This is a genomic window from Agrobacterium sp. NPDC089420, assembly GCF_044900305.1.
GTDB lineage: Bacteria > Pseudomonadota > Alphaproteobacteria > Rhizobiales > Rhizobiaceae > Agrobacterium.
On record NZ_JBJDMY010000020.1, the window covers coordinates 1 to 56,931 of the forward strand.

Here is a 56,931-nt window from a genome sequence, read left to right on the forward strand (position 1 = left end):
GCAGCCTTTTTCCGAAAGATAACCGGAAATCGCGGCGACGATGCCGCGGGTCGATTTGCAGGCTACTGTCAGAACATAGGATGTCATCGCGTTTTTCCGTGTTTGTGGCTGGCGCGTTAAAATGGGGTGCAGAAGGATAAGGCTGCGTGGATCACCGCACGGCACGCGCTTCGTCTTTCAACCGTTCATTCATCCAATCGGCACCGGCGCGGATGCCGCCGAGCGGGAAGACATGGACCTGCGCAATGCGGCTTTGCGGGTTTGCCGCCCGGTAATCAGCCATCTCCGCCAGAACCTCGGTTGGTTCGTAAGGCGTCAGAAGCTGGCCCAAGTCGAGCGCACGCCTTTGCAGCACGGCAAGCGACGGGCCGACGCCACAGGCGATCGCAAATCTTATCAACGTCTGCAATTTGGTGGGGCCGGCAATGCCGACATGGATCGGCAGGGTGATACCGGCCGCTGCGATCCGCTCCGCCCAGGCGATCACCGGCTGCGCGGCGAAGGCAAATTGCGTCACGATGGCCATGTCCGCATCGGTACGCTCGCAATAATCCTGCTTGAGGGCCAGCGCTTTGTCGACGATGCGGCTGGAGCCGTCCCTGTCTATGGCCCTGTTGCCCTCCGGATGCCCGGCGACATGCAGCCTCCTGAAACCATGACGATCGAACAGCCCGGTTTCGATGAGCTCGATGGAGCTGTCGAAATCCCCCGCCGGCGTCGCAACGCCGCCGCCCAGCAGCAGGGCCTCTTCCACGCCGGCCTCGTTTTTATAGCGCGTGATCCACTCTTCCAGCGTCGCCGCATCCGGGATGAGACGGGACGGAAAATGCGGCATGACCGGAAAGCCATGCTGGCGAAAACGCCTTGCCGTCGCCACCATGTCATCGATCGGCGTTCCTTCTATATGGGCGATGTAAACCCGCGTGCCGGCCGGCAGCAAAGCCCTGAAATCGTCGATCTTTGCCGCCGTTCTCGGCATCACTTCAATGGAATAGCCGGAAACGAGAGCCTTGAGACCAGCAGTATCAAGGGATTTCCCCTCGCGTCTGCCTTTCAACAGGTCGAATAATGCCACCATGCGTCCTCCCGGAGGGACATTGAGGGGATGCGCCAGCCCATGCCGAACCGCATCGATCGTCGAAAGATTTCGATAGTCCGGCGGCCTCTTTCATCCGGCACATCGCAGTGAAAGAGGCCGTGACTTCGAGCTCCACGGAAGCGTGGGTGAACCGCGCGGGCTTAGATCACCGCCCGCAGCTTTTCCTGCGCCGCCTTGGAATAGGGGATGGAAGACACCCTCGCCCTGATCGTCGTTTGTGTGTGGCGCTCCACATGCGGCTTGCGCGAGCCGCCATTCACCTCGCCCCAGGTCAGCACGACCTCGGTGCCGACGGCCGCATGGGCCTCGTCTATGCCGCAGAGCGAGATCATGTCGCGCTCATTGATGTTGTAACCGCAATATTGCGACATGCCGATCAACCGGCCGTCCTTTGAGCGCACCTCGTCGGCCTGCGGCCAGCCGAAATAGGCGGTCGGCATATCGATGGCCTTGTAGATGGGGCCATCACCCAGTTGCGACGCAAATATCTTGAGCACATCCTCCCGGTTCCACTGCAAGGCACGTTTCACACGGCGGGGCTCCTTAAGCTGCGCCTCCAGCGCCTGGCGGCCGATAAAGTCATGGTCGAACTTGACCAGGCGCTCATAACCGAGCGCCCAGGGCGTCCAGTAATAATCCTCGATATTGCCGGTATAGAGGCTGCCGCCGAGCTGCATGTTGGCTTCCCAGCTATCGGCCGGAAGCCATTCGCGGTAGGCCCGCAGCTCCTCACCGGAATAGATGCCGGGCAGCGGATAGGGTATCCAGCCGTCTTCGAGCGGTGTGCTGTAATAGGTGCGGGTGCCGGCCTGCAGCAGGCCGTGCTTTTCGCCAGCCTTGAGGATAGCGTCGCGGACGATATCCATCTCCGAAAATGCGCCCGATATTTCCGCGCCGGCATGGCCGGCCATGCCGTGGCGCAGCACATGCACCCGGCAGCCGGCGATGGTGACGTAGGCCGTGTGGAAGAACTTGATTTCCGGCCAGCCGCCTTCGCAGATGTCCTCCAGAATGTCGCGGGCATTCGGCCCTTCGATCTGGAAACGATATTTCGTGCGTTTGCCATCCGGGCTGTAGGGGGTGGTGGGGTCGAAGCGGAAATCGACATTGTAGCCGCCGGTTTCGCCATTATACCGGACCCAGTTCAGAACCGGCATGCCGCTGATCAGTTCGAACCCTTCATCCTCGCCGTAATAGTTGAGGATGCAATCGCCGATATGGTGGCCGCGCGGGGTGCAGGCGATATATTGCTTGGCGCGGCCGGTGGAAAGATTGGCGAAGGAGCAGGGTGAAAGCTCGCTCAGAAGCCTTTGCGCATCCGGTCCTTTTACATAAAGCACCGGCATGTGATGCGATTGATTGAAAAGAACGGCGCTTTCACGCCAGGCCCGCTGCTCCTCACGCCAGTTGCTGTATTCCGGGGCTATCAGCGTCGCAAACAGGCTGGTACGCGACTTGTGATATTGGGAGATCGTGTCGTTATAAAAATAGTCGACCAGATTTTCTTTCGAGTCGATCAGCTCTTGCAGGTTTTTCATGGTATCGGCCTTCCTGTTCGGGATGCTTGAAGATGATGCCGCCACGCAAGGGTGGGCGGTCGCGGCGTCGGCGTGAAAAATTCCGCAGGCTCCGCCGTCCGGTCCCGGCCAATGCCGGGACGGTTTCGGTCGCAGATGAAAAGCGGCGATTACTTCGCGGCGGGCATGTCGCAGGCCGAGACGTAAGGATCCTCACCCCGCTCCATGGCGATCCGCGGCGAACCCATGCGCCATTTGCCGTCCGGCCCCGCCTCCACTTCGAGGGCGTAATAATTATCAAGCGGCATATGGTTCTTGCCGAAAGTCAGCTTGCCGCGAACGGATTTGAAATCCGCGGCTTCAAGCGCGGTACGAAGGGCGGCTCTGTTTTCGAGGTCACCCTTGGCGGTTTCCACGGCGGATTTGATCAGCTGGATGGCATCGTAGGCCGCCGCCGCATAATTCGAGGGATCCCGCCCATACTTCTGCCGGAAATCCGCAACGAAGCGCCGGTTTTCCGGTGTGTCGAGATCGGGATACCAATAATCCGTCAGCACCGAGCCGAGCGCACCCGTCGCATTGCCTTTCTGAAGCGCCGGCAGGGCGATCTGGTCGAGCGTATAGACGGTATAGAGCTTGACCTTGTCCTTGAGGCCGGACTGTTCGAACTGCGTCATGAAGGCGGCGGAACGGCCGGGATAGAAAGCAAACAGCGCTTCCGCCCCGCTCGCAGCGACCTTGCTGAACTCGGCGGAAAAATCGAGCTGCGGGTCGTCGCCCCATTTGGTGAAATCCTGGCCGACAACCTTGCCCTTGAACGTATTGACCAAACCTTTGACCACGTCCTGCCCGGCGGCATAATTCGGCGCCATGGTATAGATCGCCTTGACACCACGCTTGTTCAGTTCCTCGCCAAGCGCCATGGACATCACATCGCCCTGCCCGCGCATGCTGTAAAAATTCGGATTGCATAGCTTTCCGGCCATGTCGGACGGTGCTGCATTGGTGCTGACGACGATCGTGCCGGAATCGAGCGCGCTCTTGCGTGAGGCGAGCAGAACATTCGACCAGATATAGCCGGTGATGAAATCCACCTTGTCCTGGCGGACGAGCTTCTCTGTCTTCTGCCGGCCGACATCCGGTTTCAGGGCGTCGTCCTCGACCACGAGTGCGATGGGCCTGCCGGCGATCCTGCCGCCCGCGTGATCGACCGACAGCCGGATCGCATCTTCCACATCCCGTCCGATAATGGCGGCGGGTGTCGTGAGCGTGGTGACGAGGCCGATCTTTATCGGTTCCTCCGCGGATAACGGCTCCGTAAGGCTGAACAAGGCGGCGACGGCCGCAAGATATTTGAGTGTCATTTTCCCCTCCGTGCCGGCTCCTCTCCGGCTTCATTTACATACCGCTTAATCGGTATGTTTTCAACAAAAAGATTCTCTGCTATGGAAAGTTTCGTCTATTGAATAGGGGAATAGCTCCAGTATGTGCGGCAGGGCACAGTGACAGGATGACGAAGGCGGCGGCCCATGGGGCACAAACAGGATAGTGGCATCAGGCAATGCAGAAAAAGCGACGCACTCAGGCTGAAAGAAGCGCCGAAACAAAGGAGAAAATCCTGCAGGCGACAATCGACCTGCTTTTCGAACAGGGCAATGCGCGGCTGACGACGGCGCTTGTCGACGAGCGGGCGGGCGTCTCGAGCGGTGCGCGCGTGCATCATTATCCCGCCAAGATCGATCTGGTCGTGGCCGCGACCGGCCATACTTACGAACTTGCCGCGCAGCTTGGCCGTCAACGCGCGCTCTCCGCGCGCCATTCGCCGGAACCTCTGCGGGAATATGTAAAAGACTGCCTGTCGATCTATTTCGACTGGCCGTTCATCGCCGCGCTCGAGGTTGTCATCACCGCGCGCACGGACGAGGTGTTGATGGAACGCCTGCGCCCGGTTCTCGAAAATTTTCACGGCGCCATGAAAGCGACCTGGATCGAGACATTCGTCGCCACCGGTTACGCGCCGGCAGAGGCGGAAGAGGAACTTGCCCTGACGCTCAATCTTATCCGGGGCATGGCCGTCAACAAGATCTGGAAAAGCGGCGATGCCGCCTATGCGCCCTTGCTCGATGCCTGGTGCGCGGACCGGGCGGCGCGGCGAAAAACGCAGCCGGCGCCGCACAAGGGATAAGGACCATGCATCCCATTCGGGAAGGGCTCAGACGCTCAGAAATTGCTTGACCGTCTCTTCCTCGGCCCGCAGTTTCTCAGGCGCTCCCGTCCAGACCACACGTCCCTTCTCCACCACATAGAACCTGTCGGCGACGCCGAGCAGCCGCTTGATATGCTTGTCGATGACGACGATGGATTGCCCCAGCGCGCGCAGGCGGGCGATGCAGTGCCATATCTGGTCGCGTACCACGGGCGCCAGCCCTTCGGTTGCCTCGTCGAGGATCAACAGGCGGGGATTGGTCATCAGCGCCCGGCCGATCGCCAGCATCTGCTGCTCGCCGCCGGAGAGCAGATTGGCATAGGAGCCGTTTCTTTCGGAAAGTCCCGGAAAAAGCTCGTAGATGCGCTCGACGGTCCAGCCATTCGGCTCGCCCCGGCGATTGGCGGCGGCCACCTTCAGGTTCTCATGGACGGTGAGGTTCGGAAAAACCTGCCGTCCCTCCGGCACCAGACCCAGCCCCTTGCGGGCCACACGCGCCGCCGAAAGACCGTCGAGCCTCTTGCCGTCGAACTCGACCGAGCCGTTCCAGGCGGGCAACAGGCCCATCAGCGCCCGCACCGTGGTCGTTTTGCCCATGCCATTGCGGCCCATCAGGCAGACCACCTCGCCGGCCTCGACCTCGAAGGACATGTCGAACAGGATCTGGCTGCGGTCGTAGCCGCTCGTCAAATTGCGGACTTTCAGCATCAGGCATCCTCCCCAAGATAGGCTTCCCGGACCCGGGCATCACCGCGGATTTCGGCCGGCGTTCCGACGGCGACGATCTCGCCGCGCACGAGAACCGTCACCCGGTCGGCCAGTTCGAATACCGCCTCCATGTCGTGCTCCACCAGAAGTATGGTGATCAGCCCCTTGAGGCCGGCCAGAAATCGCGTCATCGCCCGGCTTTCCTCAGAACCCAGCCCAGCCATCGGTTCGTCGAGCAGAACCAGCGCCGGATTGCCGGCCAAAGCGATGGCGAGTTCCAGCATGCGCTGCTCGCCATGGCTGAGATCCGCCACTTTTCGCGACATATCCATGCCGTTGAGGCCGATAAGGGCGAGCATCTGCGCAGCACGCGCCTGTAGATCCTGATTGCGGTCAATCCGCCGCCAGAAGCGGAAGGCGTGGCCGTCGCTGGCCAGAAGCGCCAGGATCACATTTTCTCCGACGCTCAAATCGCGCACCAGCGTGGTGATCTGGAACGACCGCGCCATGCCGAACCGCGCCCGCTCATGGGAGGGACGGCTGGTCACATCCACACCATTGATGAAGATCGCACCGGATGTCGGCAGGATTTCGCCGAAAAGCTGGCTGATCAGCGTCGTCTTGCCCGCACCGTTCGGGCCGATCACCGCATGCAGCTCGCCTTTCACAAGCGACATGGAGAGATTGCGGGTGGCATGCAGGCCGCCGAAGAATTTTTGCAGATTGCGAACCTCGAGCACCGTACTCATGCGCGCCTCCCAAAACAGATGAGGCCGACAAGACCGCCCTTGGCGAAAAGCACGACGGCAATCAGGAACAGACCGAACCAGAAGTGCCAGTAGACCGTCAGCCCGCCAAGAAATTCCTCGATCAGCAGAAAGACCAGCGCACCGACGACGGGACCGGCGACCGTGGAAACGCCACCGACGATGACCATGAAGATCAGTTCGGCCGAACTCGTCCAGCTCATCGCCTCCGGCGTCACGAAACTGGTGAAATTCGCGTCGAGAAAACCGGCGATACCGCAGACCACGCCGGCGGCAATATAGGCGGCCAGACGGTAGCGATAAGGGTCGAAGCCCACCGCCCTCACCCGCCGCTCGTTGCCCTTCGCCGCCTTCAAGAGCAGGCCGAAATCGGATTGGCGGATACGGGCAAAACCGAGCATGACGAGCGCCAGTACCGCAAGCACCACATAATAGAGGACAGACCTGTCGCCGAGGTCGACCCACGCACCGAAGCTGCTGGGATAATTGATCGTCAGCCCGTCATCGCCGCCGAATTGCCTGAGCCCGATCATGGTGAAATAGACCATCTGCGCGAAAGCGAGCGTGATCATGATGAAATGCACGCCGCGCGTTCTGAGCGCGACAAGGCCCGTCAGACAGGCGAAGACACCGCTGACGCCCACCGTGACCAGCAGCTGGATGAAGCCGTTGTCAATGTCGAGATCGGCGAGGATACCCACGGAATAAGCGCCGATGCCCAGAAACGCCGCATGACCGAGACTGACCAGCCCGCCAAGGCCGATGATGAAGTTGAGGCTGACGGCGGCAATGCCGAGGATCATCGCCCGCAGCAGGACTTCCACCCAGAAGTCGTGACCGAGCGCCGCCAGCACGAAGGGCGCGGCTGCCAAAAGCAGGAGGACAGCAATCGCCGTCAGCAGATCGCGGTCCACCGTTCTGCCCGACGTTGCACCCTGCCTCAAGGTCGGCTCGGCCGAGGAGGCGATTACCGAAACGCTTTCTGTCATCACATCACCTGCTTGCCGGAGGAAAAAGACCCTCGGGCCGGAAGATCAGCACCAGGGTCATGGTGAGATAGATCAGGATCGAGGCGAGCGACGGCCCGGCCGAAGAGGCGATTTCAGGCGGAAACACCGCGTTCAGCAGCGACGGCAGATAGGCCCGGCCCAGCGTATCGATCAGTCCGACGCCGAGGGAAGCGATAAAGGCGCCGATGATCGAGCCGATACCGCCGATGATGATCACCACCAGCGCCAATATGACGATCTGGTTGCCCATGCCGATCGATGCGCCGGTGATGGGCGCGACCATGATGCCGCCGATGCCGGCCAGCACCGCGCCGATGGCGAAGACCAGCGCGAAGACCATACGCGTCTCTATGCCGAGCGCACGCGCCATTTCCTCATTCGAGGCGGATGCACGCACCATCATTCCGACCCGCGTGCGGGCGATCACCTGCCAGAGCGCGACGGCCACCAGAGCGGCGACCGCGACGATGAACAGGCGGTAGGACGGCAAGGTCACGCCGCCAAGCGCGACCTGGCCGCCGAGCCAGGCCGGCAGGGGAACGGACAGGCCTTCCGGCCCCCACAGATATTTCACCGCCGTATCCGCGCAGAGAACCAGGCCGAAGGTGGCAAGCACCTGATCGAGATGATCGCGCCTGTAGAAGTGCCGCGCGATCAGCCATTCAGCCGCGAAACCGGCCACGAGCGTCACGGGCAGGGCGACGAGCATGCCCAGCACGAAGGAATCGAGCGCGATGGCGACGGTGGCGCAGATATAGGCGCCGATCATGTAGAAAACGCCATGCGCCAGATTGATGAAATCCATGATGCCGAAGACCAGCGACAGGCCGGCGGCCAGCAGAAACAGGATCAGCCCGAGCTGAACCCCGTTCAGAAGTTGATTGGCAAACAGGATGATGTCCATTCTCTCTTCCCCCGAAAGTTCAGCCCGGACGATATGCCGTCATTCGCCGTTACGGCAGGCTTCCACATAAGGATCGGTGAGATCCGTCATTTCCAGGCCGTCTGACCGCAGACTCCAGACACCGTTGGCATCGGGCGCGACTTCCAGGCTGAGATAGCGGTCGATGGGGAAATGATTGCGGGCGAGCTTGTAGCGGCCGCGCACGGAGTCGTAATCGGCCTTGACGAGGGCGGCGCGAACCGCATCCGTGGCGGAAATGTCGCCGCCGGCCTGTTCCACCGCCGCCTTGACATAGGGGATGAGGTCGTAGGCCGCGGCCGCGTAGTTCGAGGGCACGCGGTTATATTTCGCCTTGAAATCGGCGACGAAACGCTGGTTGGCGGGCGTCGCGAGATCGGGCGACCAGTAATCCGCCGAACTTGTGCCCAAAACCGCATCGATCTTCGCTTCCTGAAGTTTCGGTAGCGCGATCTGGTCCATGGTGTAGACGCTGTAAAGCTTGACCTTCTTGCTGAGGCCCGATTGTTCGAACTGGCGGGCGAAGATCGCCGCGCGGCCGGGATAGAAGGCAAAGAGCGCATCCGCGCCCGACGCCGCCACCTTGGCGAATTCCGCCGAAAAATCGAGCTGCGGATCGTCGCCCCATTTGGTGAAATCGCGGCCGGCGACCTCACCCTTGAAGCTGCTTTCAACGCCGGCGGCCATGTCCTTGCCGGCGGTATAATTCGGGGCCATCACATAGAGCTTCTTCACGCCGCGCTCATTCATGACCTTGCCGAGCGCGATCGGCACCATGTCGTTCTGGCCGCGCAGCGAGAAGAAATTCGGGCTGCAAAGCTTGCCGGCAAGGTCTGAAGGGCCGGCATTGGTGCTGATCAGGAACTTGCCGGAATCGAGCACCGATTTGCGCGCCGCCATCAGCACGTTGGACCAGATGAAACCGGCGACGATATCGACATTGTCCTGCCGCACCAGCTTTTCGGCCTTCTGGCGGCCGAGTTCAGGCTTCAGCCCGTCATCTTCGAAAACCACCTCGATCGGCCGGCCGGCGATCGCGCCACCGGAATGCTCGACTGCGAGCTTCACCGCATCGACCATATCGTTGCCGATGGATGCGGCCGGGGTGGTGAGGGTGGTGATGAAACCGATCTTGATCGGCGCCTGTTTGGCCGGTTCCTGCGCACCCGCCGTTCCATGCACAAGCAAGGCGGCCAGGGCCGCTGCTGCGAAATATTTCATGTCGTTCTCCCTCCCTGAAAACTTTTGTTGTCCTATTCGTTGTCCGGCTGGTTGCCGGGGGCCGCCTTGCGGAACGCCTCCAGTTCCGAAAGCGCCTGGCCGATCCTGCCAATATGCGGATAGGCCGCCATATCCACGTCGAAACGCTTATTGTTGACGAGCTGCGCCGCAAGGCAGATATCTGCCAGCGTCACGCTGTCACCGTGGCAGAAGCGGCCGGTTTCCGGCTCCGTCGCAAGCCGCCGCTCCAATGGCGCGAAGGTCTCGGCCACCCAGTGCCGGAACCAGGCCGCCTGCGCTTTCTCGTCGGCGCCGAAATGCTCCTTGAGATAGGCCAGCACCCTCAGATTATTGATTGGATGGATATCGAGCGCGATCATCTGCGCAAGGCTGCGCACACGCTGCCGCCCTTCGGCATCCTTTGGCAACAGAGCCGGTTCCGGGATTTTTTCATCCAGAAACTCGATGATCGCCAGCGACTGCGTATAGGTCTCGCCGTCGGCCCATGTCAGCGCCGGTACGAGGCCCTGCGGGTTGAGCCTCAGGAAACGGTCGGACAGCTGTTCGCCCTTGCGCAGGTGAAAGGCTTCATAGTCATAATCGACACCCTTGAGCGCCAGGGCGATCCGGACGCGATAGGACGTCGAACTTCTGAAATAATTATGCAGGATCGGGCGATTCATGCCGCCTTTCCCCCATGCCGTGCGGTGGATGCGGGTTCCGCGATCTCGATTTCTATCTCACCCAGCCCGTCGATACCGCCGGTCACCCTGTCACCGGGCACGATCGCACCCACACCCGCCGGAGTTCCCGTCATGATGATATCGCCGCGCTTCAGAGCCATGGACCGCGACAGGATGGAAATGATTTCCGGCACGTCCCAGATCAGCTCGGCAATATCGGCTTCCTGCCGGCTGACGCCGTTGACAGCAAGCCAGATGCGCCCCTGCGAGGGATGCCCCACCTGCGCGGCGCGGTGAAGCGGAGCGATCGGGGCGGAAAGGTCGAAGGCCTTGCCCCAGTCCCAGGGCCGCCCCTTGTCGCGCGCCGCCAGTTGCAGATCGCGGCGGGTGAGATCGATGCCCACGCCATAACCCCAGACCATGTCGAGGGCCGCTTCCTGCGGCACATCCACGCAATCCTGGCCGATCGCGACGATGAGTTCGATCTCGTAATGAAAATCCGCAGTTTCCGGCGGATAGGGAATTCTGCTGCCGTTGTCCACCACGGCATCCGCCGGTTTGGTGAAGAAGAACGGCGGTTCCCGGTCCGGGTCCTTGCCCATCTCGCGGGCATGGGCGGCATAGTTACGCCCGACGCAGAAGATGCGCCGCACCGGAAAACGGCTCCGGCTGTCATGGATGGCAATGGACGCCGGTGCCGGGGGATCGAATTCGAAATCGCTCATTGGTTTTCCAATCTGTCATTTATCCGGGTCTGAGAGCCTCGAAACGGCGCCAGACCATGTCTGTGATCCTGTCGGGCAGTCCGTCTTCAATGGACCATTCGTTCGCTCAGATCGATTTTCCGCAGGGTCTGACGGTCGATCTTGCCGGTCCCCGTCTTGGGCAACTCCTCAAAGAAAATGACGCTGCGCGGATATTTGTACGGCAGCAGCGTCTTCTTCACGTGTTGCTTGAGCGTCTCGGCGGCGGCGGCGGCATCCGCATCCGGCGCATCGAGAACCACGAAAGCCTGAAGCGTCATGCGCCGGTCGGCCATTTCCACCGCCAGCACCGCGCATTCGCGCACCAGCGGATGGTCGGCAAGGCAGAGTTCCACTTCCAGCGGATAGACCCATTGGCCGGAAACCTTGACGAATTCATCGGCACGGCCGAGAAAATAATAAAAACCGTCGGAATCACGCTTCATGCGGTCGGAGGTGTAGATCCAGCCGTCGCCACGCATGGTGTCGGCCGTCTTGTCGGGGCGGTTCCAGTAAAACGGCGCGTTGGAATCGCCGCGCACCCATAAGACGCCGCTCTCGCCATCCGCCACCCCGTTACCGTCGGGATCGCGCAGCGCAATCTCGTAACCCGGCACCCGCAGCCCGGCCGCCCCCGGCCGCCGCGCCTCTTTCGTATTCGAAAGATAGATATGCAGCACCTCGGTGGACCCCAGACCTTCAATAATGTCGTGACCGGACAGCGCCCGCCAGGCGTCCGCCACTTCGTTTGCCAGCACTTCCGCAGCCGAAAGGCAGAGTTTCAGGCTGCCAAGATCGGCTTTCGCCGCCTCCGGCGCGTTGATCAGCGCGGTATAAAGTGTCGGCAGCCCGAAGAAATGTGTCGGCCGGTAACGCCGGATTGCCTCGAAGACCACCTCAGCCTTTGGCTGCCCCGGAACGAGAACGCTGGTCGCCCCGACTGAAAACGGAAAGGTGAGCGAATTGCCGAGGCCATAGGCGAAGAAAATCTTCGGCACCGAAAAGCAGATGTCATCGGGCGCGATATCAAGCACATGGCGTCCGAAGGACTGCGCCGTGAAAGCCATGTCATGCTGCAGGTGAACAATGCCCTTGGGGCGACCGGTGGAGCCGGACGAATATTGCCAGAACGCCATGTCGTTTCGACGTGTCGGCGCGGCTGCGAGCGTCGTGCCGGCATGGGCGACAAATATTTCCGCTTCCACCGTGGGCACCGGACAATCCGCCGGAGCGGCACCGTTGACGACGACGAGCTTTTCCAGAAGCGTATCGGCGCAGGCGACCCCGTCGAAACGGGATGCGAAACCGGCATCAACGATGGCGATCCGCGCGGAAGAATCCTGGAGATAGAAGTTCAGAAGATCCGGCGGCGTCAGCGTATTGATGAGCAACGGCACGAAACCGGCCCGGAGCGCACCAAACAACGCCGCCGGACAGGCGGGCGTATCGTCGAGAAACAGCAGCACCCTTTCGCCAAGCTCAAGACCGGAGCCTATAAGGGCATTGCCGAAACGGCAGGCGTCGGCGCAGAGCTCGGCATAGCTGCGTGAACCGGCCGGACCGATTACGGCCGGGTGGTCGCCCCGTCCCCGCTCCAGATTGTCGAAAAGAATGGCGCTGGCATTATAAATTTCCGGCACGGAAAAGCCGATTTCGAGACTTCCGGCGGCATCGTGCGGCACGGCATCGTCGGGCAGTTGCGGCAGGGTTTCGTGAAGCTTGGCCTGAACGGTCATCATATCCTCCTTCAGGCGGCAGGGCGCGGACGCGAGGCGTCGTAACGCTGCATGAAATGCGGGGACATCGACCGTAGCCGCTCATCGTCGATGCGGCCGGAACGGGTGATGTAGCTATGGGCGAAATCGAGCGGCGAAAGGCGCATGTGTTTTGGAACATCCGCATACCAGCCAGCGCTCTCGCGTGCCGCCCGCACCAGTTTTTCCACCACCGGCTGCCGCTCCGCCTGATAATGTTCAAGACCATCACGCAAATCGCCCGGATGCGCCTCGAGCGCCTTTACGAGCGCCAGAACGTCCTCGAGCGCCAGCCGGGTGCCGGATCCGATGGAATAATGGGCGGTATGCAGCGCGTCGCCGATCAGCACCATGTTGCGATGCGACCAGCGCCCATTCCATATCCAGGGGAAATTGCGCCAGTGGGATTTGTTGGCGACAAGCCCGTGTCCGTCCAGCGCTTCGGCAAAGATCGCCTCGCAGCGCGCCCTGCTGTCTTCCGGCCCGAGACGGTCGAAACCGGCATTCAGCCAGCTTGCCCGATCGCACTCGACGATGAATGTGCTCATGGTCGGCGAATAACGATAATGGTGGGCGTTGAAAGCGCCGAATTCCGTTTCGACGAAAGTTTGCGTCAACGTCTCGAAACGTTTGGTGGTGCCGAACCAGACGAATTTTTCGTCGAGATAGGAAAGCGACGTCTGAAAGTCGCCTTCAAACGCCCGGCGCACCAGCGAATTGACGCCATCGGCGGCAACAACCAGGTCGTAACCGTCAAGTTCCGCGACCGACTGTACCGTGGTCGCGAATGAAAGTTCGACACCTGCCGCGCGTGCCCTCTCCGTCAGGAGAAGGATAAGGTCGAGGCGACCGATGGCCGAGAACCCGATGCCATCCAGCGCCACCCTCTCGCCCCGGTGGACGAGGGTGATATCCGACCAGGTTTCCATGCGGGCGGTAACGAGATCCGCCATGTCCGGATCGTCGGCTCGCAGAAAATCCATGGCCCTTGCCGAGAACACAACGCCGAAACCGAAAGTCGCGCCCTTGGGATTGTGCTCGAATACCTTCACGTGATCGGCCGGATGTCGCCTCTTCCAAAGACAGGCGAAATAAAGCCCTCCCGGCCCGCCGCCAACGATAGCCACCCGCTTCATGCGCATCCTCCCTCACGCAATTGCTTTTCATCAATCTAGCGGATATTACGTATAGTGCAATAGATTTTATGGAGTGCAACGAATGAAAAGTTTCGAAACGGAAATCACGGTGGAGTGGGGCGATTGCGACGAGGCGGGCATCGTCTTTTATCCGAACTATTTCTATTGGCTGGACTGCACCTTCCAGAAGCTGTTGCGCTCGCGGCATCTGGGGCAGCGACAAAACCGGGCGGAATTCGGCGCGGTGACGCCGCTGGTGGATGTGGGCTTGCAGTTCAAGGCTCCGGCCCGCTATGACGACAGGATCCGCATCGAAGCCGCCATCGTGGAATGGCAGGAGCGCAGGTTTCGCATCGCCTATCGCATTTTTTCCGGTGAAAAGATCATCGCGGAGGGTTATGAGGTTCGGGCATGGGCAGCCATGACGGAGAGTGGCCTCAAGGGCGCACCCATATCCGAGGAATTCAGGAGACGCATGTCATGAGCGGCGAGGACGATGTCGACAACGAGACTTCGGCAAACGGCAATGCCCGCGGCGGCATTCAGGCGCTGGATGCGGCGCTGACCGTGCTGCACGCCTTGGCAGATTTCGAAGGACCGGCCGCATTGATCGATATCGCGCGGGCGGTCAACATGCCGTCCAGCAAGGTGCATCGTTATCTTGCAAGCTTCATCCATGCCGGATTTGTCCGGCAGACCCAGCGGTCCGGCCGCTATGAACTGGGGCCGTTTGCCGCGTCCCTCGGCATTGCCGCGCTCGGCCGCAGCGATTTCGTCAATCAGGCCGCCGATGCGCTGCCGGACCTCGTGGAACAGACCGGCCTGACGGTGCTTTTGACCGTCTGGGGCAGCCAGGGCGCGACCGTGATCCGCTGGTGCCGGGCGCCCAGCCCGATGGTGACGTCCTTCGGCCTCGGCAGCAGCCTGCCGCTTCTCACCTCGTCCAGCGGCCGGGTCTTTCTCGCCTTTCTGCCGCGCCATGTCACCGCCGCCCGGCTTTATCTCGAGGTCGAACGCGCCATGGATGCCGGCCTCTCCTGGCCCGACCTCGACCTCAGCGGCGCAAGCATCGACCGGCTGGCCGAGACCATTCGCGCCGATGGCTTTGCTGCCGTCGATGGCCGTTACGTCCCGGGTCTTCGGGCAGTGGCGGCACCGGTCATCAACTGGCAGGGCGAGGCCGAAGCCGCCGTTACCCTGATCAGCACCTCCGATCAGATTCTCTCGGCGGACAATCCCGCCGTGGGCCAGCTGCTCGATTTTACGAAAGCCATTTCCAGCCGGCGGCAATGGCCCGCCTCAAAGCCATAGCCATCTGTCCGGCAACGCTGCGCCGGCCTCAGGCCAAAACCCCGGAGGCGGGTTGCGGCCAGAAAGGCGGATCTTCAATCCTGCCGCCAACGACAAGGCCATGGCGCACGCCGCGGCCCGTCAACCACCGAAGCAAGTCGGCGGCCGGGGCGCTGACCATGTTTTCGCCGGCACCAATGACGATGGACCCCGGCCGGTCCGTCGGCTTCAGCGCCAATGAAAACGGCAGGCCACGCAGTGCGAAGGCTTCTGCAGCCTCTTCCAGAAGACGATCCACCACGTCGGACGGGAAATCCAGCAACGAGGCACCATTGTCGAGATCGACGGCCCGCAGCCATATTTCCGAGGCGCGCAGCCAGGGGGTCTGACCGATACCCACAAGACCGCCAGCCAGCGGCTCCACTTCCGCCCGCCACCCGGTCGCGTTGAGATCGCGCCACTCGACATCCAGATGTACCTGCGAATGTTTGAAAAGATACCGCAGCGCATGGGCCGGCAAACTCGCGCCGACGTCGATATCCTCATTCTGCGCATCCGGCTCTTCCAGCACTTCCTGCGCTCGCCCCAGCCGCGCGGCCTCCACCAGCCGGGCAAGAGCCCGCGCCTGAAAGCCGATATGGGCGATGACGTGCCGTCTGCTCCAGCCGGGAACGAGCGACGGGCAAGCGAGTTCGTCATCGGAGAGCTCGTTCAGTTTTCTCGCGAAATAGGCGGTTCCCAGCCGGGCATATCGCAATTCGGCTACCGGCGCCGCCGGCGAATCGTAACGGGCGCCGGCCCCAAGACGTTCGCGCAGTTTCAAACGGGCGTCGCTCAGATCAGAAGACATCGTCCATCCCCTCCGATCGCCTCAACGGTCACGCTCTTCCACATGGGTGCGGGCGAAATGCAGCCGCTCCATGATCGGCGCATCCGAAAAGCGGAAGAGATCGAACTGGCTTTCCGCCTGCAGGGACCATTGCACCCAGGATGGCACGACGAACATATCGCCCTTGTCCAGCCTCTGTTCCTTGCCGTTGAGCACAACGGAACCCACGCCGTCGAACACCTGAAAAACCGAAGAGCCCACCTCGCGCCGGCGGGGTGAGACCGAGCCCTCCCGCAGGCGATGGAATTCCGCCCTTATCGTCGGCATGACATCGCCGCCGGTGGTCGGGTTGATGTAGCGTATCGCCGCGTGCCCCGGCCCGATGGTCGCCGGCTGCCCTTCCTCTTCCAGCAGCAGCTGCTCGGTCAGGGCGCGGTCGGTATGTTCCCAGCGATAGGCACCGATCGGCGACGACACGGTTGCCGCAAGGCCGGAGAGCGGCCGCAGCCCCGGGTGACACCAGAGCCTTTCGCCCCGCGAAAATTTCGGCGTCGCATAATCGGTGACGCGGTCCGACCCGAACTCAAAGAAGCCCACATCGTTCTGATAGGAAAAGGGGATGTCGAGCCCGTCGATCCAGGCCATCGGACTGTCGGTATCATTGTGGTGGCCATGAAAATGCCAGCCCGGCGTGAGCAGGAAATCACCCCGGCTCATGCGCACCGGGTCACCGTTCACCACGGTCCATACCCCCTCGCCTTCAACGACGAAACGGAAGGCGTTCTGTGCATGGCGATGTTCGGGCGCTGTCTCGCGCGGGCCGAGATACTGGATCGCGGCCCAGAGCGTCGGGCTGACATAGGCCCTTCCGCCCAGCCCCGGATTGGCAAGCCCGATCGCCCGCCGCTCCCCGCCGCGCCCGACCGGAACGAGATCGCCCGAACGTTGCGCAAGCGGATAAAGCCGCGACCACTTCCACACATGCGCCACCGCCTTGGGATTAGGCACCACCGGCATCAGATCATCGATCTGGGTCCAAAGGGGCTTGAGGTGCTCGGCCTCGAAATCCGAATAGAGTTGCCGCAATTCTTCCGTGTCTTCGGGCGCCATCACATTGCGCTTTGCCTCTGTTTGCATCCTCTATCTTCCTCCCTGTTCGGCGCATCAGGCTGGCAAGATGCCGCGCGCTTATTGCATATAGTAAAATTGATTTCTTCAAATGCAATAAAGATTTTTCGGGACTTTTTTGAAAATCCGGCGCATCCGGACCGCCGGGGTGGAAACCGAACCATGGCGGCAGCATGAGCCGGCGCGCGGAAAGCATCTCACGGAACTTGGCCGACGGAGCATCTGGCCGCCTCAAACGCGGCATACCCAGTTCTCGGTACGTCTCGATAAATTCGCCGGCGCTGACCCTTGAGGCCAAAGCCGCCATTGTTATCCTGCCCGGACTATGGCGGCCCCACGTGTAATGAGGAGCACGCGGCCGCTTCCGGGGAGGATATCATGAAATTTCTATTGGCCGTTTCGCGCGCCATTGATGCCGCCAATTCAGCCATTGGCAAAGCCATTTCCTGGCTGCTGCTCGCGGCCATCTTCATCAGCGCCATCAATGCCGTCATGCGCAAGGCGTTTTCAATCAGTTCCAATGCCTGGCTTGAATCGCAGTGGTATTTGTTTTCCGCGGTCTTTCTGATCGCCGCGGCCTATACGCTTCTCAACAACGAGCATGTGAAGGTCGATCTCATCTACGGGAATCTTCCGCGCAAGGGACAGCTGTGGGTCGATATTCTCGGGACCATCTTCTTTCTCATGCCTTTCTGCCTCATCACGGTCTATCTCTCATGGCCCGTCTTTCTGCAGAAACTTGCCTCCGGCGAAGTTTCGAACAACACGGGCGGCCTCATTCAATGGCCGGTCTGGGCGCTGATACCGATCGGCTTCAGCCTTCTCGCCCTCCAGGGCATCTCGGAACTCATCAAGCGCGTCGCAATCCTGCGCGGCGATATCCCCGATCCGGTTGCAGCGGCTGACGCCGCAGCGGCGATGCTCTGATCGAAGGAAAACAACAATGGCATTCCTTGCGGAAAATCTTGCGCCCATCATGTTTGCGGCGCTCATCATCGTGCTGCTGCTCGGCTATCCGGTAGCCTTTGCTCTGGCCTTTGTCGGCTTCTTTTTCGGTTTCATCGGGATCGAACTCGGCCTGCTGCCAGCCACACTCTTCCAGGCCATTCCCGATCGCATCTTCGGACAGATGTCGAACGAAACGCTCCTGGCCATACCATTCTTTACCTTCATGGGCCTGATCCTTGAAAAGAGCGGCATGGCGGAGGATCTGCTGGACACGATCGGCCAGCTGTTCGGACCCGTCCGCGGCGGCATCGCCTTCGCCGTCATTTTCGTCGGCGCCATTCTGGCCGCCACCACCGGCGTCGTCGCCGCCTCCGTGATCTCGATGGGCCTAATCTCGCTGCCGATCATGCTGCGTTATGGTTACGACCGCAAAGTCGCCGCCGGCACGATCGCAGCCTCCGGCACGCTGGCGCAGATCATCCCGCCAAGCCTCGTGTTGATCGTGCTCGCCGACCAGCTCGGCCGTTCGGTGGGTGACATGTACAAGGGCGCGCTTATTCCGGGTCTCATGCTCGTGGCGGCCTATACGCTCTATATCATCGTAACGTCGATCATCAGCCCGGCAAAGGTGCCCGCATTGCCGTTGGAGGCCCGCACCCTGCGCGGTACCAAGCTGCTGTTCAAGGTCGTCACCTCGCTTGTGCCCCCGCTCGTGTTGATATTCCTCGTGCTCGGTACAATCTTCCTCGGGATCGCCACGCCCACGGAAGGCGGGGCCATGGGTGCCGTCGGCGCGCTTGCCCTTGCGCTTGCCAACCGCAAGCTCAATTTCGGTCTCATCCAGCAGTCGCTTTACGCCACCGCAAAGCTGTCGTCCTTCGTTCTTCTCATCCTGCTCGGCGCCCGCGTCTTTTCCTTGACCTTTTATGGCGTGAACGGCCACGTCTGGGTCGAGCACCTGATGACCTCTATTCCGGGCGGCGAGATCGGCTTCCTGATTGTCGCCAACTTGCTGGTGTTTTTCCTGGCCTTCTTCCTCGACTATTTCGAACTGGCCTTCATTATCATCCCGTTGCTGGCACCGGTCGCCAATGCCCTTGGCATCGATCTCATCTGGTTCGGCGTCATGCTGGCGGTCAATATGCAGACGTCGTTCATGCATCCGCCTTTCGGTTTTTCGCTGTTCTTCCTGCGATCCGTTGCACCCACGCGTGCCTATAGGGATAGGATCACGGGGCAGACGATCCAGCCGGTCACCTCCACCCAGATCTATCTGGGCGCCATTCCCTATCTTTTCATCCAGCTCGCCATGGTCGTCGTCATCATCGCCTTCCCCGGCATCGTGATGCACTACAAATCAGGTGCCAAACAGGTCGATCCTTCCGCCATCCATATCAATGTGCCGATGCCCGGTGCAGGTACGGACGCCGATCCGTTCGCCAATCCTTTCCTGGCGCCAGGCAACAACGCACCGAGTTTCGGCAAACCAGGAACTCCCTGACGATCGGACCGGGCGCCAGGCGCCCGGCCGCAACAAGCGTCAGACATCGCTCGCATTCAACAGGAGGAGGTAATCTATGAAGGACAATCCAGGTCGCAGACATTTCTTGTCGGGCGGCGTGATCGCCGGAGCGGCCGCGGCCGTTTCAACACTTGCGACACCCGCCATAGCCCAGTCATCGCCAAGCGTTCGCTGGCGTCTTACATCGGGTTTTCCGAACAATCTGGACACGATCTACGGCGGCGCCGTCGTCATGGCCAATGCATTGAGGGCGATTACGGGCGGCAAGTTCGATATCCAGGTCTTCCAGGCCGGTGAAATCGTTCCCGGCGCTCAGGCCATCGATGCCGTGAAAGCCAATACAGTCGAGATTTCGCATACTTGCGGCTACTATTTCACGGGAAAAGATCCGACATTCGCCATCGGCTCCACCATTCCGTTCGGCCTGAACGGCCGCCAACAGAATGCATGGCTTTACCATGGCGGCGGCAACGAAGCCTACAATGAATTCCTGTCCGACTACGGCATCATCGGTATTCCCGGTGGGGCCACAGGCGCCCAGATGGGCGGATGGTATCGCAAGGAAATCAAGAGCATCGAGGATATCAAGGGCCTCAAGATGCGGATTGCCGGCGTTGCGGGCCAAGTGCTTGCCAGGCTTGGCGCCGTGCCGCAGCAGCTTCCCGGCGGCGACATTTATCCGGCGCTGGAACGCGGCACTATAGATGCCGCGGAGTGGGTCGGTCCCTATGACGACGAAAAGCTCGGTTTCTACCAGATCGCGCCATATTATTATTATCCTGCCTTCTGGGAAGGCGGACTGACGATCCATTTCTACGTCAACAAGGACCAATATGCGGCGCTGCCCGATGAATACAAGGCAGCACTCGACACGGCCTGCAAGGCAGCCAACATCAACATGCAGGCGCTTTACGACGTAAAGAACAAGGATGCGATCCGCTCTCTGGTTTCCAAGGGCACGCAGCTTCGCCCGCTGCCCCGCGACGTGCTCGACGCCGCCTACAAAACGACCTTCGAGCTGTATGACGAGTACACCCAGAAATACCCGGCATGGGCCAAGATCTATCCTGGCTGGAAGAAGTTCCGCGACGAGAGCTTTGAATGGTTCCGCGTCGCCGAATATACCTATGACAGCTACGGCTATGCGATGCAGACGGCCGGCAAATAGGCCGGCGCAATATCCTGTCGAGGTCCCCCGGACGGCGACGTCCCGGGGGCCTCGAGCCCGTCTCGACTATTTCTTGATAAGCCCGTTCTCTATCGCATAGCGGATGAGCCCGGCGGTCGTCGCTATATCCAGTTTCCTCTTGATGTTCTTGCGATGGGTTTCCATCGTGCGCTCGGCAATGTCGAGCGCCAGAGCGGCGTCGCGATTGCTCTTTCCCCGTGCGATCAGCAGCAAAACGTCCTGCTCGCGTGTCGTCAGCGCCTTCAGCCTGCCGGACGAGCCCTCCATCAGCACATCACGGACGCCGGAAGAAAAATAAGTGCCGCCGGCAGCGACGGCGTCGATCGCGGCCACTATTTCCTCAGTCGCCACGTCTTTCAGAATGTAACCGGCGGCGCCATACATGACCGACGTCGAGATATATTCGCGGCTGTCATGCATCGACAGCATCAGCACCCGGGTGGAAAGCTGCTTTTCCTTGAACAGTTCCAAAGCATCGATGCCATTGATCTGGGGCATGTTGATATCCATCAGCACCACATGGGGCCGTGTGGCGACGGCGGCGTCGATACCGGCCATAGCGGACACCGCGGTCCCGACAACAGCGAGATGATCGTAAGTCTCGAGCACGGCCTTCAATCCGTCCAGAACCAGAGGATGGTTGTCGATCAGCAGCACACGGATCGGATGAACCGTCATTCGGCAGCCTCCTGTAACCGGCTATCGCGATCCTTCATGGCGGTAATCGGCAGCACCGCCCGCAGGACAGTTCCCCTGGCGGAGCTTTCGACATCCAGCCTGCCCCCGAAATGCGTCATGCGTTCCTGCATGTTTCTCAAGCCAAGCCCCTTGTTGGCCGGCCTGCCGTCCTCCGTTCGGGCAGCCGGGAAACCACGGCCATTGTCACTGACATCCATCTGTATACGCTCATCGCGACTGGAGAAACGGATGGCGACCCGGGTTGCACCGGCATGACGCTCGATATTGGTCAGCGCTTCCTGTGCGACCCGGTAAAGGGCAACGCGCGCCTCGGGAACAAGCATATTCTTGAAAGCCACGGATTCGAGCGTCGCCGCAATCCCCGTGCGCTCCGAAAAACTTGAAATCAGGGATTCGAGAGCTGCGGTCAGTCCCAAATCGTCGAGGACGCGGGGGCGCAGATCATGAGAAATACGGCGTACCTCCTTGATCGCCTCGTTTAATGCGACGGCGCCCTTGCCGATCGCCTCGACGGCCCCGACATTGTCCGGCGCCACCTTGCGCCTTGCGAGATCAATCGCAAAGCGAACCCCGACGAGATTTTGAGAAATGCCGTCATGCAATTCCCTGGCGATGCGCAGGCGCTCCTCCTCCTGGGTATCGATAACCCGCTGCATCAGTTCCTTGAGCCGTCCGTCAGCCAGCCTCTGCTGACGCAGATTGAGCAGCATGCAGGTGGCGAACACCAGCAATACGGCAGGCACCGCAAACAGTGCGACAATCAGGAAATTCCATGTGATGGAGCGGCGCATTTCCTCCTTCGCCGCCGCTGTCGCGGCAAAAACATCATCCAGATAAACCCCCGTGCCGATCATCCACCGCCATTTGTTGAGACCGGCTGCAAAAGAAAGCTTGTCGGCCATCGTCCCGGTCGAGGGTTTTTCCCATTTGTACTGGACGAGACCGCCTCCTTCTTTCGCCTTGACGATCAGGTCATAGATGACCCGGTTGCCGTCGGGATCGTAAAGATCCAGCCAATTGCTCCCTGGACGAAAGTTCTGTCGCGGATGCACCACGTTCATTCCGTCATAATCATAAACGAAGAAATAGCCATCCGTACCATAATCGAGATCCGTCAGAATGCGCTTGACCTCCTCCTTCGCAGCCTCGTCATCAGGCCCCGCTTTGTCATAGACCGAGCGGATCGCCGAAAGGGCGAGATTGGTGAGGTTGAGGAGCTCAGCTTCCTTTGCGGCAAGCATGTTCCGTTCAAAGGCATCGATGCTCGTTCGCGCCAGCGTCATCGACTGCCAGGTAATCAGTGCGGTGATAATGATGATGGCAAGGACAAGGGGGCCGATGGCCAATGCGAGAATCTGGTTTCTGAGTCTCATGCGGCTCCTCCGACACACTCAACCTGCATTCTTCACGTCATAACACTTCATGCCGCAGATCGGAGACGCAGGAAAGCGGGTACACCCAGACGCCCCCATTCGGGCCAGCTATATCTCTTCCCTTACAGCGGCGACCCGTCTGCCACCAATCTCAGCCATATACTACGCCGCCCTTGTGCGGGCAGGCGAGATGAATTCCCCTGCCAGCTTCGGCCGGTGATTCTCATGCGCGCATGCGGGCTTTTCCTCCATGACGGAGTTCGCTTGACCTTGATGTCCGGATATGCGCAGCGAAGCGCCTTGATTGTGATTGTCCCGCAGGGTTTGATGATCCTCAGGAGCACCATGTAAAAAGGCCCTGCGATTTTTCGCAAGGCCTTGATACTCAAGAATTCGGATGGTGGGCGTGACAGGGATTGAACCTGTGACCCCTACGATGTCAACGTAGTGCTCTCCCGCTGAGCTACACGCCCTCCGTGGCGGCGGATAGACCACAAAACCGGTTCATGCGTCAACTGCTTTTTTTCGGTTTTGTGAAGGTTTTTTGAGAGGCCTTACGCCACAAGGAGTTTGTTGACCTCATCCACCAGATCGCGCAGATGGAACGGCTTGGAAAGCACCTTGGCGTCCTTTGGAGCCTTCGAATCGGCGTTCAGCGCAACCGCAGCGAAACCGGTGATAAACATCACTTTCAGGTCGGGATCGAGTTCGGTGGCGCGCCGAGCAAGCTCGATGCCATCCATTTCAGGCATGACGATATCGGTCAGCAGCAGGGAAAACGGCTCCTCGCGCAGCCGGTCATAGGCGCTTGCGCCATTGTCGAAGGAAGAAACCTTGTAACCGGCTTTTTCCAGCGCCTTGACGAGAAAGCGGCGCATATCATTGTCGTCTTCAGCGAGAAGAATTTTCTGATTCATGGTTAAGTGACCGTAACTGCTCAATGTTTGGAATACCCTAGCCCGATTGTAGGATTTTCACGGTAAATATCCTGTGAACACGTGAATCGGTATAGCGCTGCTTGGGCGATAGTATGGACTTGCCGCACCGTAACTGGCAACATGAACATCCCGATTGTTTTCGACATGGTAAATGGCACTGAATGGACTGGGTAACGGGTGAATATGAGCTGTTCGAAGTAACGGAGCCTGCCGTTCAAACCCTGCCATTCGTCTATAATTCACCCCACAGCGGCCGCTGCTACCCCATTTCCTTCCTGGAATCGGCGCGGCTGGATTCGCACGAGATCCGGCGTTCGGAAGACCATTTCGTCGACGAACTCTTCGCCGCCGCACCCGAGATCGGCGCGCCGCTGCTGAAAGCGAATTTCCCTCGCGCCTATCTGGACGTCAATCGCGAGCCCTACGAACTCGATCCGCGCATGTTCGACGGCTCATTGCCGCCTTATGCGAATATCGGCTCCATGCGCGTCGCCGGCGGCCTTGGAACCGTACCGCGAATCGTTGCCGAGAATATGGATATCTATGCCCACCGCCTGCCGGTGGATGAGGCGCTTTCGCGAATCGAGACGATCTACAAGCCCTACCACGCCTGCCTGCGCCGGCTTCTGTCACGCACCCACGCCCATTTCGGCATGGCGGTGCTGATCGATTGCCATTCGATGCCGGGCAATATCCGCGTCGCCGGCTCGAATCTCAAGCCGGATGTGATCATCGGCGATCGCTACGGCACCAGCGCTTCCCAGGAAGTCTCCCGCGCCGCCCTGCATTTTCTCGAGGAACTCGGTTTCATCGCGGTCTGCAACAAGCCCTATGCCGGCGGCTTCATCACCGAACATTACGGGCGGCCCATCCGCTCGCTGCATGCGCTGCAGATCGAGGTGAACCGGTCGCTCTATGTTGATGAAAAGACGCTTTTGAAAAAGGACGAGTTCCCGGCCATTCAGGCATCGCTCGAAATCTTCATGCGCCAGCTTGGCGCTTTCGTTTCGGAATATGCGATCGAGACGTCGCTCGCCGCCGAATAAAATAAGATTGCCTTATATCCTCAGCCTTCAGACCCTGGCCGCCTGCCGGGCAAAAAAAACCGCGCCTTGGCGCGGTCAAGTCTAGGGAGGAAACACCCAAGGAGGGTATTTACAGTCAAAGACTGCAGGGTCACGCTACGCAGTAAGTGCACAATTGTCAATCATTTTATTTTGTGCATATTTTTTAGGCTTATGCTGAAAATATGGAAACCGCACATGCTTCAGCCATACGAGTGGACGGCGGCCGTGATTCCGGTCTATGCATTCGCCATACAATTCACGCCATACAATTCAGGCAATGAGGTTTCGCATGCTTCCGGACCGGGATTTCTTCTTCAAACTTGCCGATGCCGCCAGCGCCGAAACGCTCCCCCGCTTTCGAACGGGCATTGCCGTCGCCAACAAGCAGGATGGCGGTTACGATCCGGTGACGGAGGGAGACCAGGCGGCCGAAACCGCCATTCGTGCGCTCATAGAGGCGCGTTTTCCGCAGCACGGCATTCTGGGTGAAGAACATGGCAATGTCGGCCTCGATCGCGACCACATCTGGGTGATCGACCCGATCGACGGCACCCGCGCCTTCATTTCCGGCGTGCCGGTCTGGGGTACGCTGATCGGCTTCCAGTCAGCCGGCCGCGCCACCATGGGCATCATGGACCAACCCTTCACGAAAGAGCGTTATTTCGCCGATGGTGAAGCCGCCTGGTATTTCGGACCCGACGGTGAGCGGAAGATCCACACGCGCGATTGCGCTTCGCTGTCGGATGCGGTGCTGTTCACCACGAGCCCCCATATTTTCACCACGGCAGAAAAGCCCCTTTACGACACGGTGCAGGATAAGGTCCGCCTTTTCCGTTATGGTGTGGATTGTTACGCCTATTGCCTGCTTGCGGCCGGTCACGTCGATCTGGTGATCGAATCCGGCCTGAAGCCTTATGATGTCGGCGCGCTTATTCCAGTGATCGAGCAGGCTGGCGGCGTCATCACCACCTGGGACGGCGGTCGTCCGGAAAATGGCGGCCGCATTCTGGCCGCCGGCTCCAAAGCCGTGCACGAGCAGGCGCTAGCGATTTTGTCGAAACTATAGGCCGCACCGTTTCGGCGGCCTTATTCCGGCGCAAAAAAGGCGTCGACGGCCGCCAGAGCCTGCTTGCGGAAAACATCGCGTTCATGCAGCAATTCGTGGCGCGCGCCGGTGATGGGAAGAAGCTGGGCGGCCCGAAAATTGCGCGACAGTTCTTCCTGTGCCTTGTAGGGCGTGATCGTATCCAGCATTGGCGCCAGAATGAGGGTCGGAATGGTGATGGTCGTCAGATGATCCTGACGGGTGACCCGCGCCATGGTCTTTAAAGCCTCATAGACCCAGCGCGCCGTCGGCGCACCGATGAAAAGCTCCGGAAACTGCCGGTGCAGCGAGAGATTTCTTGCAAAACGCCGGGCGTCCGAGGTCAACGGATTGCCGTCGAAATCCCGCTCACGCTGGTCCCTGCCGAGTTGAATCCTTCCAAGGCCGACAAGGCTTAAGGCCGTCGCGACCAGCCGGATGACGGGTGAGGGAACCGACTGCTGGCTGTCCAGTTCAATGAAGGGCGAGCACAGGGCCAGACGGTCGATCCGGTTCGACAGACCGGGAGCCGCCGCAAGTGCTGCAAGCGCGCCGGTGGAATGGGCGATCATGAAGAAGGGCAGCCGCGTATCCGGCAGCACCACCTGCTCGAGAAACAGGCTGATGTCGCGCTGATAGTCTGAAAACCGCCGCACATGCCCGGCCCCCGGCTTGTTCAGCAGCCGCTCGGATCCGCCCTGGCCGCGAGTATCGAAGGTCGCGACCCAGAAGCCCATGGCCGTCAGATCCGCGACGGTCTCGAAATATTTCTCGATACATTCGTTCCTGCCGTGCAGCAGAACCACCGTTCCGCGGGCAATGTGGCGGCCGGCGCGGAAGATCGCATATCGGAGCTGTTTGCCGCCATGGCCGGTAAAATATCCGACGCTGTGGTTTCCGGGAACCGGATTGTCTTCGCTGGCGCGCAATGTGGCTTCGATCATCGGTCTTTTCCGGCTTTTCTGCCCTTTCGGGATAGGTCGGTGGCGCGGGAAGGTCAAAGAAAAAATTGCCGGAACCGTCGGTTAAAGCAGTCGCGGTTCCGGCCAGTAAGACAGAAGAAGAAGGGACGTTATTGCTTCTGTCCACGGAGCATGTCTCCGATGAGCGCAGTTTTATGGTCCGCAAACTGAACGATGCCGGAACCGGATGTTCAGCCATGGTTCATGTTGCGGCCACCCCTTGACGCCGCGCATGACCATTCCCATCTCCTTCGTGCGGTCGCCAGAACGGGACCGCGCCAAATGTCCGGCCGTCGCCAGAACGGGATGCCGGGCTTAACCGCAAACAGTCGCTTCTTAAGGAGGACACCATGCGTCACGTTGATTTTTCCCCCCTCTACCGCTCCACCGTCGGCTTCGACCGTCTTTTTTCGATGCTTGACGGCCTCGGCCAACCCGAGCAGGCCCAATCCTATCCGCCCTACAATATCGAGCGGACCGGTGAGAACACCTATCGCATCACCATGGCCGTTGCCGGTTTCGATGAAACCGAACTCAGTATCGAATCCCGCGCCAATGCGCTGACGGTGAAGGCCGAGAAGGCTGCGGACGAGAAGGCCACGGAAGGCGAATTCCTGTATCGCGGCATCGCCACGCGTGCCTTCGAACGCCGTTTCCAGCTTGCCGACCACGTTGAGGTCCAGACCGCTTCCCTGAAGAATGGCCTGCTCCATATCGACCTCGTCCGCAATATTCCGGAAGCCATGAAGCCGCGCCGCATCGCGATCTCGTCCGACAGCGCCGATGCGCCGAAGACGATCGAAGCCCAGATTTCGCCGGCACAGGTCAACTAAGCTTTGCTGACATACAAAACGAACGGCCCCTTGACGGGGCCGTTTTTGTTTGCGGAAATTCTCGTGTCAGCGGATTGAAACCGCCGCACCTTCCGGTTCCGTCATCGCCGCCTTTTCGTGGGCCTTGCGGGCATAACGCTGGGCCAGCACGGCACAGACCATCAGCTGGATCTGATGGAACAGCATGATCGGCAGAACGATGGCGCCGATGCTCTGGCCGGCGAATATCGCACCCGCCATGGGTACGCCGCTGGCAAGGCTCTTCTTGGAACCGCAGAAGGTGATGGTGATTTCATCGGCCTTGTCGAAACCGAGCACACGACTGCCGAACATGGTCACACACAGAACAAGCGCCAGAAGCACGATGTTGATGGCGATGACCACGCCAATATCTCTCAACGAGAACGTATGCCAGATACCCTCGATGACGGCGTCTGAGAAAGCGAGATAGACCACCATCAGGATCGAACCGCGATCGACGGGAGACAGCAGTTTCTTGCGTGCCCGGATCCAGTCACCGATCCACGGCTGCAGCACCTGGCCGACAATGAAGGGCAACAGCAGTTGCAGGAAAATCTGCAGGAACGCATCCAGCGAAAACCCGCCGCCATGGCCGCCAACCGTAAACAGCAGTCCGACAAGCAATGGCGTCAGGAACATGCCGAAAATATTGGACGCCGAGGCCGAGCAGATCGCCGCCGGCACATTTCCGCCCGCCATGGAAGTGAAGGCGATGGAGGACTGCACGGTGGATGGCAGCACGCAGAGAAACAGCACGCCCATATAAAGCGGGGCCGGCAGAATGCTTTCAGGGATGAAGCCGATCGCCACACCGAGAAGCGGAAAGAGGCCGAAGGTAACAAGCAGGATCGCCAGATGCAGGCGCCAGTGCAGCATGCCTGCAATCACCACATCCCTCGACAACCGCGCACCATGCAGGAAGAAGAGAAGCGCGATTGCGAGTTTCGTCGCAAGACCGAAATACTCCGCCGGCTCGCCGCTGATCGGCAGGATGGACGCCAAAATCACGGTGGCCACCAGCATCATGGTGAAACGGTCGGGCAAAAAGCGGGTCATGGGAGGTCTTTCCGGCATCGGTTTTGCTTGAAACGCGCGTTACTATCGCTCATCATGATTTCGGATGCAAAGATTAACAGTTATCATGATTTGAGATAATGCTGAACCTTCAACATCTTGCCAGCTTTGTCATGCTTCAGCAAACCGGCAGCTTCACGCTGGCTGCCGAGAGACTTGGAATTGGCCAATCCACGGTCAGCCAGCATATTCAAAGGCTTGAGGCAGCACTTGGTCGCCGGCTGATTGCACGCAGCACCCATCAGGTAAAACTGACGGGCGAAGGCGAGGCGCTGCTCGGTTATGCCCGCAACATGCTGGAGATCGACAGCAAGGTCTCCTCGCTCTTCAGCGAAAACCGCCTGCGCGGACGGCTGCGGCTTGGCGTTTCGGAAGATTTCGTCGCCAGCCGGCTGACCGCCATCCTGGAGGAATTCATCCGGCTTTATCCATTGGTGGATCTGGAGCTGACGGTGTCGCTGAGCGGCGTGCTTTACCAGATGCAGGATAATGGCGAACTGGACGTGGTGCTGGCCAAACGCCGGCTCGGCGACAAGCTCGGGCATTTCCTCTACCGCGAGCCTCTGGTTTGGCTGGCGCGGGACCCGGAGCGCATGCTGAACCAGCCGGACGCCTTGCCGCTGATCGCCTTTCCACCGCCGAGCATTACCAGAAAGGCAGCGCAGGAAGCATTGGACCGGGCCGGACTTCCATGGAGGATCGTCTGCACCTGCGGCAGCCTGAGCGGACTTACCGCAGCGGCAAGGGCGGGCATGGGCGTTCTGGTACAGCCCCGCAGCATGGCGCCCGCCGGCCTCAAGGAAATTGCGGCGGATGTGCTGCCAACACTGGAGGATGTGGAATTCGTGCTTCAGCCGAGCAAGGGTACGGATACGAAGCTGGTGCGTGCGCTCTCCGATCTCGTGTCCAGCAAGAGCATCGCACCCGGCAGCTTCGTATAGATTTCCCTGCGCATTGTCCGGACGTAAAACCGCTACGCACTTTTACTGGAAATGCTCCAGTTTTCCCGTTTCGAGAGGCAGCGGCCGACACTGTCGCGCCAACCGGCAATGGCGTTCTTGCGCTCCCCCTCCTCCATATCCGGGCTGAAGCGGCGGTCGCGCCGCCAATGGTCGGCAAAGGCCTTGCGGTCCGGCCAGATGCCGGCGCGGGAGGCCGCAAGCCAGGCCGCGCCGAGAATGGTCGTTTCCAGAAAGACCGGCCGGTCGACCGGTGCCGCAAGAATATCCGCCAGCCGCTGCATGGTCCAATCGGAAGCGACCATGCCGCCGTCGACCCTCAGCACCGTCTTGCCATTGTCACCCGCCCAGTCCTTGCGCATGGCATCCAGGAGATCGAACGTCTGGTAAGCAACACTCTCCAGCGCTGCACGCGCGAATTCCGCAGGGCCGGTGCCGCGCGTCAGGCCGAAAATCGCACCGCGCGCCTCGGCATCCCAATAGGGTGCGCCAAGACCGGTGAAGGCCGGCACCAGATAGACACGCTGGTTGGGATCGGCCTTTTCGGCAAGCGCGCTGACTTCGGACGCAACCGAGATGAAACCAAGCTCGTCACGCAGCCATTGCACGGCCGCCCCGGCAATGAAGATCGAACCTTCGAGCGCATAGGTCGTCACGCCATCGAGACGGTAAGCAATTGTCGTCAGCAGCCGGTTGGTGGAGGCCACGCGGTCCGTGCCGATATTGAGAAGCGCGAAGCAGCCGGTGCCATAGGTGGATTTCATCATGCCCGGCTCAAAGCAGGCATTGCCGATCACCGCCGCCTGCTGGTCGCCGGCAACGCCAAGGATCGGGATTTCCGCGCCCAGCAGCGATTTGTCCGTCACGCCGAAATCGGCGGCGCAATCCAGCACTTCCGGCAGCATGGCGCGGGGAATGTCGAGGATGGACAGCAGTTCGTCATCCCAGGCATTGTCTTCGATATTGTAGATCAACGTACGCGAGGCGTTGGTGGCATCGGTCACATGGCGCCGGCCGCCGGTGAGGCGGTAGATCAGGAAACTATCGACCGTGCCGAAGCAGATGTCTCCCTTCACCGCCTTTTCGCGAAGGCCGCTGACGCTATCCAGAAGCCATTTCAGCTTGGTGCCGGAAAAATAGGGGTCGAGCAGCAGCCCGGTCTTTTTCGAAAACAGCGGCTCCAGGCCGCGCCGTTTCAGATCCTCGCAGACCGGCGCGGCACGGCGATCCTGCCAGACCACGGCCCGGTGCACGGCCTCGCCGGTGTTGCGGTCCCACAATACCGTCGTTTCGCGCTGGTTGGTAATACCGATCGCCTCGATATCGGATGCGGCGATACCGGCATCGGCCAGCGCCAGCCGAATGGTTTCGAGCACACTTTTCCAGATATCCTCGGCATCATGTTCGACCCAGCCGGAAGCTGGAAAATGCTGCGGAAATTCTCGCTGTCCGACACCGATGACCCGCATGTCGCGATCAAAGACCATCGACCGTGTCGATGTCGTTCCCTGATCGATCGCCAGAATATAACCGCCCATTATGCCACTCCCTTTCAGACGCAATGACCGGGGCGGCAAGCCGCCCCGGTTTCAGAACACGTCGCCGGACGTGCTCCGTATCTTTGTTTTCATGCATTTTCCGGACGTAAAACCACTACGCAGTTTTACTGGAAATGCTTCATGTCACGCAGAAATCACTTCTGCCAGCTTTTGACCAGTTCGTCGTAATTGACGGTGACCGGCTTTTCCTTTTCGTTGGCGATCTTCAGCTGCGGCGCCAGATGGCCCTTCGAAACGGCGTCCTTGTTCCAGTAATCAATATCATGTTCTTCCGCCAGTTTCGGACCGATATCGCCCTGCACACCGGCGCGCTCGATACGGGCCATGACCTTTTCCTGCTCGGCGCAGAGTGAGTCCATTGCCGCCTGAGCGGTTTTCGCACCCGACGACGCATCGCCGATTGCCTGCCACCAGAGCTGTGCCAGCTTCGGATAGTCAGGTACGTTGGTGCCGGTCGGCGACCACTGCACGCGGGCGGGCGAGCGGTAGAACTCGACAAGACCGCCGAGCTTGGCGGCACGGTCCGTGAAGCTCTGGTGATGGATGGTGGAATCGCGAATGAAGGTCAGACCCACATGGCTCTTCTTCACATCAACGGTCTTGGAGGTCACGAACTGCGCGTAAAGCCATGCGGCCTTGGCGCGGTCATCGGGGGTGGACTTCATCAGCGTCCAAGAACCCACATCCTGATAACCGAGCTTCATGCCGTCCTTCCAGTAGACGCCATGCGGCGAAGGTGCGACGCGCCATTTCGGCGAACCGTCCTCGTTCACGACCGGCAGGCCGGGCTTGGCCATATCGGCGGTAAACGCCGTATACCAGAAGATCTGCTGGGCGATGTTGCCCTGTGCCGGCACCGGACCGGATTCGGAGAAGGTCATCCCCTGTGCTTCCGGCGGCGCATATTTCTTCAGCCATTCGAGATATTTCTCGATGGAATAGACCGAAGCCGGACCGTTGGTATCACCGCCGCGCGCCACGCAGGAGCCGACCGGCTGCGACTTTTCATTGACCTTGATGCCCCATTCATCCACCGGCAACCCGTTCGGCAGGCCCTTGTCGCCATTGCCGGCCATGGAAAGCCAGGCATCGGTGAAGCGCCAGCCGAGCGACGGGTCCTTCTTGCCGTAGTCCATATGGCCGAAGACCTTCTTGCCGTCGACATCGCGGCCGGTGAAGAATTCGGCAATATCCTCATAGGCCGACCAGTTGACCGGCACGCCGAGGTCGTAACCATATTTGGCCTTGAAATCGGCCTTGTTCTTCTCGTTGTTGAACCAGTCGTAACGGAACCAGTAGAGGTTCGCGAATTGCTGGTCGGGAAGCTGGTAGAGCTTCTTGTCCGGGGCCGTCGTAAAGGCGCTGCCGATGAAGTCCTTGAGGTCCAGACCGGGGTTGGTCACGTCCTTGCCTTCATTGGCCATGAAGTCCGTCAGGTTGCGCACCTGCTGGTAACGCCAATGGGTGCCGATGAGGTCGCTGTCATTGACCCAGCCGTCATAAAGGTTCTGGCCGGTCTGCATCTGGGTCTGGATTTTTTCGACAACGTCACCTTCCTGGATGATGTCATGCGTGACCTTGATGCCGGTAATCGCGGTGAAGGCCGGAGCCAGAACCTTGGATTCATATTCATGCGTTGTCAGGGATTCGGAAACGACCTTGATGTCCATGCCTGCGAAAGGCTTCGCGGCATCGACAAACCATTGCAATTCCTTTTCCTGGTCCGCACGGGAAAGGGACGACATGTCGCCGATTTCCTTGTCCAGAAACTGCTTTGCTTCCTCCATTCCGGCGAAAGCGGAACCCGTCATTGCCAGCAGCATGGCCGCCGTCGTCGTCATCAGATGCCGTCGCATATCAGTCCTCCCAGGGGTTTGCGATTGCATGAAGTCTGCGGGTGCGGTTTTCCTCCGCCGCACCTTTTCCTGCTCTAGACGAAACGGAAAACGCCGATGGCGTAGACCGCGGACAGAGCGAGAGCCCACCACAGGTTCGGGCCAACCAGCCCGAGCCATGCGAGATGAATGAAGGCGCTGCCGAGCAGCGAGATGAACAGTCGGTCACCCCGCGTGGTCTCGAAGCGCAACAGGCCGAGGCGGGGATTGCCGCCGGGCGACAGATATTCCCAGAACCACATGCCGATGAGCAGCAGCGCGATTGCGCCGAAAAAGGCCGTCGTCTGCCAGGTCCACGCCATCCATGAAAAATCGGGCATGTGCATCATGGTCAAACCCTCCCCAGCGCGAAGCCCTTGGCGATGTAGTTGCGCACGAACCAGATCACCAGCGCACCGGGGATCAAGGTCAGCACGCCGGCGGCGGCAAGCAGGCCCCAGTCCATGCCGGCGGCGGAAACGGTGCGCGTCATGGTCGCGGCAATCGGCTTGGCGTCCGTTGTCGTCAGCGTGCGGGCGATCAGAAGTTCGACCCACGAGAACATGAAGCTGAAGAAGCAGGCGACGCCGATGCCGGAGGCAATGAGCGGCATGAAGATCTTCACGAAGAATTTCGGGAAGGAATAGCCGTCAATATAGGCGGTTTCGTCAATTTCCTTGGGCACGCCGGACATGAAACCTTCGAGAATCCACACCGCCAGCGGCACGTTGAACAGGCAATGCGCCAGCGCCACGGCGATATGCGTGTCGATCAGCCCGAAGGCCGAATAGAGCTGGAAGAACGGCAGCGCGAAGACGGCGGGCGGCGCCATGCGGTTGGTCAAAAGCCAGAAGAACAGGTGCTTGTCGCCGAGAAAACGATAGCGCGAGAAGGCGTAAGCCGCCGGCAGCGCCACCGCCACCGAAATCACCATATTCATGACGACATAGATGATCGAATTGATATAGCCCGAATACCAGGATGAATCGGTGAAGATGGTCCGGTAATTCTGCAGCGTCGGCTGATGCGGATAAAGCGTCATCGACGACACGATTTCGGCGTTCGTCTTGAAGCTCATATTGACGAGCCAGTAGATCGGCACCAGCAGCAGCAGGATATAGATCGTCGGCACCAGCCAGGAAAACCGCGATGGCCCGTGATGGCGGCGGCGCGCATTGACGGCAAGACCGGGCCGTCCCGCCGCCGCGGCTCTTGCCGGCGGATTGCCGATGCCGTTGCGCTCCACGCCTGTGGTGACATTCGAGGCACTCATGTCTCAGGTCTCCGCGTCGTGGCTGGTCATGACGGTGTAGAACACCCAGGACAGCAGCAGGATGATGAGGAAATAGATCAGCGACATGGCCGCCGCCGGCCCGAGGTCGAACTGGCCAAGCGCCATCTTCACGAGATCGATGGACAGGAAGGTGGTGGAATTGCCCGGGCCGCCGCCGGTGACGACGAAGGGCTCGGTATAGATCATGAAACTGTCCATGAAGCGCAGCAGGAAGGCGATGAGCAATACCCGCTTCATCTTCGGCAGCTGGATGAACCGGAATACCGCGAAACGCGATGCGCCATCGATCCTTGCTGCCTGATAATAGGCATCCGGAATGGAGACGAGGCTGGCATAGCACAGGAGGACGACAAGGCTCGTCCAGTGCCAGACATCCATGATGACGACCGTGATCCATGCATCGACCGGATCATTGACATAGTTGTAATCGAGCCCGAGCTGATTGGCGTAATAACCGAGCAGCCCGATATCGCTGCGGCCGAAAACCTGCCAGATGGTGCCGACAACGTTCCACGGCACCAGCAGCGGCAGCGCCATGGTGACGAGGCAGATCGGCACGCCGATGCCGGATTTCGGCATTTTGAGCGCGATGAAGATGCCGAGCGGAATTTCAATCGCCAGGATGATGCCGGAAAACAGCAGGTTGCGCCCCAGCGCATCCCAGAAACGGTCCGAGGCCAGAATTTCCTCGAACCATTGCGTTCCGGCCCAGAAGAACTGGTTGTTGCCGAACGTATCCTGCACCGAATAGTTCACGACGGTCATCAGCGGAATGACGGCGGAAAAGGCGACCAGCACCAGCACCGGCAGCACCATGAACCATGCCTTGTTGTTCCAGCTCTTTTCCATGGTCAGGCCCCCATCTTCACACGCCACGAGTCGGCGAAGACGCCGATGGCGGCCGGATCAAAGCGGACACCCGCTTCCGCCGGAATTTCCTCGTCTTCGGCAACGACGATCGCGAGCTTCTGGCCGGCAAAGCGGGCACGCACGATCTTCTGCCGGCCGATATCTTCCACCTTGTCGATGGTGATCGGCATGCCGCCGCGTTCCAGCCGGACGAATTCCGGGCGGATGCCGATCTCGATGCGCTGTGCGGCGTCGACCTTCGGTGCGCCAGTCAGCGGGACGCCAAGGCCGCCGACCACAGCCGTCGCTCCGTCGATGCTGGCGGGCAAGACATTCATGCCCGGGGAGCCGATGAAGTAACCGACAAATGTATGCCCCGGCCGCTCGAAAAGCTCGGCGGGCGTGCCGATCTGGACAATCTGCCCGTCATACATGACCACCACCTTGTCGGCGAAGGTCAGCGCTTCGGTCTGGTCATGGGTAACATAGACCATGGTGAAACCGGACTGGCGGTGCAGCCGCTTCAACTGCGAGCGGAGCACCCATTTCATATGCGGGTCGATCACCGTCAGCGGTTCGTCGAAAAGAATCGCGTTGACGTCGGATCGCACCAGCCCGCGTGCCAGCGAAATCTTCTGTTTCTGGTCGGCCGTCAGGCCCCGCGCGCGGCGTTTCGCCATGCCGGAAAGATCGGTCATCTCGAGAATTTCCCGTACCCGCCGCTCAACCTCGGCTTCCGGCACATGCCGGTTGCGCAACGGAAAGGCCAGATTGTCGTAAACCGTCATCGTGTCGTAGACGACCGGGAACTGGAACACCTGGGCGATATTGCGGTCTTCGGTGGCGAAATCGGTGACGTCGGTTCCGTCGAAGGCAATGCGGCCTTCGGACGGCCGCAGCAGGCCGGAAATGATGTTCAGCAGCGTGGTCTTGCCGCAGCCGGAAGGGCCGAGCAACGCATAGGCACCGCCATCCTCCCATTCATGATGGACTTCTTTCAGGGCATAATCCCCGGCAGCCTGCGCCTTGGCATTATAGGCGTGGCGGATATGATCGAGCGTGATGCGTGCCATGGCCGATCTCCCCTCAGGCCGCTTCGCCGATGGCGCGGCCATTCGCGTCAAAGGCCATCAGGTGCTTTGTATCGAGAAACAGTTCGATATCCCTGTCGGGTTCGATGTCGTGAATGCCATGCGCCAGCATGACCCAGCGCCGACCGGAAAATTCCACATGCACGAAGCTTTCCGATCCGGCGATTTCCGAGATCAGCGTCCGCGCCCGGATCGATTGCCGCGCCTCACCCTTTGCCTGCGGGAAAAGATGATGCGGCTGGAAGGCAATGGTCAAAGGGCCATCCGGCACGGCGGCAAGATGCGCCGGCACAGCAACCACCGCCTGATCGGCGCGCGTGAAAGCGTTACCCGCCTTGACGACCTCGATGGTGTTGAGCGGCGGATCGGCAAAGATTTCCGCAGTGACGATATCCACCGGACGCCGGTAAACCTCGATCGTGCGGCTGAACTGCGTCACCTTTCCTTCGTTAAGCGTGGCCGTGTTGCCGCCCAGCAGCAGGGCCTCGGACGGTTCGGTAGTGGCATAAACGAAGATCGCGCCGGATTCGGCGAAGATGCGCGGCAGTTCCTCGCGCAACTCCTCACGCAGCTTGTAATCGAGATTGGCGAGCGGCTCATCGAGCAGCACCAGATGGGCGTTCTTGACGATGGCGCGGGCAAGCGCCGTTCGCTGCTGCTGGCCGCCTGAAAGGTTGAGCGGCGTACGGTCGAGATAGGGCGTCAGCTTCAGAAGCTCGGCCGCCTTCCTCACCTCCCGGTCGATGCTTGCCTGATCCTTGCCGGCGACCCGCATCGGCGAGGCGATGTTTTCGTAAACGCTGAGCGCCGGATAGTTGATGAACTGCTGGTAAACCATGGCAACGTTGCGCTTCTGCACCGGCCAGCCGGTCACATCCTCGCCGTTGAAATAGACGGAGCCTTCGCTCGGCTTGTCCAGCCCGGCCATCAGCCGCATGAGCGTCGTCTTGCCCGAAAGCGTCGGTCCGAGCAGGACGTTCAGGCTTCCGCGCTGCAACGTCAGATCGGTCGGGTGAATATGATAGTCACCACCCACCATCTTCGAGACGTTTCGCAATTCAAGCATGGTGATCCAAAGCCTCCTCCGCTTTTCGATCGGATCGTCAGATTGCCTTCAAGCGTCCACCTGCAATGTCTTCGATATAGTCTTCCAATCCGCGCGCCTCTTCAGGCGTCAGGAAAAGCCCCTGCTTGGTGCGACGCCACAGAATATCCTCCGCCGTCAGCGCCCATTCCCGCGCCATCAGCCAGCGGACCTCGGCCTCATAAAGCGTACCGCCGAAATGCCGGCCCAACGCCGCTGCATCCGTGGCCGAACCCAGCATGGCGGCCGCATCCGTTCCGTAACAACGGACAAGCCGCCCGGCGTGACGCTCTTCAAGGAAGGGATAACGCGACCGCAGGGCCAAAACCTCCGCCGCATAAGCCTCTGCGCCGAAATTTCCACCCGGCAGATGCGACCCCGCCGTCCAGGGTACGCCCTTTTCACCCAGCGCCTCGCCGATTTTTTCAAGAGCATGTTCGGCAAGCCGCCGATAGGTGGTGAGCTTGCCGCCGAAAATATTGAGGAGCGGCGCTTCGCCTTCCGCCCCTTCGGTTTTCAACACATAATCGCGGGTCGCTTCCTGCGCTTTCGAGGCGCCGTCATCGAAGAGCGGGCGCACGCCGGAATAGGTCCAGACGATATCGACCGGCCTTACCGGCTCGGAAAAATATTCACTCGCCGCGCTGCAAAGATAGCTGATTTCCTCGTCGCTGATCTTAACCGCGCGGGGATCGCCGGTATAGTCACGATCCGTCGTGCCGATCAGCGTAAAATCCTGTTCATAGGGAATGGCGAAAATGATGCGCCCGTCCGGATTCTGGAAGAAATAGGCGCGTGGATCAGAAAATTTCCTGCGCACGATGATATGGCTGCCCTGCACGAGACGGACATTGTGAACGTTGTTCTTGCCGAATGTCGAAGACAGAACCCTGTCGACCCAGGGGCCGGCAGCGTTCACCAGCATACGCGCCCGATAGGTCGCGACCTCACCCGCGGCACTCTTCGTCTCCACGCGCCAGAATGCGCCTTCGCGACGCGCGGAAACCACCTGCGTGCGATTGAGGATCAGGGCGCCGCGATCGGCCGCGTCGCGGGCGTTCAGAACCACCAGCCGGGCATCATCCACCCAGCCGTCGGAATATTCGAAGGCGCGGGCAAAGATCGGCTTCAGCGGCTTTCCCGCAGGGTCGCGGCGCAGATCGAGCGAGCGGGTGGCGGGCAGAAGCTTGCGGCCGCCGAGATGATCGTAAAGAAAAAGACCGAGGCGCACGAGCCAGGCCGGGCGCACCCCGCCTTTCTGGAACGGCAGGACGAAGCGCATGGGCCAGATGATGTGAGGCGCCATGGCCCACAGCACTTCGCGCTCCATCAGGGCTTCGCGCACCAGACGAAATTCATAATGTTCGAGATAACGCAAACCGCCATGGATGAGCTTGGTGGCGGCGGAGGACGTGCCGGAGGCGAAATCGTTCATTTCCGCAAGGACAACGGAATAGCCTCTGCCGACGGCGTCACGCGCGATGCCGCAGCCGTTGATACCGCCGCCGATCACGAAAATATCGTGGATTGCCCCGTCAGACATGCACCCTCCCGCGCTTTCATCGACGCTCTCCTCATCGATATATTGAAAGCACGAACATCTAATTCGAAGACAAAACGAATGTCAAACGAAATCACGTCGCCCGATGAATCAGGCTTGGCGGGCCTCGGTTTCAATCAGCTGGACGTCGTGATCCGCGCAGATGGAGCGGATCGAATCGACAGGACAATGATCGGTGATGAAGGTATGCACCTGGGAAAGATGGCCGATACGCACCGGGGCTGTGCGCTCGAACTTCAGCGAATCCGACACCAGAATGACATGGCGGGCATTGGAGATGATTGCCTGCGCCACCTTGACCTCCCGGAAGTCGAAATCCAGCAGGGCGCCATCCTCGTCTATCGCCGAAACGCCGATAACGGCGAAATCAACCTTGAACTGGCGGATGAAATCCACCGCAGCCTCACCGACGATACCGCCATCGGAGCCACGCACGACACCGCCGGCAATCACCACCTCGATGCCGGGAAATACCCTCAACCTGTTGGCAACATTGATATTGTTGGTAATGACCATCAGCTCGTGATGGTCCGCCAGCGCTTCTCCCACCGCTTCGGTCGTTGTGCCGATATTGATGAAAAGCGACGAATTATTGGGGATGAGAGCCGCCGCTGCAGCCCCGATCGCCTGTTTTTCGGCAGAAGCGATGGCCCGTCGCGCCTCGTATTTGACATTCTCATTGCCGCTCGGAAACAGCGCACCACCATGGATGCGTGTCAGCACCCGCGTGTCGCAGAGATCGTTGAGGTCCTTGCGGATCGTCTGGGGAGTCACCGAAAACCGCGCCGCCAACTCATCGACCAGCACCCGGCCGTTCGCTTTCGCCAGCGCGACGATTTCATCCTGACGCGGTGTGAGCAGCATTTTACCCTCCCTCCTCTTTCAATTTTTTCGTTTTATTGAAGAGCGAACCAAAAACCAATGTCAAGGAGGGTTTTGTCACGGCGAGATCCGCCGCTGTGCGGATACATATGAAAGATGCAGGGCGCGAACGAAAAAGCCCGTTCGTTACCCCGCTTTCTGGATGAGCTCGGCAGCAGTTTCCTCTCCGCCCGCGCCGGAAAATGCCACGAAAGCGGCATGGAAGACATCGCCGATCCCGATCAGCACAGGTTCGTTGACGCCCAGCTTCTCGACGGCTTCAGCCAGTTGCGCGAGCGTACCGCACCAGCGCCGCTCATATGCGCGGCTGACGGAAATCATCACCACAACGGGCGTCGATGCGGGCATGCCGTGGGCAAGCAGGGAGGACTGGATCTTCGCAGCGGTGCGGCCGCCCATGTAAAAAACGGTGGTCACACAAGGGTTCGACAAAGACTGCCAGTCGATATTCCCCGGCAGCTTTCCCTGCCGCGAGTGGCCGGTGACGAAGCGGACCGACTGGGCATGGTCGCGATGAGTCAGGGAAACGCCGAGGCGCGAGGCCATGGCGCTTGCGGCGGTGATGCCGGGCACGACCTCGACCGGGATATTTTCCGCTTCCAGCGCCGCGATCTCCTCACCGGCCCGCCCGAAGATCATCGGATCGCCGGATTTCAGCCGCACCACCCGTTTGCCGGTCTTGGCGAGGCGAATCATCATCTCGTTAATGTCTTCCTGCTTGCAGCTTTCCCGGCCGCCGCGCTTGCCGACCAGCATGCGCTTCGCCTCCCGCCGCGCCAGTTCCAGCACCTCGGCTGAAACGAGATCGTCGAACAGAATGACATCGGCCGCCTGTAGCGCGCGCACGGCTTTCAGCGTCAGAAGCTCCGCATCCCCCGGCCCGGCGCCCACCAGGGTCACGAACCCGCGACCCGATCCCGCCCGCCCGGCCTGCGTTGCGATATCCGTGAGCAGCCGTTCCTCGCTCTCCTCACCCAGCCTTTCGGTAAAGGCCCGATCGGCGAATTTTTCCCAGAAGGACCGCCGCGCCAGACCGGGGGCGAGCCGCAGATTGACGCGCTCGCGGAGCCTTTGGGCAAGTGCCGCCCAATCTTTCAGCGAAAGCGGCAGCAATGTCTCGATGCGCCGGCGGATGGCCTGCGCCAGAATGGGGGCGGCGCCATCGGTGGAAATCGACACCACCACCGGCGAGCGATTGACGATGGAGCCGAACTGGAACTGGCAGAATTCCGGCTTGTCGATGACATTGACCGGCACGCCGGCGGCGCGCGCGGCATGGTAAAATCTTTCAGCTTCCTCTTCGGTGTCGCAATCCGCCAGCGCCAGTTCCGCGCCTTTGAAAATATCCGCGCCCCACGAACGGTCATGCCATGTCAGCACCGGGCTTTTGGCGATAAGCGCCGCAAGGCTTTCCGAAAGTTCGCTTTCCTCGCAATAAAGATCGAGCTGCGCACCACAGGCCAACAGCAGTTCCACCTTCCAGGCGGCCCCGTCCGATTCGCCCGCCAGCACCACGCGCTTGCCCTCAAGCCCCCAGAAGACCGGTAATTTGGCGAGCTTCTCCATGCGGGCCGGTTCATTCCGCTGCGGTTTTAAGGCATCCATCGATGATCCCCCTGATTTCGGCGCGGCAGGAGCCGCAATTGGTTCCGGCATTCAGCGCCTTGCCGATGGCTTCGACGCTGTGGCAGCCGTCGCGGATGGCGGCGGTGATCTGGTTCACGCCGACATTGAAGCAGGAGCATACCGTCGCCCCCGGATCGGCTCGCCCCGCACCCGGACGGCCGGCCACCAGCGCAAAACGCAGGCGCAAATCCCCGTGACGCTCGCTCAATTGCGAGATCGCCCAGTTGCGGGCGACGGCCACCGGCTCCTTGGCGATGAACAGCGCCGCCAAAAGGATATCACCGTCGAAGAAGGCGAGCCGCAGATCGCCGGTCTGCCGGTCGCTATAGCCCAGCGGCTCGACCCGCGCGCCGATGCCGAAAACCTGCCGTGCCCAGAGCGTCCAATCCTGCGGCGCTTCCGCGAAGGCAAGCTCCATGCGATAGCCGCCATCCGCCTTGGCGATCGCCCAATAGGCGCAATCCGGTGCATCCGGCCGGGTGCGGGAAATGGCGAAACCATAGGCCTTCGCTTCGAAACGCCTTGTCCTTACGCCCATGTTTTTCGAAGCGGGCTGGCCGGAATGGGGATCCGTGACCGGCGCCACGACCGTATCGATGCGCGCCCGCGCGGCGAACTGGTCGTTCCAGTGCATCGGCGCGAAGACCGAGCCGCGCGCCTGCCTTTCGCTGACCAGCGCCCGCAGCAGCACCCTGCCATAGGGACTTTCGAGCTCCACCAGATCGGCGCTTTTTATGCCGAGCGCCTGCGCATCGCGCGGGTGAAGTTCGGCGAAGGGTTCGGCGATATGGGCGGTAAGGCGTGCGCTTTTGCCGGTGCGGGTCATGGTGTGCCATTGGTCGCGAATGCGGCCGGTATTCAGCGTCAGCGGATAATCCGCCGATGTCCTGCCGGTCTGCGGCAAGGCGGTGGCGACGAACCGCGCCTTGCCATCGGTATGGTAAAACCGGCCATCCGCGAAAAAGCGGGTCACTTCAGCTTCGCCTGGTCCGGCCTTCGGCCATTGGAAAGGCATCATCCTGTCGTAGGAATCCCGGTCTATTCCGCCGATATCGAAATCGCGGCTGCCGGCATTCTCGAAGCCGGAAAGAGCGGCGTGTTCGGCAAAAATCTCCGATGGCCGCTGGTAAGCGAAGGCGGTATCGAAACCCATGCGTCTTCCCACTTGCGCCATCTGCCACCAGTCCGCCCTGGCTTCACCCGGAGCGTCAAGAAAACCGCGCTGACGAGAAATGCGCCGTTCGGAATTGGTGACGGTGCCATCCTTTTCGCCCCAGCCAAGCGACGGCAGAAGCACATGGGCATGGCGGGCCGTGTCCGTATCGGCCATGACGTCTGATACCACGACAAAGGGACAGGCCTTGATCGCCGCCTCGACGGCACCGGCATCCGGCATGGAAACCACCGGGTTGGTCGCCATGATCCACAGAGCCTTGATGCGGCCATCCGCCACCGCCCGGAACATATCCACTGCCTTCAGGCCGGGCTTTTCCGCAATGGCGGGTGAGGCCCAGAAGCGCTGCACGCGGTCGCGATCTTCAGCGCTTTCGATGGCCATATGGGCGGCCAGCATGTTGGCGAGCCCGCCGACCTCACGCCCGCCCATGGCGTTCGGCTGGCCGGTCAGCGAAAACGGCCCCATGCCCGGCCGGCCGATGCGGCCGGTGGCGAGATGGCAATTGATTATGGCGTTGACCTTGTCCGTGCCGCTTTCAGACTGGTTGACGCCCTGGCTGTAGCAGGTGACGGTATTTTGCGTGCGCTCGAACAATTCGTAAAAGGAGACCAGCTCGGCAACCGGCAGGCCGGTGGCCTCGGCGATTTCCGGCAGGCTATGTTCGCCTGCGGCCCGCATGGCGGCACCAAAGCCGGCCGTATGGTTTTGCACATAAGCATGATCGATCGCCGAACTGCCGGAAAGATGCGCCAGCAGACCGGTAAACAGCGCCACATCCCCATCCGGGCGGATGGCGAGGTGCATGTCAGCAATATCGGCGCTCATCGTCCGGCGCGGATCGATGACCACCACCTGCATTTCCGGCCGCGCCGCCTTCGCCGCCGCCAGCCGCTGGTAGAGGACAGGGTGGCACCAGGCGAGGTTGGAACCGGTGAGGATCACCAGATCGGCAAGCTCCATATCCTCATAGGTGCCCGGCACCGTATCGGCCCCGAAGGCGCGGCGGTGGCCGGCGACGGATGACGACATGCACAGCCTTGAATTGGTATCGATATTGGCCGAGCCGATGAAACCCTTCATCAGCTTGTTCGCCAGGTAATAATCTTCCGTCAGCAATTGGCCGGAGACGTAAAAGGCGACCGAATCCGGGCCGTGCTCGGCAATGGCTTGCGAGAACCGTGAAGCGATGAGATTAAGCGCCTCGTCCCAGGCCGCCCGCCGGCCGGCGATTTCCGGGTGGAGCAGGCGGCCGTCGAGATCGATGGTTTCGGCCAGCGCCGAGCCCTTGGAACACAGCCGACCGAAATTGGCGGGGTGGTCCTGATCGCCCCTGACGGAGACGGCACCGTCATCGGTAACGGTAGCGATGACGCCGCAGCCAACGCCGCAATAGGGACAGGTGGTTTTGGTTTCAGCGGGCATGGCTTTGCCCTCTTATTTGCCCTCTCGGCGCGTGGCGCTTACCCCCCTCTGTCCTGCCGGACATCTCCCCCTCAAGGGGGGAGATCGACAAGCGGAAGACTTCCCGCTTCATCTCTGCGGGCAGCGTTGCAAGCTGTGAATTGGCGTCCGCGCCGCAAGTGATCTCCCCCCTTGAGGGGGAGATGTCCGGCAGGGCAGAGGGGGGTACCATCGCCGCCATCGCCATTCACTCCGCCGCGATCATCAAAGTTTCAAGCGCGATGGAAAGCCGTCCGTCGAGATTGCGCACCGGAATGGTCCGCACCTCTCCTTCATCCGCCCCCAGCGCCTTGCCGGTTTCCAGCGAAATCACCCAATTGTGCAAGGGGCACGTCACCGAAGCCCCGTGCACGATGCCCTGGGAGAGCGGCCCGCCCTTGTGCGGGCAATGATCCTCGATCGCGAAGACTTGATTTTCCGCCGTGCGGAACACGGCGATCTTGCCCATCGGCGTTTTCACGCAACGCGCGCCGCGCAGCGGAATGTCTAAGATATCGCCAATATCGATCCAGTTGCTGTCCATCGTTCTCACTCCGCCGCCGCATTGAAACCGATTGCCGCCATGGGCCTGAATTCATGCTTGTCATGGCCGGACACCCGTTCCGACCAGGGATCGACCTGCGCGAATTTCTGGCTGAAGACGAAGCGGTCGAAATAGGCTTTGCGCTTTTCGGCATCGTCCATGATCTGGCGGCGAACCTCGTCGTAACCGATGCGTTTCGCCCATTTGTAGATGCGCTCCAGATAGCGCGCCTGTTCGCGGTACATCTGGGTCAGCGCCACGATATGCTCCAGCGCCTCATCCTCGGTTTTGACGAGGCCGAGCACTTCCGTGCCCTTGATATCGAGACCAGCGGCACCGGCGAAATGGATTTCGAAACCGGAGTCGACGCAGATGACGCCGATATCCTTGCAGGTGGCCTCCGCGCAATTGCGCGGACAGCCGGAAACGGCGAGCTTCAACTTGGCCGGCGTCCAGGAACCCCACATGAATTTTTCGATGCGGATGCCAAGGCCGGTCGAATCCTGCGTGCCGAAGCGGCACCATTGCTGGCCCACACAGGTTTTTACCGTGCGCAAACCTTTGGCATAAGCCTGGCCGGAAATGAATCCGGCCTTGCCGAGATCGGCCCAGACGGCGGGCAAATCCTCCTTCTCGATGCCGAGCAGATCGATGCGCTGGCCGCCCGTCACCTTCACCATCGGGATTTCGAATTTATCGACCACATCGGCGATCGCCCGAAGTTCGGACGAGGAGGTGACGCCGCCCCACATGCGCGGCACAACGGAATAGGTGCCGTCCTTCTGGATATTGGCGTGGACGCGCTCATTGATGAAGCGTGACTGGTAGTCGTCGGCATACTCGTCCGGCCAGTCGCAGACGAGGTAATAATTGAGCGCCGGCCGGCACTTGGCGCAGCCGCAGGAGGTTTTCCATTCCAGTTCCTGCATCACGGCGGGGATGGTCTTCAGCCCCTTGGCCTTGATCAGCCGGCGCACATCGTCATGGCCGAGATCGGTGCATTTGCACATGGGCTGCACGGCGGCGGGGTTGTAGCTGTCGCCGAGCGTCAGCGTCATCAGCCGCTCGACAAGGCCGGTACAATTGCCGCAGGAGGCGGAGGCCTTGGTGTGGGCGCGCACATCGTCGAGCGACGTCAGCCCCTTCGAAGTGATGGCCGTGGTGATCTTGCCCTTGCACACGCCGTTGCAGCCGCAGATTTCCGCATCATCCGGCAAGGCTGCAACGGCCGCCATAGGGTCCAGCGGCGACCCTCCCTGATAGGCCTGGCCGAAGATCAGGGTTTCGCGCATGGCGGAAATATCGGTGGATTTCTTCATCAGGTCGAAGAACCACGACCCATCCGCCGTCTCGCCATAGAGCACCGCGCCGATGATGCGGTTTTCCTTGAGGATAAGGCGCTTGTAGACACCGGCGGTGGCATCGCGCAGCACGATTTCCTCGCGGTCGTCGCCTTCGGCGAAATCGCCGGCGGAAAACAGGTTGATGCCGGTGACCTTCAATTTCGTATTGGTGACGGAGCCGTGATATTCGGCCGATCCGCCGCATAAGCGGTCGGCCAGCACCCGCGCCGATTCATAAAGCGGCGCGACGAGGCCGTAGCACATGCCGCGATGCTCGGCGCATTCGCCGAGCGCGTAAATCGACGCGTCCGACGTCATCATGCCGTCATCCACGACGATGCCGCGATTGACGGCAAGGCCGGCTTCCTTGGCGAGACCCGATGCGGGACGGATACCGACCGCCATCACCACCATATCACCCTTGATGACCCGGCCGTCTTCCAGCTCGATGCCCTCGACCTTCTCCTCACCCAGAATGCATTTGGTATTGGCCTTGGTGATGATGTCGATGCCACGCTCATTCAGCGCCTTTTCGAGAAGATAGGCCGCTGCCGGGTCGAGCTGACGCTCCATGATCGTCGGCATCAGGTGGATGACAGTGACATCCATCCCCTGACGCTTCAGGCCATAGGCCGCCTCCAGCCCGAGAAGGCCCGCGCCGATGACGATGGCGCGGCCCTTGCCCTCGGCGATCTTCAGCATCTTCGTCACATCGTCGAGATCGCGATAGGCGAGCACGCCGGGCAACTGGTGGCCGGGAACGGGGATGATGAAGGGCGACGAGCCGGTGGCGATCACCAGCCTGTCGTAGGAGGCCATGATGCCGTTTTCGCTGGTGACGGTCTTCCTGTCACGGTCGATGCCGGTGACTTTCGCGCCCTTGTGCAGCGTCACCTTGTTGGCAGCGTACCATTCGTCATCATGGATGACGATATCCTCATAGCTCTTCTCGCCTGAAAGCACCGGCGAAAGCATGATGCGGTCGTAATTGACACGCGGTTCGGCGTTGAAAATGGTGACATCGTAAAGGCCGGGGGCGGTTTCGAACAGGTTTTCCAGCATGCGCCCCGGCGCCATGCCATTGCCAATGATGACGAGTTTCTGCGTCATGGTCGTTACTCCGCGGCTTCAACGAAGCGGTGACGTTCGTAAAGGAACTTCAGCACGGCCTCGCGGCATTTGAGGTAAGTCTTGTCGGAGGCAAGCTCGATTCGGTTGCGCGGGCGGGCCAGCGGCACGTCCAGCACTTCGCCGATATGGGCGGCGGGGCCGTTGGTCATCATCACGATGCGGTCGGAGAGCAGCACGGCCTCGTCCACATCATGGGTGATCATGACCATGGTATTGCCGAGCCGGGCATGAATTTCCATCACGGCATCCTGAAGATGGGCGCGGGTCAGCGCGTCCAGCGCCCCGAAAGGCTCGTCCAGCAGCAGGATTTTCGGTTCCATGGCGAGCGCCCGGGCGATGCCGACACGCTGCTTCATGCCGCCGGAAATTTCCGAAGGCTTCTTGTCTTTCGCGTGTGCCATCTGCACGAGATCGAGATTGCGCATGACCCAGTCATGCCGCTCGGCCCGCGTTTTCGTGTTGCGGAAGACCTTCTCGACGGCGAGGTTGACGTTTTCATAAACAGAGAGCCAGGGCAGCAGGCTGTGGTTCTGGAACACGACAGCCCGCTCCGGACCAGGCTCATTGACCTCGCGGTTTTCGAGAAGGACCGCGCCGGCGGACACTTTCGTCAGCCCGGCGATGAGGTTGAGCATGGTGGATTTGCCACAGCCGGAATGACCGATGACGGAAACGAATTCGCCTTTTTCAATGGTGAGGTTGATGCCTTTCAGCACCTCGGCGCGGGAGCCGCCCTTGTCGAAATATTTGTCGATATGATCGAGCTTCAGATAAGCGTTCATGATTGATTTCTCCTCTGGCGCAATTCCGGACGGAAAACCGGTTCCCACTTTTCCTGGAATTGCTTTCCCTCTCAATTCGCCGCAGCGCCGCGGGTGATGACCTTGCCGAGCGCCGCCACCAGCTTGTCGAGCACGAAGCCGACGACGCCGATATAGACGAGCGCCACGATGATGTCGGGCAGGCGCGAGGAGTTCCACGCATCCCAGATGAAGAAGCCGATGCCGACACCGCCGGTCAGCATTTCCGCCGCGACGATCGCGAGCCATGAAAGGCCGACACCAATGCGCAGGCCGGTGAAGATGTAGGGTGCGGCCGAAGGCAGCATGATCTTGAAGAAGAATTCCAGCTGGTTGAGCCGCAGCACCTGCGCCACGTTCCTGTAATCCTGCGGAATGTTGCGCACGCCCACCGCCGTATTGATGATGACCGGCCAGATGGAGGTGATGAAGATCACGAAAATGGCGGAGGGGTTGCTGTCCTGAAACGCGGCCAGCGACAGCGGCAGCCAGGCAAGCGGCGGCACGGTGCGCAGCACCTGAAAGATCGGGTCGAGACCGCGCATGGCCCAGACCGACTGGCCAATCACCGCGCCGAGGATGATGCCGGCGATGGCGGCAAGGCCGAACCCATAGGCCACACGCTCCAGCGAAACCAGCACACGCCAGCCGAGCCCGATATCCTGCGAACCGTTATGGAAAAACGGTGATACGATGAGATCGTAGCTTTCCTCGAAGACCTGGCTCGGCGGCGGCAGCGACGAGCCGGGGGCGGAACAGAGCAGCTGCCAGACGCCGAGCAGAACGGCAAGAACGATGAATGGCGGGATGATGTTGCGCGCGGCGACGGCACCCCATTTGCGCAGATCGATCCGCGGCACGGCTTTCGGGGCGAGCGCCACGACGTTTGCCTTCTGTGCCACTGGCTGCTGCGGCTCTTCCTTGAAATTTCTGGCCAATGCGGACATGGGCGTTTCCTCTTTATTTCGGTTGCGGTCTGGGTCTCGCCCCTCACCCGGTCTTCAGTCTCAGCCGGTGGACGGTGGGAACTGGCGAATGAGGGGCGACACCCGGTCTCCTCCTCAGGAGGCCGCTTTGATGGAAAGGCTTTCGAGATAGGCGGACGGATTTTCAGGGTCGAAGACCTTGCCGTCGAAGAAGGTTTCCTTGCCCCTGGAGGTTGAGGCGGGAAGATCGGCAATACCGAGATCCTTGGCGGCTTCGCGCCAGATATCCTCACGGTTGACCTTCGCAACCAGCGCCTTCACATCGGTGTCAGGCGCAAATTTGCCCCAGCGGATGTTTTCCGCGATGAACCAGCTGTCATGGCTGCGGAAGGGATAAGAAGCGTGATCCTGCCAGAACTTCATCTGCAAGCCGGTATTTTCCGTGATGCGACCGTTGCCGTAATTGATATTGCCCTTGAGGCGGCCGAGAACATCCTTCGGCGGTACGTTGAACCATTGGCGCTTACCAAGGAGGGTGGACATCTCCTCCTTGTTCGCCATCTCATCGCACCATTGTTGCGCCTCCATCACGGCCATCAGCAGGGCCTTGGTGGCGTTGGGGTTCTTTTCCACCCAGTCGGCGCGCATGCCGAGCGCCTTTTCCGGATGGCCCTTCCAGAGTTCCCCGGTGGTACAGGCGGTGAAACCGATGCCCTGGTTGACGAGCTGTTCGTTCCAGGGCTCGCCCACACAGAAGACGTCCATATTGCCGACCTTCATGTTGGCGACCATCTGCGGCGGCGGAACGACGATGGTGGAGACATCCTTGTCCGGGTCGATGCCGCCGGCGGCGAGCCAGTAGCGGATCCAAAGATCATGCGTGCCGCCGGGGAAGGTCATGGCGGCCTTGATTTCCTTGCCTTCGGCCTTCTTCTTTTCGAAAGCCGCCTTCAGCTTGGAAGCATCGAGCTGAACGCCGGTTTCGGCATATTCCTTGGCGACGGAAATGCCCTGGCTGTCGAGGTTGAGGCGGGCGATGAGGGCCATCGGCACCGGCACATTGTTCTGGGTTACCTTGCCCGTGTGCATGAGATAGGGCATCGGTGTCAGAATATGAGCGCCATCAATGCCGTTCGATGCACCGCCGAGCACGAGATTGTCGCGCGTCGCACCCCAGGATGCCTGTTTGAGAACCTCGACGTCAGGCATGCCATGCTTTGCGAAAAGTCCCTTTTCGGCTGCGATGATGAGCGGAGCGGCATCCGTGAGCGCGATGAAGCCGAGTTTCGCACCCTTCACTTCCGGCTCGGCCGTGGCGGCAAAAGCGCCGGATGGAAAGGCCGTGCGCACGGCGCTGACAAGGGCTGCGGTGGCTGTCGTCTTCAGTATCGTGCGGCGGCTGACGGCGCCGGAGAATATCTTTTTCATTCGCATGTTCCCCTTATTGAGCCACCTCGGCGGGTGACGTTTTCGCTTGCGAAAAAACCTGAAAATAAAAAAACGCCGCTTGGTGTTTGCACCGGCGGAACGGGAGGTGTTCCGGGTAGCAAAACCTTGCGACGTCTGTGTCTTCTGAAAGCGCCTATGCCGCGCCCTGCTTGCCCCGATCGCCGTTGACCGGTGCGAAAACCAAGAGGCAAGAGGCATGCCAGTTTATATAGACGTAGTCATAATATTGAAAATAAACAGTATTTTTTGAAATTCAGCCGACTGGGCAAAATTTAATCAGATAAAAACATGGCTTCGCTTTGTGCAGAAGAAAAAGAGCAGCGCTTGAAATTTACGCAGCACGCCTGCGCTGGCGGCTGTCAGGTCTCGCCTGGGGAGGGAGAAAAGCGGGAGGAGCTGCGCACGGCGAAACCGTTCACATAAGCCTGAATATCGGCCGGATCGAAAACGAGGCCATCGACGAAACGATCGCCCTCTTCCTGTCCTTCGATGCGGATATCGGCCCCGGCCGGTGCGTTGGCATCGCCCAGCGCCGCCCGATAGATATCCGGCCGGTAGGCAGACAAGGCGGCCTCCACACCGGCCTGCGAAAATTCCGCCTGGCCCCAGCGGATCATCTGGCTGTAGATCCACAGCGCCTGGCTTTGGCGCGGATAATTGGCATGGCCTCCATGGAAGATGAAATAATCGTCAATCACCCGGCGATTGCCCACGCTGTCAATACTGAACTCACCGGCAAGCACATGGCGGATGATGCTTTCCGGCGCTCCGATATAACGGGGACCGGCAAGCACACGGCTCAGCTCATCGTGATTTTCCGCAAGATCGCACCAGCGTGCGGCGGCATCAAGCGCGCTCAATAGCCGGCTGACGGTTTCCTGCTGGCTTTCCGCCCATTCAGGCCGCATGCCGATGACCTTTTCCGGCGCGGACGGCCACAGATCCTGCTTCGCCGCAACGATCCGGCCGACCCCGCGTTCGGCGGCGACGATGTTCCATGGCGCGCCGACGCAGAAACCGTCGATGGCGCCTGCCGCCAGCGCGTCCGATGTCAACGGCGGCGGCACCACCACAAGCTTGACGTCATGGTCCGGATGAATGCCGCCGGCAGCAAGCCAATAGCGGAATTCGTAATTATGCGAGGAAAACGGATAGGTCATGCCGAGCGTCGGCGGCGCCTCGCCGCGTGCCCGCACGTCATCGAGCACTCGTTTCAGCGCCTCGGCATTTTCGAGCGCTCCCGCGGTCTCCGAAAGCCCCGTCAGCGCCTTCATCCGGGCAAAAAGCCGGCTCGACAGCGTGATTGCATTGCCGCCGCGGCCAAGCGAAAACGGCGTGATCGTCGGCGACGGATTGGAGCCGAGGCCAAGCATGGAGGCGACCGGCATCGGCGACAGCATATGGGCGATGTCGAATTGCCGGAATGCCAGCCGGTCGCGCACATTCGCCCAGGATACATCCTTGACGAGATCGAGTGACAGGCCTTCGCGTTCGGCGAAGCCGAATTCGGCCGCAGCGATCAGAACGGATGCATCGACGAGCGGGATAAAACCTGCACGCAGGACTTTCTGGCGGTCGCCGCCCACGATTGCCGGCGCGCCAACCGCTTGTGTTGCTCCGCCATCTGATCCGGCCGTTTTTTCCGGTGCCGCCATATCATACACTCCACATTGTCCGACCGGCGGGTTCGTCACATCAACAGACCGGCCGCGGTGACCACGCTTTGCGCAATCTCGGAAATCTTCTTTTTCTCGTTCATCGCGGTCTGCCGCAGAAGGGCAAAGGCTTCCTCTTCGGAGAGACCGCGCATCTTCATCAGGATGCCCTTGGCCCGCTCGATGACCTTGCGCTCCTCCAGCGCCGATTTCGCTTCGGCAAGCTCCCGCTGCAAGCGGCTGAAGGCGTTGAAGCGGCTGACCGCCATGTCGAGAATGGGCTTGACCCTCTCCTTCTTCAGCCCGTCGACGACATAGGCGGAGACGCCGGCCTCGACGGCCGCCTCGATCGAGGCCGTGTCGGAACGATCGACAAACATGGCAATCGGGCGGCCCACGGTGCGGGTCAGCTGGAACAGGTGCTCCATCATGTCACGGTTGGGGTTCTCAAGATCGATGAAGATGACATCGGGCTGCAGCGTCTCGATGGTGCGCGCCACCCCGTTGACCTCATGGATGACCGTGACGCGGTGATAGCCCGCCTCGCGCAGCCCCTCTTCGATGATGGAGGCGCGGATCGCGTTTTCGTCTATGACAAGAATGGTAAGGTCGCGAAGCGTCATGTCAGCATTGATGACGCAGCGCAGCAAACTTGGCAATCGGCTGCGGATGCAAAAAATCGATGGGGCAGCAAGCGCCGTTTTCTTGCCCGCTGCCCGTCATGTCAGGATGCGTGTTCCACGGCGCGCTCCAGCGCCTTCAACACCGTCCGCTCGGAGAGATTGAGATAGATTTCCATCTCGTCGCCGGCCTCTGCAGCCTTGCCTTCCTCCATCAGCGACAGGATCTTGCTGTTCATGTCCACGAAAGGGGAATGCAGCTGTTCGGGATCTTTCAGCAACCCGAAACAAAGCCGAAGTTCCGCGGCAATGCGCTCGTAAAAATCGCTGAGACGGGCACTGTCGAGAAGATCGACCACGGCGGCGTGAAATTTCATGTTGGCGCTGCCCACGCCCAGCCAGTCGGCCTCTGCGCGTTTCAACTTCGCATCCTCAACCGCCGCATGCATGATCCGGATGGCGGGGTGCTTGTGCCATGCCTGGCGAAGCGCGCCACATTCCACCATACGCCGCACCCGGTAAATATCGATCACCGACGCCATGGTCGGAACAGCGACGAAAACGCCGCGATTGGCCTCGTGGCGCAACAGGCCGTCCTTCGTCAGAAGCCGGAAGGCTTCGCGCAACGAATTGCGGGAAACGTCGAAACGTTCGCTGAAGGCTGCCTCGGAAAGGCGCTGACCCGGCATCAGCTCGCCGGAGATCAGCAGGGTGCGGATACCCTTGGCCAATCGATCCGCAAGCGGCAGACCCTCTATCGTTTCCGTCATGGCGCTCCTTTCCTAAGAGCAATGCAGCATCGGGAATTCCGTGACAGGCATGTTCGGACACGGCATGATTGCCCATAGCACAAAGCATTAGCAAAGCACGAAAAAAAGGTGATGAATTCATGCGCATAACGTCCAACAAATGAACAAAATAAAAGAACGATTATTATTTATTGTTGAACAATATTGACAATTTCGCGGAACAGGACAAGATCGACCGCATAAAGCATCCGCGAGGGGCGGATTGCGACAGGAGCGGAGAAAATCCATGGAGCAGAAAAAGCTCTCGCCCGCCGACCCGAACGAGGGTGCACAAAAGGCGAAAAACCAACGTTATGCCCTGCTTTCGGCAATGTTCCTGATGTCGATGTCGGCCGTCGGGCCGGGCTTCATCACGCAGACTGCGAATTTCACGGTGAAACTGGGCGCCGCCTTCGCATTCGCCATCATTATTTCCATCCTGATCGATTTCGTCGTGCAGGCCAATATCTGGCGCATCGTCACCATTACCCGCATGCGGGCGCCGGCGATTGCCAATGCCGCCATTCCGGGCTCGGGTTATCTGCTCGCCGTCCTCGTCATCATCGGCGGCCTGTTCTTCAACATCGGCAATATCGGCGGCGCCGGCCTCGGCTTCAACGCCATGATCGATCTCGATCCGAAGATCGGCGGCGCCATCGGTGCGCTGGCGGCCATCGGCATCTTCCTGTCCCGTCGCGCGGGCATCGCCATGGACCGCGTGGTTTTCGTTGCCGCCTTCGTCAAGCTGGCGCTGATCCTTTATGCGGCATATGTCTCCGGCCCGCCGGTAGCGGAAGCCTTCCGCCAGACCTTCCTGCCCGATACCATCGATTTCGTCACCATCACCACCATCGTCGGCGGCACGGTGGGCGGTTACATCACCTATGCCGGCGCGCATCGCCTGCTGGACAAGGGCATGGTCGGCGTTGAAAATATCAGCGCGGTCAATCGCGCAGCACTGAGCGGCATCGCGATCACCGGCGTGCTGCGCTACATCCTGTTCCTCGCCATTTTGGGCGTGGTCGCCAGCGGCGTGGTCATCGACCTTTCCGGCAAGGCGGCAAACCCCGCCGGCCAGGCTTTCCACGCCGCCGCCGGCGATATCGGCTTCCGCCTCTTCGGTGCGGTCTTCCTAGCCTCTGCCATGACCAGCATTATCGGCGCAGCCTATACGTCCGTGTCGTTCCTCACCGCGTTCAAGCCGGACATCACGGAACGGCAACGCAATTTCGCGACTGTCGGCTTCATCGCCATTTCGCTGATTGCCTATATCATCATCACCACACCGCCTGCGGCCATGCTCGTCTTCGTCGGCGGCCTTAACGGTCTCGTTCTGCCGATCGGTCTTTCGATCTTCATGTACGCCGCCTGGAAACGCGCCGACCTGATGCACGGCTATTATTACCCGCGCTGGCTGCTCGTGCTTGGCGTGCTGACCTGCATACTCACCTGGTATATGGCCTATAAGTCGGCGGGTGCGATCTTCGCCCTGCTCGGCTACTGACAATAAAGGGAGGCAAACATGGCCGCTATCGATCTCAACAGCGATCTTGGCGAAAGTTACGGCGCATGGCGCATGGGAGATGACGCAGCGATGCTCGCCGTCGTTTCCAGCGCCAACATCGCCTGCGGTTTTCACGCCGGCGACCCTGCCGGCATCTACCGCACCGTCAAGGCCGCTGCCGAAAAGGGCGTGGTCGTCGGCGCCCATGTCTCCTATCCGGACCGCGTCGGCTTTGGCCGCCGCGATCTGGACGCAACTTCGGAAGAGCTGATTGCCGATGTCATTTACCAGATCGGCGCGCTGAAAGGCGTTGCCGCCGCCGCCGGAACCACGGTGCGTTACGTCAAGCCGCATGGCGCGCTCTATAACCGCATCGCCAATGATGCGAAACAGGGACAGGCGGTCATCGACGGCATCAAGGCCATCGATCCCTCGCTGGTGCTGATGGGCCTTGCCAATGCGCCCATACTCGATCTTGCCCGGAAGTCTGGCCTTTCCGTCGTCGCCGAAGCCTTTGCGGATCGTGCCTACACACCCCAGGGCCAGCTCGTCTCCCGCCGGGAAGCCGGCGCCGTGCTGCATGATACGGCAGAAATTGCCGGCCGCATGGTGCAGCTTGCCCGCGAAGGCACGCTGGAGGCCATCGATGGCAGCATCATAAACATCGAAGCGCAATCCATCTGCGTGCATGGCGACAGCCCCGGCGCCGTCGCCATCGCCCAGGAAATCCGCCGCCGTTTCGAGGCGGAAGGCATCGCAATCCGATCCTTCGCATCCACTCTCTAAAGGGCGGCTATGACCATACCGACATCCTTTCTGAACCATACCGATGCGGAAGCGGCGCGACAGGCTCGCGCCGCCTATCGCGACGGTCTTGTCGCCCCCACGTCGGGCATCGCACCCGGCTTCACGCAGGCGAACATGATCGTGCTGCCGCGCGACTGGGCCTTCGATTTCCTGCTTTATGCGCAGCGTAATCCCAAACCCTGCCCTGTTCTTGACGTCTCCGATCCCGGCTCGCCCACCACGCTTCTGGCGCCCGGCGCCGATCTGCGGACAGACCTGCCGCTTTACCGCATCTGGCGCGACGGCAAGCTTGCCGAAGAAACGGCGGATGCCACCGCCGCCTGGTCGGAGCGTGACGATCTCGTCGCTTTCCTGATCGGCTGCAGCTTCACCTTCGAAACACCGATGGTGGAAGCGGGAATCGAGATCCGCCACATGACCGACAAGAGCAATGTGCCGATGTATCTCACCAACCGGCCCTGCCGCCCGGCCGGCCGGCTGAAGGGCAACATGGTCGTTTCCATGCGGCCGATCCCGGCTTCACGCGTGGCCGACGCGGCCACCATTTCCGGACGTTTTCCAGCCGTGCACGGCGCGCCCGTACATGTCGGCGCGCCGGAGGAGATCGGTATTTCCGATCTTGCCCGGCCTGATTTCGGCGATGCGGTGCGGATCGAGCCGGGCGAGGTTCCGGTATTCTGGGCCTGCGGCGTCACCCCGCAGGCCGCCGTGATGGCGTCCGGCGTGCCCTTCGCCATCACCCACGCCCCTGGCCACATGTTCATCACCGACATTCCCGATTCCGCCTATCACGCATGAGGATATGATGCGTTTTCTTCCCGTCAGCCTCACCACCATTCTTGTCGAACTGGCCGATCTCGATGAAACGCTAGCGCTTTTTGCTTCGCTTCAGAGTGATCCGGTCGAAGGCATTGAAGAGACCGTGCCGGCTGCCCGCACGCTTATGATCCGCTTTCGCCCCGAAAAGATCGACCCCGACGCGCTGGCCGCGCGGCTGGCAAGCCGTGATCTCTCGGCAAAAATCGCGCCGTCGGACAATGTCGTCGAAATCCCGGTCCATTATAACGGTGAAGACCTGGCCGACGTTGCCGAACTGACCGGCATGAGCGTCGAAGAGATCATCCGCCGCCATACCGAAAGCGAGTTCACCGTGGCGTTCTGCGGCTTCGCTCCCGGTTTCGGTTATCTGGTCGGCGGCGATCCGGCATTGCATGTGCCGCGCCGGCAAAGCCCGCGCACCCGCAT

General features: G+C 60.5%; 52 protein-coding genes and 1 tRNA gene (1 of these 53 only partly in view). 14 read left to right on the forward strand and 39 right to left on the reverse strand.

Annotated features, from left to right (window positions below; genetic code table 11):
* Positions 1–151 precede the first annotated feature (151 nt).
* From ACI2KA_RS23250 to ACI2KA_RS23260, 3 genes are all read right to left on the reverse strand, one after another.
* A complete protein-coding gene (locus ACI2KA_RS23250) occupies positions 152–1,078 on the reverse strand; it encodes a methylenetetrahydrofolate reductase (protein ID WP_404504829.1) in 927 nt (308 codons plus the stop codon).
* A 161-nt stretch (positions 1,079–1,239) separates the two neighbouring features.
* Positions 1,240–2,637 (reverse strand): aminomethyl transferase family protein, encoded by a 1,398-nt coding sequence (locus tag ACI2KA_RS23255; RefSeq protein WP_404504830.1) that lies wholly within the window; start codon positions 2,635–2,637, stop codon positions 1,240–1,242.
* A 149-nt stretch (positions 2,638–2,786) separates the two neighbouring features.
* On the reverse strand, positions 2,787–3,980 hold the full coding sequence (locus ACI2KA_RS23260; RefSeq protein ID WP_404504831.1) for an ABC transporter substrate-binding protein: 1,194 nt from the start codon (positions 3,978–3,980) through the stop codon (positions 2,787–2,789).
* A gap of 197 nt (positions 3,981–4,177) precedes the next feature.
* On the opposite strand from ACI2KA_RS23260, the gene ACI2KA_RS23265 reads away from it, so the two are divergent.
* Positions 4,178–4,801, forward strand: coding sequence for a TetR/AcrR family transcriptional regulator (locus tag ACI2KA_RS23265; protein WP_404504832.1), 624 nt, complete (start codon positions 4,178–4,180; stop codon positions 4,799–4,801).
* A gap of 27 nt (positions 4,802–4,828) precedes the next feature.
* On the opposite strand, the gene ACI2KA_RS23270 is transcribed toward ACI2KA_RS23265, so the two are convergent.
* The 9 genes from ACI2KA_RS23270 to ACI2KA_RS23310 form a co-directional block, all read right to left on the reverse strand.
* Positions 4,829–5,530, reverse strand: a complete 702-nt coding sequence (locus ACI2KA_RS23270) for an ABC transporter ATP-binding protein (RefSeq protein WP_404504833.1) — start codon at positions 5,528–5,530, stop codon at positions 4,829–4,831.
* The gene (locus ACI2KA_RS23275; RefSeq protein WP_404504834.1) at positions 5,530–6,279 is read right to left on the reverse strand and encodes an ABC transporter ATP-binding protein; all 750 of its coding nucleotides are present in this window, start codon (positions 6,277–6,279) and stop codon (positions 5,530–5,532) included. Before ACI2KA_RS23275 ends, ACI2KA_RS23270 begins: the two co-directional genes overlap by 1 nt.
* The gene (locus ACI2KA_RS23280) at positions 6,276–7,286 is read right to left on the reverse strand and encodes a branched-chain amino acid ABC transporter permease (RefSeq protein WP_404504835.1); all 1,011 of its coding nucleotides are present in this window, start codon (positions 7,284–7,286) and stop codon (positions 6,276–6,278) included. Before ACI2KA_RS23280 ends, ACI2KA_RS23275 begins: the two co-directional genes overlap by 4 nt.
* A gap of 4 nt (positions 7,287–7,290) precedes the next feature.
* Positions 7,291–8,205, reverse strand: a complete 915-nt coding sequence (locus ACI2KA_RS23285; protein WP_404504883.1) for a branched-chain amino acid ABC transporter permease — start codon at positions 8,203–8,205, stop codon at positions 7,291–7,293.
* 45 nt (positions 8,206–8,250) lie between these two features.
* Complete coding sequence (locus ACI2KA_RS23290; RefSeq protein ID WP_404504836.1) at positions 8,251–9,450, reverse strand: ABC transporter substrate-binding protein; 1,200 nt, start codon at positions 9,448–9,450, stop codon at positions 8,251–8,253.
* 32 nt (positions 9,451–9,482) lie between these two features.
* Positions 9,483–10,133, reverse strand: a complete 651-nt coding sequence (gene maiA, locus ACI2KA_RS23295) for a maleylacetoacetate isomerase (RefSeq protein WP_404504837.1) — start codon at positions 10,131–10,133, stop codon at positions 9,483–9,485.
* A complete protein-coding gene (locus ACI2KA_RS23300) occupies positions 10,130–10,858 on the reverse strand; it encodes a fumarylacetoacetate hydrolase family protein (RefSeq protein WP_404504838.1) in 729 nt (242 codons plus the stop codon). Before ACI2KA_RS23300 ends, maiA begins: the two co-directional genes overlap by 4 nt.
* An 86-nt stretch (positions 10,859–10,944) precedes the next feature.
* Positions 10,945–12,612 carry a benzoate-CoA ligase family protein gene (locus ACI2KA_RS23305; protein WP_404504839.1) on the reverse strand — a complete coding sequence of 556 codons (1,668 nt, stop codon included), beginning with the start codon at positions 12,610–12,612 and terminating at the stop codon, positions 10,945–10,947.
* A gap of 11 nt (positions 12,613–12,623) precedes the next feature.
* Positions 12,624–13,766: an FAD-dependent monooxygenase gene (locus ACI2KA_RS23310; protein WP_404504840.1), complete on the reverse strand. Its 1,143-nt coding sequence runs from the start codon at positions 13,764–13,766 to the stop codon at positions 12,624–12,626.
* Between the two features lie 82 nt (positions 13,767–13,848).
* Here ACI2KA_RS23310 and ACI2KA_RS23315 point away from each other — a divergent pair, with 82 nt between their 5' ends.
* Both ACI2KA_RS23315 and ACI2KA_RS23320 read left to right on the forward strand, forming a co-directional pair.
* A complete protein-coding gene (locus ACI2KA_RS23315; RefSeq protein ID WP_404504841.1) occupies positions 13,849–14,250 on the forward strand; it encodes an acyl-CoA thioesterase in 402 nt (133 codons plus the stop codon).
* Positions 14,247–15,077: an IclR family transcriptional regulator gene (locus tag ACI2KA_RS23320; RefSeq protein ID WP_404504843.1), complete on the forward strand. Its 831-nt coding sequence runs from the start codon at positions 14,247–14,249 to the stop codon at positions 15,075–15,077. Before ACI2KA_RS23315 ends, ACI2KA_RS23320 begins: the two co-directional genes overlap by 4 nt.
* 28 nt (positions 15,078–15,105) lie before the next feature.
* Here ACI2KA_RS23320 and ACI2KA_RS23325 read toward each other — a convergent pair whose 3' ends face one another.
* Both ACI2KA_RS23325 and ACI2KA_RS23330 read right to left on the reverse strand, forming a co-directional pair.
* The gene (locus ACI2KA_RS23325; protein WP_404504844.1) at positions 15,106–15,906 is read right to left on the reverse strand and encodes a maleylpyruvate isomerase family mycothiol-dependent enzyme; all 801 of its coding nucleotides are present in this window, start codon (positions 15,904–15,906) and stop codon (positions 15,106–15,108) included.
* A 21-nt stretch (positions 15,907–15,927) separates the two neighbouring features.
* On the reverse strand, positions 15,928–17,022 hold the full coding sequence (locus ACI2KA_RS23330) for a cupin domain-containing protein (protein ID WP_404504845.1): 1,095 nt from the start codon (positions 17,020–17,022) through the stop codon (positions 15,928–15,930).
* Between the two features lie 369 nt (positions 17,023–17,391).
* On the opposite strand from ACI2KA_RS23330, the gene ACI2KA_RS23335 reads away from it, so the two are divergent.
* The 3 genes from ACI2KA_RS23335 to ACI2KA_RS23345 all read left to right on the forward strand — a co-directional run bounded on the left by ACI2KA_RS23335 (position 17,392) and on the right by ACI2KA_RS23345 (position 20,651).
* Complete coding sequence (locus tag ACI2KA_RS23335; RefSeq protein WP_404504846.1) at positions 17,392–17,940, forward strand: TRAP transporter small permease subunit; 549 nt, start codon at positions 17,392–17,394, stop codon at positions 17,938–17,940.
* Between the two features lie 16 nt (positions 17,941–17,956).
* Positions 17,957–19,462, forward strand: coding sequence for a TRAP transporter large permease subunit (locus ACI2KA_RS23340; RefSeq protein ID WP_404504847.1), 1,506 nt, complete (start codon positions 17,957–17,959; stop codon positions 19,460–19,462).
* A 76-nt stretch (positions 19,463–19,538) separates the two neighbouring features.
* Positions 19,539–20,651, forward strand: coding sequence for a TRAP transporter substrate-binding protein (locus tag ACI2KA_RS23345; RefSeq protein ID WP_404504848.1), 1,113 nt, complete (start codon positions 19,539–19,541; stop codon positions 20,649–20,651).
* Between the two features lie 66 nt (positions 20,652–20,717).
* Here ACI2KA_RS23345 and ACI2KA_RS23350 read toward each other — a convergent pair whose 3' ends face one another.
* The 4 genes from ACI2KA_RS23350 to cpdR form a co-directional block, all read right to left on the reverse strand.
* A complete protein-coding gene (locus tag ACI2KA_RS23350; protein WP_404504849.1) occupies positions 20,718–21,350 on the reverse strand; it encodes a response regulator in 633 nt (210 codons plus the stop codon).
* Entirely contained in the window at positions 21,347–22,744 is a 1,398-nt protein-coding gene (locus ACI2KA_RS23355; protein ID WP_404504850.1) for a cache domain-containing protein, read from the reverse strand. Before ACI2KA_RS23355 ends, ACI2KA_RS23350 begins: the two co-directional genes overlap by 4 nt.
* Positions 22,745–23,142: 398 nt before the next feature.
* A tRNA-Val gene (locus tag ACI2KA_RS23360) sits at positions 23,143–23,217 on the reverse strand.
* Positions 23,218–23,298: 81 nt separating this feature from the next.
* Positions 23,299–23,661 (reverse strand): cell cycle two-component system response regulator CpdR, encoded by a 363-nt coding sequence (gene cpdR / locus ACI2KA_RS23365; RefSeq protein WP_003497910.1) that lies wholly within the window; start codon positions 23,659–23,661, stop codon positions 23,299–23,301.
* A 182-nt stretch (positions 23,662–23,843) separates the two neighbouring features.
* On the opposite strand from cpdR, the gene ACI2KA_RS23370 reads away from it, so the two are divergent.
* Positions 23,844–24,728 (forward strand): N-formylglutamate amidohydrolase, encoded by an 885-nt coding sequence (locus tag ACI2KA_RS23370; protein ID WP_404504851.1) that lies wholly within the window; start codon positions 23,844–23,846, stop codon positions 24,726–24,728.
* A gap of 310 nt (positions 24,729–25,038) precedes the next feature.
* Entirely contained in the window at positions 25,039–25,815 is a 777-nt protein-coding gene (hisN, locus tag ACI2KA_RS23375) for a histidinol-phosphatase (RefSeq protein ID WP_404504852.1), read from the forward strand.
* A 20-nt stretch (positions 25,816–25,835) separates the two neighbouring features.
* Here the strand turns inward: hisN and ACI2KA_RS23380 are convergent, their stop codons facing one another.
* On the reverse strand, positions 25,836–26,777 hold the full coding sequence (locus ACI2KA_RS23380; protein ID WP_404504853.1) for an alpha/beta fold hydrolase: 942 nt from the start codon (positions 26,775–26,777) through the stop codon (positions 25,836–25,838).
* Between the two features lie 368 nt (positions 26,778–27,145).
* Here ACI2KA_RS23380 and hspL point away from each other — a divergent pair, with 368 nt between their 5' ends.
* Positions 27,146–27,628, forward strand: coding sequence for a heat shock protein HspL (gene hspL / locus ACI2KA_RS23385; protein ID WP_404504854.1), 483 nt, complete (start codon positions 27,146–27,148; stop codon positions 27,626–27,628).
* Between the two features lie 66 nt (positions 27,629–27,694).
* On the opposite strand, the gene ACI2KA_RS23390 is transcribed toward hspL, so the two are convergent.
* A complete protein-coding gene (locus ACI2KA_RS23390; RefSeq protein ID WP_404504855.1) occupies positions 27,695–28,705 on the reverse strand; it encodes a bile acid:sodium symporter family protein in 1,011 nt (336 codons plus the stop codon).
* A gap of 98 nt (positions 28,706–28,803) precedes the next feature.
* Here ACI2KA_RS23390 and ACI2KA_RS23395 point away from each other — a divergent pair, with 98 nt between their 5' ends.
* Positions 28,804–29,664, forward strand: a complete 861-nt coding sequence (locus ACI2KA_RS23395) for a LysR substrate-binding domain-containing protein (protein WP_404504856.1) — start codon at positions 28,804–28,806, stop codon at positions 29,662–29,664.
* Positions 29,665–29,696: 32 nt separating this feature from the next.
* Here the strand turns inward: ACI2KA_RS23395 and glpK are convergent, their stop codons facing one another.
* From glpK to ACI2KA_RS23490, 19 genes are all read right to left on the reverse strand, one after another.
* Positions 29,697–31,220 carry a glycerol kinase GlpK gene (glpK, locus tag ACI2KA_RS23400; protein ID WP_404504857.1) on the reverse strand — a complete coding sequence of 508 codons (1,524 nt, stop codon included), beginning with the start codon at positions 31,218–31,220 and terminating at the stop codon, positions 29,697–29,699.
* 155 nt (positions 31,221–31,375) lie between these two features.
* On the reverse strand, positions 31,376–33,097 hold the full coding sequence (locus ACI2KA_RS23405) for an extracellular solute-binding protein (protein ID WP_404504858.1): 1,722 nt from the start codon (positions 33,095–33,097) through the stop codon (positions 31,376–31,378).
* 74 nt (positions 33,098–33,171) lie between these two features.
* Positions 33,172–33,465 (reverse strand): DUF2160 domain-containing protein, encoded by a 294-nt coding sequence (locus ACI2KA_RS23410; RefSeq protein WP_404504859.1) that lies wholly within the window; start codon positions 33,463–33,465, stop codon positions 33,172–33,174.
* A 2-nt stretch (positions 33,466–33,467) separates the two neighbouring features.
* Positions 33,468–34,388, reverse strand: coding sequence for a carbohydrate ABC transporter permease (locus ACI2KA_RS23415; RefSeq protein ID WP_404504860.1), 921 nt, complete (start codon positions 34,386–34,388; stop codon positions 33,468–33,470).
* A gap of 3 nt (positions 34,389–34,391) precedes the next feature.
* Positions 34,392–35,258 (reverse strand): carbohydrate ABC transporter permease, encoded by an 867-nt coding sequence (locus tag ACI2KA_RS23420; protein WP_004437268.1) that lies wholly within the window; start codon positions 35,256–35,258, stop codon positions 34,392–34,394.
* A 2-nt stretch (positions 35,259–35,260) separates the two neighbouring features.
* Positions 35,261–36,331 (reverse strand): ABC transporter ATP-binding protein, encoded by a 1,071-nt coding sequence (locus ACI2KA_RS23425; RefSeq protein ID WP_404504861.1) that lies wholly within the window; start codon positions 36,329–36,331, stop codon positions 35,261–35,263.
* Between the two features lie 13 nt (positions 36,332–36,344).
* Positions 36,345–37,415, reverse strand: a complete 1,071-nt coding sequence (locus ACI2KA_RS23430; protein WP_404504862.1) for an ABC transporter ATP-binding protein — start codon at positions 37,413–37,415, stop codon at positions 36,345–36,347.
* Positions 37,416–37,452: 37 nt separating this feature from the next.
* The gene (locus tag ACI2KA_RS23435; protein WP_404504863.1) at positions 37,453–38,976 is read right to left on the reverse strand and encodes a glycerol-3-phosphate dehydrogenase; all 1,524 of its coding nucleotides are present in this window, start codon (positions 38,974–38,976) and stop codon (positions 37,453–37,455) included.
* A 108-nt stretch (positions 38,977–39,084) separates the two neighbouring features.
* Positions 39,085–39,858, reverse strand: a complete 774-nt coding sequence (locus ACI2KA_RS23440; RefSeq protein ID WP_404504864.1) for a DeoR/GlpR family DNA-binding transcription regulator — start codon at positions 39,856–39,858, stop codon at positions 39,085–39,087.
* Between the two features lie 144 nt (positions 39,859–40,002).
* A complete protein-coding gene (gene cysG / locus ACI2KA_RS23445; RefSeq protein ID WP_404504865.1) occupies positions 40,003–41,481 on the reverse strand; it encodes a siroheme synthase CysG in 1,479 nt (492 codons plus the stop codon).
* Complete coding sequence (locus ACI2KA_RS23450) at positions 41,453–44,101, reverse strand: molybdopterin-dependent oxidoreductase (RefSeq protein ID WP_404504866.1); 2,649 nt, start codon at positions 44,099–44,101, stop codon at positions 41,453–41,455. Before ACI2KA_RS23450 ends, cysG begins: the two co-directional genes overlap by 29 nt.
* Before the next feature lie 226 nt (positions 44,102–44,327).
* The gene (gene nirD, locus ACI2KA_RS23455; protein WP_404504867.1) at positions 44,328–44,663 is read right to left on the reverse strand and encodes a nitrite reductase small subunit NirD; all 336 of its coding nucleotides are present in this window, start codon (positions 44,661–44,663) and stop codon (positions 44,328–44,330) included.
* A gap of 5 nt (positions 44,664–44,668) precedes the next feature.
* Positions 44,669–47,116 (reverse strand): nitrite reductase large subunit NirB, encoded by a 2,448-nt coding sequence (gene nirB / locus ACI2KA_RS23460; RefSeq protein ID WP_404504868.1) that lies wholly within the window; start codon positions 47,114–47,116, stop codon positions 44,669–44,671.
* Between the two features lie 5 nt (positions 47,117–47,121).
* Positions 47,122–47,919 (reverse strand): ABC transporter ATP-binding protein, encoded by a 798-nt coding sequence (locus ACI2KA_RS23465; protein ID WP_035225183.1) that lies wholly within the window; start codon positions 47,917–47,919, stop codon positions 47,122–47,124.
* A gap of 71 nt (positions 47,920–47,990) precedes the next feature.
* Positions 47,991–48,884, reverse strand: a complete 894-nt coding sequence (gene ntrB / locus ACI2KA_RS23470; protein WP_404504869.1) for a nitrate ABC transporter permease — start codon at positions 48,882–48,884, stop codon at positions 47,991–47,993.
* 114 nt (positions 48,885–48,998) lie between these two features.
* Positions 48,999–50,291, reverse strand: a complete 1,293-nt coding sequence (locus ACI2KA_RS23475; RefSeq protein WP_404504870.1) for a CmpA/NrtA family ABC transporter substrate-binding protein — start codon at positions 50,289–50,291, stop codon at positions 48,999–49,001.
* Between the two features lie 380 nt (positions 50,292–50,671).
* Positions 50,672–51,967 carry a CmpA/NrtA family ABC transporter substrate-binding protein gene (locus tag ACI2KA_RS23480; protein ID WP_404504871.1) on the reverse strand — a complete coding sequence of 432 codons (1,296 nt, stop codon included), beginning with the start codon at positions 51,965–51,967 and terminating at the stop codon, positions 50,672–50,674.
* Positions 51,968–52,002: 35 nt separating this feature from the next.
* A complete protein-coding gene (locus tag ACI2KA_RS23485; protein WP_003519752.1) occupies positions 52,003–52,590 on the reverse strand; it encodes an ANTAR domain-containing response regulator in 588 nt (195 codons plus the stop codon).
* Positions 52,591–52,691: 101 nt separating this feature from the next.
* Positions 52,692–53,357, reverse strand: a complete 666-nt coding sequence (locus tag ACI2KA_RS23490; RefSeq protein ID WP_404504872.1) for a GntR family transcriptional regulator — start codon at positions 53,355–53,357, stop codon at positions 52,692–52,694.
* 265 nt (positions 53,358–53,622) lie between these two features.
* Between ACI2KA_RS23490 and ACI2KA_RS23495 the strand changes: the two genes are divergently transcribed.
* The 4 genes in view from ACI2KA_RS23495 to ACI2KA_RS23510 are tightly spaced (at most 18 nt apart) and all read left to right on the forward strand, a layout consistent with a single transcriptional unit that may run on beyond the window.
* The gene (locus tag ACI2KA_RS23495) at positions 53,623–54,879 is read left to right on the forward strand and encodes an NRAMP family divalent metal transporter (protein WP_404504873.1); all 1,257 of its coding nucleotides are present in this window, start codon (positions 53,623–53,625) and stop codon (positions 54,877–54,879) included.
* 18 nt (positions 54,880–54,897) lie between these two features.
* On the forward strand, positions 54,898–55,665 hold the full coding sequence (locus ACI2KA_RS23500; protein ID WP_404504874.1) for a LamB/YcsF family protein: 768 nt from the start codon (positions 54,898–54,900) through the stop codon (positions 55,663–55,665).
* Between the two features lie 9 nt (positions 55,666–55,674).
* Positions 55,675–56,484, forward strand: a complete 810-nt coding sequence (locus ACI2KA_RS23505) for a putative hydro-lyase (RefSeq protein ID WP_404504875.1) — start codon at positions 55,675–55,677, stop codon at positions 56,482–56,484.
* Positions 56,485–56,491: 7 nt separating this feature from the next.
* Positions 56,492–56,931: the beginning of a 5-oxoprolinase/urea amidolyase family protein gene (locus tag ACI2KA_RS23510; RefSeq protein ID WP_404504876.1), read on the forward strand. 1,177 nt of this gene lie beyond the right edge of the window; 440 of the gene's 1,617 nt are visible here — the first part of the coding sequence; its start codon is at positions 56,492–56,494; its stop codon lies off the right edge, out of view.

Excerpts from the sequence above, each read along its gene's own strand:
- ACI2KA_RS23490 (WP_404504872.1), bottom strand. The coding sequence starts at position 53,357 with ATGACGGAAACGATAGAGGGTCTGCCGCTTGCGGATCGATTGGCCAAG.
- ACI2KA_RS23310 (WP_404504840.1), bottom strand. The coding sequence starts at position 13,766 with ATGAAGCGGGTGGCTATCGTTGGCGGCGGGCCGGGAGGGCTTTATTTC.
- ACI2KA_RS23345 (WP_404504848.1), top strand. The coding sequence starts at position 19,539 with ATGAAGGACAATCCAGGTCGCAGACATTTCTTGTCGGGCGGCGTGATC.
- ACI2KA_RS23315 (WP_404504841.1), top strand. The coding sequence starts at position 13,849 with ATGAAAAGTTTCGAAACGGAAATCACGGTGGAGTGGGGCGATTGCGAC.
- ACI2KA_RS23475 (WP_404504870.1), bottom strand. The coding sequence starts at position 50,291 with ATGAAAAAGATATTCTCCGGCGCCGTCAGCCGCCGCACGATACTGAAG.
- ACI2KA_RS23250 (WP_404504829.1), bottom strand. The coding sequence starts at position 1,078 with ATGGTGGCATTATTCGACCTGTTGAAAGGCAGACGCGAGGGGAAATCC.
- nirD (WP_404504867.1), bottom strand. The coding sequence starts at position 44,663 with ATGGACAGCAACTGGATCGATATTGGCGATATCTTAGACATTCCGCTG.
- ACI2KA_RS23420 (WP_004437268.1), bottom strand. The coding sequence starts at position 35,258 with ATGGAAAAGAGCTGGAACAACAAGGCATGGTTCATGGTGCTGCCGGTG.
- ACI2KA_RS23335 (WP_404504846.1), top strand. The coding sequence starts at position 17,392 with ATGAAATTTCTATTGGCCGTTTCGCGCGCCATTGATGCCGCCAATTCA.
- ACI2KA_RS23500 (WP_404504874.1), top strand. The coding sequence starts at position 54,898 with ATGGCCGCTATCGATCTCAACAGCGATCTTGGCGAAAGTTACGGCGCA.
- maiA (WP_404504837.1), bottom strand. The coding sequence starts at position 10,133 with ATGAATCGCCCGATCCTGCATAATTATTTCAGAAGTTCGACGTCCTAT.
- ACI2KA_RS23280 (WP_404504835.1), bottom strand. The coding sequence starts at position 7,286 with ATGACAGAAAGCGTTTCGGTAATCGCCTCCTCGGCCGAGCCGACCTTG.
- ACI2KA_RS23435 (WP_404504863.1), bottom strand. The coding sequence starts at position 38,976 with ATGTCTGACGGGGCAATCCACGATATTTTCGTGATCGGCGGCGGTATC.
- ACI2KA_RS23300 (WP_404504838.1), bottom strand. The coding sequence starts at position 10,858 with ATGAGCGATTTCGAATTCGATCCCCCGGCACCGGCGTCCATTGCCATC.
- ACI2KA_RS23260 (WP_404504831.1), bottom strand. The coding sequence starts at position 3,980 with ATGACACTCAAATATCTTGCGGCCGTCGCCGCCTTGTTCAGCCTTACG.
- ntrB (WP_404504869.1), bottom strand. The coding sequence starts at position 48,884 with ATGTCCGCATTGGCCAGAAATTTCAAGGAAGAGCCGCAGCAGCCAGTG.
- ACI2KA_RS23395 (WP_404504856.1), top strand. The coding sequence starts at position 28,804 with ATGCTGAACCTTCAACATCTTGCCAGCTTTGTCATGCTTCAGCAAACC.
- ACI2KA_RS23355 (WP_404504850.1), bottom strand. The coding sequence starts at position 22,744 with ATGAGACTCAGAAACCAGATTCTCGCATTGGCCATCGGCCCCCTTGTC.
- ACI2KA_RS23340 (WP_404504847.1), top strand. The coding sequence starts at position 17,957 with ATGGCATTCCTTGCGGAAAATCTTGCGCCCATCATGTTTGCGGCGCTC.
- ACI2KA_RS23380 (WP_404504853.1), bottom strand. The coding sequence starts at position 26,777 with ATGATCGAAGCCACATTGCGCGCCAGCGAAGACAATCCGGTTCCCGGA.
- hisN (WP_404504852.1), top strand. The coding sequence starts at position 25,039 with ATGCTTCCGGACCGGGATTTCTTCTTCAAACTTGCCGATGCCGCCAGC.
- ACI2KA_RS23350 (WP_404504849.1), bottom strand. The coding sequence starts at position 21,350 with ATGACGGTTCATCCGATCCGTGTGCTGCTGATCGACAACCATCCTCTG.
- ACI2KA_RS23425 (WP_404504861.1), bottom strand. The coding sequence starts at position 36,331 with ATGGCACGCATCACGCTCGATCATATCCGCCACGCCTATAATGCCAAG.
- ACI2KA_RS23465 (WP_035225183.1), bottom strand. The coding sequence starts at position 47,919 with ATGAACGCTTATCTGAAGCTCGATCATATCGACAAATATTTCGACAAG.
- ACI2KA_RS23330 (WP_404504845.1), bottom strand. The coding sequence starts at position 17,022 with ATGCAAACAGAGGCAAAGCGCAATGTGATGGCGCCCGAAGACACGGAA.
- glpK (WP_404504857.1), bottom strand. The coding sequence starts at position 31,220 with ATGGGCGGTTATATTCTGGCGATCGATCAGGGAACGACATCGACACGG.
- ACI2KA_RS23405 (WP_404504858.1), bottom strand. The coding sequence starts at position 33,097 with ATGCGACGGCATCTGATGACGACGACGGCGGCCATGCTGCTGGCAATG.
- ACI2KA_RS23450 (WP_404504866.1), bottom strand. The coding sequence starts at position 44,101 with ATGCCCGCTGAAACCAAAACCACCTGTCCCTATTGCGGCGTTGGCTGC.
- ACI2KA_RS23370 (WP_404504851.1), top strand. The coding sequence starts at position 23,844 with ATGGACTGGGTAACGGGTGAATATGAGCTGTTCGAAGTAACGGAGCCT.
- ACI2KA_RS23480 (WP_404504871.1), bottom strand. The coding sequence starts at position 51,967 with ATGGCGGCACCGGAAAAAACGGCCGGATCAGATGGCGGAGCAACACAA.
- ACI2KA_RS23415 (WP_404504860.1), bottom strand. The coding sequence starts at position 34,388 with ATGAGTGCCTCGAATGTCACCACAGGCGTGGAGCGCAACGGCATCGGC.
- ACI2KA_RS23270 (WP_404504833.1), bottom strand. The coding sequence starts at position 5,530 with ATGCTGAAAGTCCGCAATTTGACGAGCGGCTACGACCGCAGCCAGATC.
- hspL (WP_404504854.1), top strand. The coding sequence starts at position 27,146 with ATGCGTCACGTTGATTTTTCCCCCCTCTACCGCTCCACCGTCGGCTTC.
- nirB (WP_404504868.1), bottom strand. The coding sequence starts at position 47,116 with ATGACGCAGAAACTCGTCATCATTGGCAATGGCATGGCGCCGGGGCGC.
- ACI2KA_RS23275 (WP_404504834.1), bottom strand. The coding sequence starts at position 6,279 with ATGAGTACGGTGCTCGAGGTTCGCAATCTGCAAAAATTCTTCGGCGGC.
- ACI2KA_RS23485 (WP_003519752.1), bottom strand. The coding sequence starts at position 52,590 with ATGACGCTTCGCGACCTTACCATTCTTGTCATAGACGAAAACGCGATC.
- ACI2KA_RS23505 (WP_404504875.1), top strand. The coding sequence starts at position 55,675 with ATGACCATACCGACATCCTTTCTGAACCATACCGATGCGGAAGCGGCG.
- cysG (WP_404504865.1), bottom strand. The coding sequence starts at position 41,481 with ATGGATGCCTTAAAACCGCAGCGGAATGAACCGGCCCGCATGGAGAAG.
- ACI2KA_RS23440 (WP_404504864.1), bottom strand. The coding sequence starts at position 39,858 with ATGCTGCTCACACCGCGTCAGGATGAAATCGTCGCGCTGGCGAAAGCG.
- ACI2KA_RS23430 (WP_404504862.1), bottom strand. The coding sequence starts at position 37,415 with ATGCTTGAATTGCGAAACGTCTCGAAGATGGTGGGTGGTGACTATCAT.
- cpdR (WP_003497910.1), bottom strand. The coding sequence starts at position 23,661 with ATGAATCAGAAAATTCTTCTCGCTGAAGACGACAATGATATGCGCCGC.
- ACI2KA_RS23255 (WP_404504830.1), bottom strand. The coding sequence starts at position 2,637 with ATGAAAAACCTGCAAGAGCTGATCGACTCGAAAGAAAATCTGGTCGAC.
- ACI2KA_RS23305 (WP_404504839.1), bottom strand. The coding sequence starts at position 12,612 with ATGACCGTTCAGGCCAAGCTTCACGAAACCCTGCCGCAACTGCCCGAC.
- ACI2KA_RS23325 (WP_404504844.1), bottom strand. The coding sequence starts at position 15,906 with ATGTCTTCTGATCTGAGCGACGCCCGTTTGAAACTGCGCGAACGTCTT.
- ACI2KA_RS23410 (WP_404504859.1), bottom strand. The coding sequence starts at position 33,465 with ATGATGCACATGCCCGATTTTTCATGGATGGCGTGGACCTGGCAGACG.
- ACI2KA_RS23290 (WP_404504836.1), bottom strand. The coding sequence starts at position 9,450 with ATGAAATATTTCGCAGCAGCGGCCCTGGCCGCCTTGCTTGTGCATGGA.
- ACI2KA_RS23320 (WP_404504843.1), top strand. The coding sequence starts at position 14,247 with ATGAGCGGCGAGGACGATGTCGACAACGAGACTTCGGCAAACGGCAAT.
- ACI2KA_RS23390 (WP_404504855.1), bottom strand. The coding sequence starts at position 28,705 with ATGACCCGCTTTTTGCCCGACCGTTTCACCATGATGCTGGTGGCCACC.
- ACI2KA_RS23495 (WP_404504873.1), top strand. The coding sequence starts at position 53,623 with ATGGAGCAGAAAAAGCTCTCGCCCGCCGACCCGAACGAGGGTGCACAA.
- ACI2KA_RS23265 (WP_404504832.1), top strand. The coding sequence starts at position 4,178 with ATGCAGAAAAAGCGACGCACTCAGGCTGAAAGAAGCGCCGAAACAAAG.